This is a genomic window from Micromonospora sp. CB01531 (genome assembly GCF_001905095.1).
Taxonomy (GTDB): Bacteria; Actinomycetota; Actinomycetes; order Mycobacteriales; family Micromonosporaceae; genus Micromonospora.
This window is the reverse complement of record NZ_LWLS01000013.1, coordinates 65,339-120,513: the sequence shown is the minus strand read 5'-3', so window position 1 is coordinate 120,513 and position 55,175 is coordinate 65,339. Positions and strand designations below refer to the sequence as shown.

The following is a 55,175-nucleotide window of genomic DNA, read 5'->3' as shown; positions in this document are numbered from 1 at the left end:
CCGGGTACGCCCGCTCGGCCCGGACACCGTGCGGCTGCGGCTGGCCCGGCCGCTGCCGCTGCTGATCGGGGACCGGGCGCTGCTGCGCGACCCCGGCCGGCACCACGTCGCCGGCGGGGTGACGGTGCTGGACGTGGCGCCGCCGCCGCTGCGCCGGCGGGGCGCCGCCACGGCCCGGGCGGCGGTGCTGGCCGGGCTGGACGGCCGGCCCGACCTGGCTGGGGAGATGCGCCGCCGGCGGCTGAGCCGGGCCGGCGAGCTGACCCGGATGGGGGTGGCGGTCACCGCCGCGCCGGTGGCCGGGGACTGGCTGGCCGACCCCGAGCACTGGCGGGCCCTGGGCGTCCGCCTCGCCGAGGAGGTCACCCGGTACGGCGTGGCGCATCCCCTGGAGCCCGGCGTGCCGGTCGAGGTGCTGCGCCAGCGCCTCGACCTGCCCGACCGGGCGCTGGTCGCGGCGCTGCTGCGGCCGCCGCTGCGGCTGCGGTCCGGCCGGGTGACGGCCGCGGCGGCCGACACGCTGCCCGATCCGGTCGCGCGCGCCGTCGACCGGGTCCGCGTCGAGTGCGGCGACCGCCCGTTCCAGGCCCCCGAGGCGCACCGCCTGGCCGACCTCGGCCTCGGCCCGCGGGAGATCGGCGCGGCGGTCCGGGCGGGAGCGCTGCTGCGGCTGGCCGACAACGTGGTGCTGCTGCCGGGCGCGCTCGACGACGCGGTCCGAATCCTGGCGCGGCTGCCGCAGCCGTTCACGCTCAGCGCGGCGCGGCAGGCCCTCGACACCACCCGCCGGGTGGCGGTGCCGCTGTTGGAGCTGCTGGACCGGCGCGGTGCCACCCGCCGGCTGCCCGACGACGGCCGCGAGGTGGTGGCACCGCCTGGCTGACCGTTGCCCCGTGTGCGAGCGTGTGGCCATGATCATTCCGTGGCTCGGTGCGGGCTTCGCCGATTCCCGCAGCCGCCGTCGACTGCTCCGGCGTGCCTTGGTAGTGGTGATGGCGCTGTGCTGGGTGGCCTGGGCCGCCCTCGCCTGGTGGACGGCGCCTCGGCAGGTCGGTCTCGAGCAGCTGGACCGGGACCTCGCGGCTGGCAGGATCGTCACCTTCGTCCGTGCCGACGGCTGGGACGAGGAGGGCGGCTTCTGGGGGCGACGGCCCGAACCGCAGTACGACAGCGAGGGCTGGATGATGATCTGGAGCCTGCCCGACGGCCGGGTTCGCTACGCCGACGTCGGTGTCCTGTCGATCGATGAGGAGCGGTCGGCCGACCACGAGGACGCGCGCCTTGCCCAGGTCGCCTCCAGTTGGCGCACCGACGGAGCGCCCGCCGACCGGCTCGCCGACGCGGCGGCGCTGCTGTCCGGGGCGCTGGCGGTGACGTGGCTCGGGATGCTCATCGCCGGCCCGGCACCGCGGGCCGGCAGCCGCTGCTTCTGGTTCTGGATCGGGCTGCTGCCGTTCGGTGCAGGACTACTCGGCTGGCTGCTTCGCGAGCAGTGGCACGCCGAGGTGCCGGCGGGCCGGGACCGGCAGTCCGGATGGGCCGGGTTCGGCTGGGCGCTGCTCGGGGGATTGGTGCTGTCGCTGGCGGTACTGGGACTGCGCGCCCTGTTCGGTGGGATTGTCATACCTGGCGGGTGATCCCAAGCCGCTCCGCCGGGCGCCGCAGGTCGCCTACGGTGACGCCATGGATCCTGCGGCGATCTGGCGGGACAAGCAGCACCGGTGGCGGATCGAGGCCTACCGGGCACCGGATCTGCGGTTCGCCATCTTCGCCACGAACGGCACCACCGAGTCGGCGCCGCTGTGGCTGTTCGGGATGAACGCGCTGGCCCGCTGGCTGATGACGCACAAGATCTCGCTGGACGACCTGGAGAAGGACTGACCGGCCGGCGCGGCACACCGGGCGGCGGGAGGGGGCGTGATGGCCGGACAACTCGTCCTGATCGTGGTCCTGGTGCTGATCAACGCGGCCCTGTCCGGTAGCGAGATGGCACTGGTCACGCTCCGGGAGGCGCAGCTGCGGCGGTTGGCTCGGGCGGGGCAGAGCGGGGCCCGGCTGGTCCGTCTGGCCCGCGAGCCGAACCGTTACCTGGCCACCGTCCAGCTCGGCATCACCCTGGCCGGCTTCCTGGCCTCGGCGGCCGCCGCGGTGTCGTTGACCCAGCCCCTGGTACGGCCGTTGAGCTTCCTCGGCCGGGCGGCCCATCCGGTGGCCGTGCTGCTGGTGACCCTCGTACTGGCCTTTATCACCCTGGTGGTCGGTGAACTCGCCCCGAAGCGGCTGGCCATGCAGTGGACGGAACGGTGGGCACTGCTCAGCGCGCGACCGCTGGACCTGCTGAGCCGGGTGTCCCGCCCGGCGGTGTGGCTGCTCAGCCGCTCCACGGACCTGCTGGTCCGGCTCGCCGGCGGCGACCCCCGGGCGCGTCGCACCGAGGTGACCGAGGAGGAGCTGCGGGAGATGCTGGTCAGCCAGCGCGGCCTGTCCGCCCAGCAGCGGGAGATCCTCGCCGGGGCGTTCGACATTGCCGGTCGGCGGCTGCGGGAGATCCTGGTGACCCGACGCGACGTGACCTCCCTGCCGGCCGCGATGACGACGGCCGAGGGGATGCGGCGGCTCGCCGCGACCGGCCGCTCCCGCGCCCCGGTTGTCGGGCCGGGCGGCCTGGACGACGTGTGCGGCGTGGTGCACATCCGCGACCTGGTCGACGGCGACGGCGCTACCGTCGGCGCCCGGGCCCGCCCGCCGGTGCTGCTGCCGGGCACGCTGCCGGTGGCCGACGCGATCCGCCAGCTGCGCCAGCGCCACGAGCAGCTCGCCCTGGTCGTCGACGAGTACGGCGGCATCGATGGCCTGGTCACCATGGAGGACCTGCTCGAGGAGGTGGTCGGCGAGCTGTACGACGAGACCGACCTGGACGTGCGTGGCGTGCTCCGCGAGCCCGACGGCGGACTGGTGATCCCGGGTGACTTTCCCCTGCACGACCTGCCCGACGTGGGGGTGCGGCTCACTTTCCCGCTGACCCACGAGTACACCACGGTCGCCGGGCTGGTGCTGGCCGGCCTGGGCCGGGTGCCGACCGGCCCAGGCGAGACGGTGCGGCTGCCCGGGCTGACCGTGGAGGTGGTCGAGGTGGCCGACCGGGCGGTGCGCCGGGTACGGCTGCGGGGCCCGGCCACCGGCTCCCGGCCCGACTGACCTGACCCGGACGGGGGACCTTCGACGAAACGGACAAAACGGGGCCAACGCGCCTGTACCGTGCGGAGCGTGAGGGACCGAAACCTGCGCACCTTCCTCGCGGTGCTCGCCGGGGTGGCGGTGATCTACTTCGGGGTCAGCGGCCACCGCAGCGGCGGCGGCGAGGGCGGCATCTCCGGCGGTCTGGTCCTGCTCGCCGTGGCCGCGTCGCTGCTGGTCTGGTACCTCACGAAGCCGGGCCCGGCCAAGTGACGCTCAGCGACCGGCGGCCGTGCGGCTGACCTCGCCGGCCGACTCCTGGCCGAGCGCCACCCGGACCAGGGCCGACGCGAGCCGCCCGAAGTCGGCGTCGCCGACCAGCCCGGCCAGTCGGCCCGGGTTCGCCGGCAGGCCGAGCCGCTTCGCGCCGGCGAGGGTCCGCCGGTCCGCGTACGGGCGCAGGTCCGGCCACACCGTCTGCGCCTCGCGCAGGAAGATGTCCGCCCCGGTCGGCCCGATGCCGGGGAACTCGGTCAGCAGCCGCCGCAGCGCGTCGCGGTCGCCGTCAGCTTCCCGGTGCATGCGGCGCAGGTCCCCGTGCCACCGGTCCAGGCACAGCCGGGCGGCCCGGCCGAGCATGGTGGCGGTGCGCTCGTCGTAGCGGCGGTAGTGCCCCCGGCCGAGCGCGTCCACCCGGTCCTGCCAGCTCGCCGCCTCCATCACCTGCGGCGTGCGGTAACCCGCGGCGAAGAGTTCGCGGGCCGCAGCAATCGCCACGCAGGCCCGGATGCGGGTGCTCAGCAACGTGGTGAGTACCAGCAGCTGGTAGAGCGGCGTGGGCCGGTCGGCGAGTGCGATCCCCGCCTCCTCCGCGTACGTGCGGGCCTGCCGGTCCAGCAGCACCCGCGCCACCTTCCGATCATCTGGCATCCCGTCCGGGTACCCGCCCCGGCGGCAGACAGGCCAGTGCGCTTGGCATCTCTGCGTGCGGACCAGATGCGCTACGGAGGTGCGGAATGCGCCTGGGCGGCGGCGGGTACGCCGATCAGGTACGCGGCCCACGCCGTGTGCTCCCACTGGGAAGGAGAGACCTGTGGTCAAGCCGCAGCAGGAGGAACTCCGCCGCAACGACAAGGGTGCGACCAGCCAGGACAGCCGCGAGGGCCTCCAGGTGAGCGGGCATCCGCGCAACAAGGGCACGTCCAACGCGGACGTGGGGCGGCCGGTTCCGAAGGGACAGGTGTCGCCATACGGTCCGGCCGGTCAGCCGGTGGCCGACGACGAGAGCGGCCGGCGGCGCTAACGGCGCCGCCGTGAGGGCGGCCGCAGCCTCCGCCAGGTGGCTGCGGCCGCCATTCCGTACGCCAGATGCGGCACGATGTCGGACAGCCAGTCCTTCGGCCGCCAGGTCCGGGGGTCGCTCACGCCGAGGGCGGCGATCGACCCGTCGGTGGTGGCCATCACCCCGCCGCCGAGCAGTCCCGCCGCGAGCGGCAGCGGGATGCGGCTACGGGCGGCGAGCGCCCCGAACACGGCCCCGGCGGCGATGCCGGTGCCGTAGCCGAGGACGGCTCCCAGCCCGGACCGGCGGTTGGCCGCCTTCTCCTCGGGTCCGAGGTCGATGTGCGCGGCGTGGGCCATCCGCCCGGCGGTCTCGTCCGGGGTGCTGCTCGACGGGCGGGCCCGGACCACCATGTCCAGGAACGTGACGACGTTCAACGTGGCGGTGCCGACGGCGCCCGCGATGGCGCCGTCGACCACGGGTGCCGCCCTCACTTCGGGTCGCCCGGTTCGCGCTCACCCTTGGGGCCGAACGTCCGTTCTCCCCGGACGATGCCCCGCTGGCCGCGGTCGTCCTGGAGGATCCGGTTCGCCACCTGGTTCGCCTCCTGGTCGGCGGCCCGCCCGGAATTCTCGATCAGATCGCGCAGCCGCGCCCGCTCCTTGTCGTACGCGTTGCTGCCCGGCCGTGGTCCTGGCATCGCTGCCTCCTCCGGTGTGGGTACCCGCACCGTCTACCCGCCGACAGCGGCGCCAACCGTTCAGCCGGGGGAGCGGACCACCGCGACCGGGCAGTCGGCGTGATGCAGCACGCCCTGGCTCACCGACCCCAGCAGCAGCCCGCTCAGCTCGCCCCGGCCCTGCCCGCCGACGACCATCAGCTGGGCGTCGCGGGCGGCCTCGGTGAGCACGGCGACTGGCCGGCCGTGCACCGCTTCCCGGGTCACCGGCACCCCCGGGTGGCGCTCGGCCAACCCGGTGAGCGACTGGGCCAGGACCCGGTCCTCTTCGTCGTGCAGCCGGTTCTCCTGGTAGACCAGCGGCTGCATGTCGCCGGGACCGGTGGAGACCGGATGGGTGTAGGCGAGCACGGCGTGCAGCGGGGCCCCGCGCAGCGCCGCCTCCTCGGCGGCGAACCCGACGGCGGCCCGGGACGGCGGGGAGCCGTCGACCCCGACCACCACCGCCCCGGCTGGCCGCTGCGCGCCGCGGGCCACCAGTACCGGGCAGTCGGCGTGTGCGGCGACCTGGACGGCCACGGAGCCGACCACCAGGGCGGCGAACCCGCCGAGGCCGCGGTCGCCGAGCACGAGCATCGTGGCGCTGGGGGTCTCACCGAGCAGCACCGCGGACGCCTCGCCGTCGATGATCTCGCCGGAGACCCGTACCCCGGGCGCTGCCGCCTCCGCCTCGCCGACGGCCGCGGCGACCAACTGCTCCGCCTGGTGCCGCAGCCCGCCGCCGGGTGGCGCCCCGGCGGGCGGGGTCACCGGTACGCGCAGCAGCGGCCAGACGAACGCGTGCACGACCCGCAGCGGCCGGTGCCGTCGGGCGGCCTCGGCCGCGGCTAGCCGGACGGCCCGCAGCGCCGGCTCCGAGCCGTCGACGCCGACCACCACCGCCGCGCCGTTCGCCGAGTTCACCGCTGCACCTCCTGGCCGCCGGACGCCCGCGGCCAGTATCGCGGCCGGTTGCGCGTCGCCGGGGCGATACCGAAGGAGCCGGCCCCTGGGTACGCTGTCGACCACCGCCCGAGGAAGGGAGCCTCGTCGATGGCCGAGCCCGACCAGCCGAGCACCGCCCGCATGATCGACTTCTGGCTCGGCGGCGAGCACCACTTTCCGGTGGACGTGGCCGCGGCCCGCGCCTTCGAGGGGGCGTACGGGCCCTGCGCGGAGATCTTCCGCTCGTTGCGGGACTTCCTCGGCCGGGCGGTCCGGTCGATCGCCGACGCCGGGGTGGACGGGTTCCTGGTCTTCGGCGCCGGCGTGCCGACCCGCGGCAACGTGCACGAGGTCGCCCCGGACGCCACCGTGCTCTACACCGACGTCGACCCGGTGACCATCCGCCTCGGCCAGCGCCTGCTCGCCGACAGCGACCGCGCCGGGTACGGCTTCGGCGACGCCACCGACATCGGCACCATCGACCCGGCCCAGCTGCACCGCTTCGTGCCCGGATGGGGACGCCGGCCGGTCGGCGTGGTCTTCCTCGGGCTGGCCGCGTTCCTGGACGACGCCACCCTGGCCCGCACCCTCGACGAGCTGTACGAGGCGGTCGCGCCAGGCAGCTTCCTGGCGATCGACTTCGACAGCGAGGAGTTGGCCGGGCATCCGGAGGCGCTGGCCATGATGGGTCCGACGTTCCGGATGCGACCGCCGGCCGGGTTCGCGCCGCTGCTCGGCCGGTGGCAGCCCACGGTGGACGGCATCGTGCCGGTCGCCGAGTGGCGTCCGGCGGGTGCGCCCGCACCGGTGCCGGACGCCTTCTACGGCGTGGTGGCCACCAAGCCCGGCGGCTGACCGCGGGCGTCTCCGGCCCTCCGGTCTGTCCCGGACCTGCCACCGTCGGCCCGCCGGCGAGTCGGCGGGGAACCGGGGCGGCCGGCCGTGCAGCGCCCTCCGTATGATGCTTGCTCCGCAGCAATAGTCGCCTTCGGAGGATGAGCATGCCGGATGCGCCCGGACAGGTGTCGCGTGCCCTGCGCGCGGCGCCGCCCGACCAGTTGGCGGAGGAGGCCGACCGGGCGATCCGCCTGGCGCTGGACGCGTCGCGGACCGAGGTGTTCATCGCCGACTACCGGTTCAGCGGCCTCTGGCCGGTGCTCGACCCGGACTTGCCGGACGGCGGCTTTCTCGCCTGCCAGGGCGTGGCGCAGCGCTGTTTCAGCAGTCAGCAGCCGGTGTTGGACAGCGGCGAGGGCGGTCGCTGCCGGGTCTACCTGCCGCTGTCGGTGTGGGGTGAGCGCCTCGGGGTGCTGATGCTGGAGCTGCCGGTGAACCCGGACGCGGCGGCGGTGGAGGTGGCCCGGGACGTCGCTGGCGACCTGGCGGTGGCGCTGCGGGCCGCGGACCGGGGGACCGACCGGTATCGGCGGGCCCGCCGGCGGGAACGGCTCAGCATGGCGGCGGAGATGCAGTGGGACCTGCTGCCCGGGCGCAGCGTCACGCACGGCGACTTCGTGCTGGCCGGGCAGCTCGAACCGGCGTACACGGTGGGCGGTGACCACTTCGACTGGTCGGTCGACAGCGACCGGCTCACCGTCTCGGTGCTCAACGGTGCCGGCAGCGGCCTGGCCGCGTCGCTGCTGACCGCGGTGACCGTCAACGCGATGCGCAACGCCCGGCGCTCGGGCGGCAGCCTGGTGGAGCAGGCCGAGCTGGCCTCGGACACCATTTTCTACCAGCAGCGGGGGAGCCGGCACGTGGCCACGCTGCTGCTGGAGCTGGACATCCGGCGGGGCGTGGTCCGGGCGGTCGACGCGGGTTCGCCGCACGTGCTGCGGCTGCGCGGCGGTGCCGTCTCGCCGGTTCCGCTGGAGCAGCAGCTGCCGCTCGGCATGTTCGCCGAGGCGCGGTACGAGGTGCAGGAGTTCACGGTGGAGCCGGGGGACCGGCTCTTCGTGGTCAGCGACGGCGTGTACGCGGCGCAGCCGGACGGGCAGGAGCCGTACGGGGAACGGGCCATGGCGCGATCGATGCGGTCCACTCGGTTGCAGCCAGCGGCCGAAGCAGTTGGTACGGTGATGCGCGAACTGCACGCGTACCACGCCGACGCGGATCTCCGTGACGACGCGGTGATCGTCTGCCTGGACTGGCGCGGTTCCAGCCCTCCTGACGACGCCGACGGGCAGTGACCAGACCGGCGGGGCGAACATCGCAGGGGACATCGGGTGGAGCGATCTCCGAATCTTGCCGCGGCCATCGATGCGGCTGCCGAGGCGCTTATCGGTGTGCTCGACTCCGCCGCCCCCCGGCACACCGTGAGCGTCTCGCCGACCCAGCTCCGGGTGCTGTCGCTGATCATGGCCCATCCGGACACCAACGTGAACCGGCTGGCCGAGCTGCTGGATGTCGTACCGTCCTCGGCCAGCCGGCTCTGTGACCGGCTGGAGGCGGTCGGCCTGCTGCGCCGGGTGGCCGATCCCCGCGACCGGCGCGAGGTGCGGCTGATCCCCACCGCCGCGGCCGACACCCTGTTGCGGAACCTGAAGGAGCGGCGCCACAGCGCGGTCCAGGCGGTGCTGGACCGGATGCCCCACCGGGTCCAGCACGAACTGCTGCTGGCCCTGATCGCGTTCAGCCAGGCGGCGGCGCTCGGCGCCCAGCAGGCAGCCGCCGACTCCACCGCCCGCACCGCCTGACCCCGGCGCTCGCCCGCGCAGCACACGATTCCGGCTGCGTTCCACCTTTCAACTAGTGTCCTAGGATGCCTTACGGGTAGTGCGCCACCGCACAGAACACAGACACGGCCACCCGGACCGAAAGCGGACCCCGGGTACGCCGGAGCGGCCCGATATAGTGGCAGCGCAACTGGCCGGCCCGCGATCGACACGACCGCGGGCCGCATCGGGGAGGTCCCAGCCCGGGATCACAGAGGGCGCCGGCACTGACCGGCCGGCAACGCGCACGTCCGAAGGATCGGCCGATCGTGGTCGGTCCCGGGTCGTGCTGCGAAGGGAGGGTTCGGTGTCGCGTCGGCCGGCTCCATCGGAGCATCCGGCTCCCGGCGGTGCGACGGCGGTGGTGGTCGACCGTGTCCTCACCCTGCCGAACGTGATCAGCTTCGTCCGGCTCGTCGGCGTGCCGCTGTTCCTCTACCTCTTCCTCGTGGTCCGGGCCGACGTCGCGGCGATCGTGGTGCTGGCGATCGGCGGCACCAGCGACTGGGTGGACGGCTGGATCGCCCGCCGGCTGCACCAGGTCAGCCGGCTGGGGGAGCTGCTCGACCCGCTCGCCGACCGGCTCTACATCCTGGCCACGCTGCTGGCGTTCACCGCGCGCGAGGTGGTGCCGTGGCAGTTCACCGCGGCGCTGCTGGCGCGCGAGCTGCTCCTGCTCGGGTCGCTCGGGGTGCTGCGCCGCTACGGTTACGGCCCACCGCCGGTGCACTACGTCGGCAAGACGGCGACGTTCCTGCTGCTGGCCGCGTTCCCGACCCTGCTGCTGGCGGCCGCCGCGCCGAGCATCGCCACGGCCGCCGGGGCGATCGGCTGGGGGCTGGCCTGGTGGGGTCTGGTGCTCTACTGGGTGGCCGGCGGCATGTACGTGGTGCAGGCCAGCCGCCTGGTCCGCGAAATGCGGGCGCGGCGCGCGGGAGCGGCGGCATGAGCCTGGCTCCGCGGGAGCGGGCCGGGGACCCGTCGGCGCGGGCGTACGCCCCGGACTTCCTCACCGAGCTGTTCCGCAACCCGCTCGATCCCGGGTACGCCGACGCGGCGGCGCGGCGCCAGGAGGGGCCCACGTCGCGGTTGCGGCGGCTGCTGGCCCGTCCGGTCAGCCTGGTGGTGCTCGTGGTGATCGGGTTTCTGTTCGCGGTGGCGTACCGGGAGACGATCGCGGAGCAGCCGAGCCGGGCGAAGGCGCGGGCCGGGCTGATCGCCGAGATCAAGCAGCGGGAGGCCGAGACGGACCGGTTGACCGAGCGGGCGGACCAGCTGCGCGAGGAGGTCGGCCGGCAGCGGGACGCGGCGTTGAGTGGTTCGCAGGCGTCCCGGTTGCGCAACCTGGAGGCGGGTACGGGCCTGGGCCGGGTGCGCGGTGACGGTGTGGTGGTGCGGTTGGCCGACGCGGCGGCGGACAAGGACGCGGTGACCGGTGCGGACGCCGGCCCGTCCCGGGTGTTGTACTCGGACCTGCAGAAGGTGGCGAACGCGTTGTGGGCGGCGGGCGCGGAGGCGGTCGCGGTCAACGGTCAGCGGCTGACGGCGACGTCGACGATCCGTTCGGCGGGTGAGGCGATCCTGGTGGACTACCGCCCGGTGACGAGCCCGTACGAGGTGACGGCGATCGGTCCGGGGTCGATGCGGGACAAGTTCGACGGCAGCCGGGCGGCGGACTTGATGCGCGACGTGGCGCGGACCACCGGGTTGTCGTTCGGTGTGAAGGACGTCGACGACCTCACGCTGCCGGCCGCGCCGCAGCCGCGGCTAATCTACGCCGAGCCCTCGGTGAGTCCGAGTCCGTCTCCGTCGGGTTCGGGTGTCGCCGGTTCGACCAGTCCGGGGCCGTCCGGTTCGCGGACGTCTCCCAGCCCCTCCGGAGGTGGCCGATGATCGCGGTGCTGGCGTTGTTCGCCGGTGTGCTGCTCGGGGTGTATCTGGACCCCACCGTGCCGGCGGCGTTGCAGCCGTATCTGCCGATCGCCGTGGTGGCCGCGCTGGACGCGGTGTTCGGTGGCGTGCGGGCGAAGCTGGACCGGATCTTCGACGACAAGCAGTTCGTGGTGTCGTTCATCTCGAACGTGCTGGTGGCGGGTGTGATCGTGTACCTGGGTGACCAGTTGGGTGTGGGCGGTCAGTTGTCCACCGGTGTGGTGGTCGTGCTCGGGGTGCGCATCTTCGGGAACGTGGCGGCGATCCGTCGGCACCTGTTCCGGGCGTAGGTTGTGGTGATGAGCGAGGAGCACCGGGAGACGGGCACGGGTTGGCCGGAGCCGGAGAAGCCGGCGCGGCCGTCGGGTCCGGCGAGTGAGCCGGATCCGCGTCCGGACGCGCCGGATCCGGACGAGTTGAGCCCGTTGTCGCCGGCGGAGCGGGAGGCGGAGGACCTGCCGGCGGGTGAGCCGGCGGGCGACGCGCCGGACGGGTCGGCGACGGCGAAGTCGGTGTCGCGGCGGTTGACGTCGGCGGGGGCGATGATCGCGGTGCTGCTGGCGTTGCTGGGGTTCACCCTGGTGGTGCAGTTGAAGACGACGTCGACGGATCCGACGCTGGCGGCGACGCGGGAGGAGGACCTGGTCCGGATCTCGTCGGATCTGGATTCGCGGGAGCGGCGGTTGCGGCAGGACATCGCGGCGTTGGAGGAGAGCCAGCGGCAGTTGCGCTCGGGTGAGCAGGGCCGGGCGGCGGCGTTGGAGGAGGCGACGCGGCGGGCGGACGAACTGGGCATCCTGGCGGGTACGTTGCCGGCGGTGGGGCCGGGTCTGTCGGTGCGGTTCGAGGGTGGCGAGAAGGCGTTGGCGCCGACGCGGATCCTGGACGCGGTGCAGGAGTTGCGGGGTGCGGGCGCCGAGGCCATGCAGATCGCCGGGGCGGACGGGACGGCGGTGCGGATCATCGCGTCGACCTATTTCGTGGACGGGCAGAGTGGTGGCCTGGTGGTGGACGGGCGGCGGTTGAGCGGTCCGTACACGGTCCTGGTGATCGGTGATCCGGCGACGATGCGTACCGCGTTGAACATTCCCGGCGGGGTGGTCGCATCGGTGACGGATGCCGGCGGTAACGTGATCGTTGAGGATCGTGAGGCTGTGGAGGTTTCGCAGTTGCACGCGCCGATCAAGCTGGAACACGCCCGGCCGGTTTCCTGACCGGTCGGGGCCGCGCCGGTTTTCCCCCGGTGCACCGATGATGAAGGACGCTGCTGGTGATTCCTGAGGATCTGCGGTACACCGCCGAGCATGAGTGGGTGGTGGGTGGTGACGGCGGTGCCGTCCGGGTCGGTATCACGCACTTCGCTCAGGACGCTCTGGGTGACATCGTGTTCGTCCAGTTGCCGGACGAGGGTGCGGTGGTGGCGGCGGGTGAGTCGCTGGGTGAGATCGAGTCGACCAAGAGTGTGTCGGAGATCTACGCGCCGGTGAGTGGCACGGTGTCGGCGCGCAACGAGGCGTTGACCGACACGCCTGAGGTGATCAACACGGACCCGTACGGTGCGGGGTGGTTGGTGGAGATCACCGTGGATGATCCGGCGGTGGTCGAGGGTTTGTTGACCGCTGCTGGGTACCGCGAGCTCACTGAGAGCTGATTTGTCGTTGCGGGCGGCGGGGTTGGTTCTCCGCGCGTCCGGTTGCCCTGTATTTCGGCGCTGGCTAGGCTCGCCCAGTCGACCGAAAAGCCGATAGTTGAGCGTTGTGGAATGCGCCTTCCCGGGCACGGGGAGCCAGCCGCCGGGTGTGTGACTGCCCGGCGGCCAGACCCGCCATTACCCTGACGCCGACCGAACAGATCCGTGAGGTGGTCCCCATGACGCGCCCAGACGACGAGTTCCCCCCGCTCGACGTCACTTCGACGCTCAATCTCGGTTCGCTCGACGAAGTGCTGGAGGGCCCGGACACCGATGTGGTGCCGAGCCGGATGTCCGGCTCGTTGCCGCCGGGTATGGCGCTGCTGGTGGTTCGTCGCGGTCCGAATGCGGGTGCCCGGTTCTTGTTGGATCACGATGTGACGACGAGTGGGCGGCACCCGGACAGTGACATTTTCCTCGATGACGTGACGGTGTCGCGGCGGCACGCCGAGTTCCACCGGGACGGTGGCACGTTCACGGTGCGGGACGTGGGCAGTCTGAACGGCACGTACGTGAATCGGGAGCGGGTCGAGGCGGCCACGTTGAGCAATGGTGACGAGGTGCAGATCGGTAAGTTCCGGGTGGTGTTCATCGCTGGTCCGCGTCCGGAGGAGGAGGCCGGCCGGGGGTGAACGGGCCTGCGGCTTCGACGCCGTCCGGGGCGGCGCGTGCCATACCGCTGATGAGTATCGGTGAGGTGTTGGCGCAGTTGCGGGCGGAGTTCCCGGACGTCACCATCTCGAAGTTGCGGTTTCTGGAGGCCGAGGGCCTGGTGGAGCCGCAGCGGACGCCGGCGGGGTATCGGAAGTACAGCTGGGACGATGTGGCGCGGTTGCGGTTCGTGTTGACCGCGCAGCGGGACCAGTATCTGCCGTTGCGGGTGATCCGTGATCAGTTGGCGGAGTGGGACGCGTCGGGTGCGGCGCCGGGGCGGCAGCGGCCGGCGTTGGTGGCGGTCGGTCCCGGTGGTGAGGTGCCGGGTCGGGAGGGGGTGGAGTCCGCCGAGTCGTCGGAGGTGCGGCTGGGGCGGGCGGATCTGATCTCCCGTAGTGGTGTCGACGAGTCGACGTTGGCCGAGTTGGAGCGGCTCGGTGTGCTGGTGCCCGATCCGCCGGGTTGGTACGACGCGGATGCGTTGATCATCGCGCGGGCGGTGGCGGGGTTGGCGGCGTACGGGTTGGAGCCGCGGCATCTGCGGGGGTACCGGACGGCGGCGGATCGGGAGGTCGGTCTGTTCGCGCAGTTGGTGGCGCCGTTGGCGCGGCAGAGTGATCCGGCGGCGCGGGCGCGGGCGGCGGAGACGGCGCGGGAGTTGGTGGCGTTGTCGCAGCAGTTGCACGCGGCGTTGGTGCGGGTGGGGCTGCGGTCGACGTTGGGTCGGTGAGGTGTGGGGCCGGGTGTCGTTGGGGCGCCCGGCCTCTGCTGTCGGTGGGCGCGGAAAGATCTGGCTCGGGAAGCGTGTCGTAGGCTTGCCGGGGTAACCCGTTTTGGCGAGGCGTGGTGCACGTAGCGCATGGGACTCTCGTGTCGCGGTCCGTGTACCGTGCAGGGAAGGGCGCGGTGCGGGCGTAGGTGACAACGACACGGAGGCGGCGGTGCGCGAGCTGAGCGTGGTCGGAGTTCGGGTGGAGCTGCCCAGCAACCAGCCGATCGTCCTGCTGCGGGAGGTCGAGGGGGACCGCTATCTGCCGATCTGGATCGGCGCGGTCGAGGCGACGGCGATCGCCTACGAGCAGCAGGGGGTCAAGCCGGCGCGGCCGTTGACGCACGATCTTTTGCGGGACGTGTTGGCGGCGTTGCAGGCGCCGTTGCGGGCGGTGGAGATCACCGAGTTGAAGGAGAACGTCTTCTACGCCGATCTGTTGATCGGTGACGGGGTGCGCGTGTCGGCGCGGCCGAGTGACTCCATCGCGTTGGCGTTGCGGGTGGGGGCTCCGATTCGTTGTGCGGAGCAGGTCCTCAGTGAGGCGGGGATCGTGATCCCGGACGAGCAGGAGGACGAGGTGGAGAAGTTCCGGGAGTTCCTGGAGCAGGTGCGGCCGGAGGATTTCGCGGGCTGACCGGTGGCCGGCCCGGGTGGGGTCGGTGGCCCGGCGCACCGGTGTCACGGTGGGTGAGCGTCGCCTGCTGTGGGTGATCTTCCTGGTGGTTGCGCGGCGTGTCGCGGTGGTTCGTGCGTGGTAACTCCTTGGTGCGGCGATAGGGTTGCGGTGTCGAGGGGTGCACGTGCGCGGAGAGGCGGCGTGTCACCGCACGGGCGGGGAGGTTGTCCGGATGCACGAGCCGCGAGATCCTGGTCCGAGTACGGAGCAGCAGGCGGGTGTGGCGCCTGCGCCGGGCGGTGACGGCGAGGTGGGCTACCGGGGCGTGACGGCGTGTCATGCGGTGGGCATCAGTTACCGGCAGTTGGACTACTGGGCTCGTACGGGCTTGGTGGTGCCGAGCGTGCGGGATGCGTCGGGTTCGGGGACGTCCCGGTTGTACTCCTTCCGCGACCTGGTGGTGTTGAAGGTCGTGAAGCGGCTGTTGGACGCCGGGGTGTCGTTGCAGAACATCCGTAGGGCGATCGAGGCGTTGCGGTCGCGTGGGGTGGAGGACCTGGCGGGCATCACGTTGATCTCCGATGGGACGTCGGTGTACGAGTGCCGGTCGCCGGAGGAGGTGGTCGACCTGTTGCAGGGTGGCCAGGGGGTGTTCGGCATCGCGATCGGTGGCGCGTTCAAGGAGATCCAGGGGTCGTTGTCGTCGCTGCCGGCGGAGCCGGCGGATTCGTCGGGTCGTGCTGGCGAGGAGTCGGCGGAGTCGCCGTCGGCGAAGTCGGTGGGTGACGAGTTGGCGGCACGTCGGGCGCGTCGTCGGGCGGGCTGAGCTGGCGGTCCGTCGGCGGGGGTTCCCGTCGGGGCCGGTGTGTGGGATCGCGTCGTGGCTGGAGCCCGACGCGATCCTTTGTTGCGCTGCGTGTCGGGGTGGCTGGTGGTTGGCCGGGCTGCTCCGATGGGTGGGACCGGTGGCGCGACGCGACTGGGCGCCTTGAGCGGATGGCATCTACGGTGGTCGCGGCCCGTCCAGGGTGGAGGGTGTCACGTGGACAGGTCGACCGCCGGTGACGCGCTGTCACTGCCCGGTGGGCTCGACGATGAACCGGCCTTCCGGATGATGACGACGCTGGCCGGTCGGCGGTTGTCAAAAATCTGATAGGCCGGCCGTGCCTTTATCCGGATGGCGCGCTAAGGTCCCACACGGTCGCGCTGGCACTGAACGTTACGGCACCTCCCGCCAGCCGACCGGTTGCCCCTCCGCGCCGAGTCGCGCGGCCTTTCACCCTGGAAGGAACGACCGTGACGGTTATTGAAGAGACCGCGCCGTCCCACTACGAGCGGATTGGCGGCGCCAGTTCGGTCAAGGCGGCGGTGGCCCTGTTCTACGACAAGGTGCTCGCCGACCCGGAGCTGGCCGGCTACTTCACCGAGCTCAACATGGCCGAGCAGCGGCGGCACCTCGCGTTGATGCTCACCGTGGTGCTCGGCGGACCGAACGAGTACGAGGGCCGTGAGCTGGCCGAGGTGCACCAGCCGTTGAACATTCCGGTGGCGCACTACGTCAAGGTCGGTGAGCACCTGACGGCGACGCTGACGGAGCTGGGCGTGCCGGGCGACATCATCGGCTACGTGCAGGTCGTCCTGGAGAAGGTGCAGGACCAGGTGGTGGCCCAGGGACGCGGGACGGGCGTCTGAGTGTGGATGCGGCACGACTGAAGCAGAGTTGGTCTCTGGTCGCCGCGCACGGCGACCAGGTGCCGCTCTATTTCTATTCCATGTTGTTCCTGTCCCACCCGGAGACCCGGCAGATGTTCCCCACGAACATGGCCGGGCAGCGGGATCGGCTGGTGACCGCGTTGGGGCACATCGTGTCCCACGTGGACCAGGTCGACAGCCTGGTCGGGTTCCTGCAGGATCTCGGCGCCGACCACCGCAAGTTCGCGGTGCGCCCGGAGCACTATCCGGCGGTCGGTGAGGCGCTGGTGGCGACGTTGCAGCATTTCCTCGGCGAGGCGTGGACCGACGAGCTGGCGCAGGACTGGACGGCCGCGTACGGGCTGGTGTCGCAGGTGATGATCGACGCGGCGCAGGCGGCCGAGGCGGTGAACCCGCCGTGGTGGGTGGCCGAGGTTCTCGGGCATGAGCGGCGGGCGTTCGATCTGGCGGTGCTGACGCTGCGTCCGCAGTACCTGCTGCCGTTCGCGCCGGGCCAGTCGATCGGGGTGTCCCATCCGGCGGTGCGGGCGTGGCGGTACTACTCGCCGGCGAACGCGCCCCGGGCGGACGGCACGCTGGAGCTGCACGTGCGCGCGGCGCCGGGCGGCGCGGTGTCGTCGCGGTTGGTGTACGGGTGCGCGGTGGGTGACCAGGTCCACCTGGCCGCCCCGGTGGGGGACCGGTTGACGCTGTGGCCGGCCGGCACCTCCGATCTGCTGCTGCTGGGCAGCGGCACCGGCTGGGCCCCGCTGAAGTCCCTGGTGGAGCAGGTCGCGGCGGAGGGGTCCCGCCGCCGGGTCGATCTGTATGTGGGTGCCCGGTCGCCTGGCGAGTTCTACGACAACGAGGCGATCGAGAAGCTGGCGGCGTCGTATCCGTGGTTGGCGGTCACCTACGTGGTGGGTATGGACCTTCAGCGGCCGGGGGAGTTCGGGCACGTGGTGGACCGGGCGTTGGCCGACGGGGACTGGCGGTCCCGGCACGTGTACATCTGCGGCTCGGACGAGATGGTCAATCATTCGGTGACGACGTTGACCAGGACGGGCTACCACCAGGGTCAGCTGCACCATGAGGGTTTCGGCAAGCACTGGTACGGGCCGACGTGGCGGACCGCGACCGCCTCTGACGATTCCGGAGGTGTCCGGTGAGCGCGAGGAGTGAGCTTGCGAGGCCCGCAGTCGCGAACGAAAGGGGCGCCCGGTGAGCGCAACCCCGATCAGCAGGTATGACGGGGGCCAGGTCTCCAGCGTGCAGGTCCGGTTGACCTCGGACCGGGTGCGGCGGTGGGAGTTCGGCGCGGCGTCGTTCACCCGCCGTGGGTACGAGCCCACGGACGTGGACCGGTTTCGGATGCAGGTGGCCGATGAGCTGGATGTGCTGGCGACGCAGGTGGCGAACCTGCGCGCGGAGAACGAGCGGCTCAACGACCACCTGGAGCTGCACCGGCACGGGGTGATCCCGAGCACGGGGGCGGCGGCGAAGCTGCCCGCGGCGAAGCTGCCCGCGGCGAAGGAGGTCAACCTGCTGTCGGCGGCGCAGCGGGAGGCCGAGCAGATCATCGCGCAGGCGCACGACTACGCGCAGCGGGTGGCCGAGTACGCGCGGATGCAGTACGAGAGCTACATGCGGGCGGCGGCGGAGGAGGCGAAGCAGGAGGCCGAGCGGGCGGTGGCGGACTACCGCAGCAACGCCGGCGCGAGCTTCGACGACTCCGTGGCGACGCGGGAGGCGCTGCGGATCTTCGGCGAGATGATGATCTCGCACATGCAGGCGGCGGCCCGGCACCTCGACGACGGCAGTGAGCAGCTGGCGCGGACCATGGAGCGGATCGCCGCGGAGGTCGCCGGGGCTCCGGCGGCCGCCGGCGCTGCGCCGGTGGGCGGTGGCGCTCAGGTGGGTACCGCGCCGGTGGGCGGGGGCCGGGTGCGGGTGGCGTTGCCGCCCCGCCACCAGCAGCGCTGATCTCCGAGGTCGGCCCGCCACGCCGGTGGGCCGACCCGGGACCGTCGCGACGATGCCACCTGGTCGGCTGCCGGGTGAGCCGCACCGCCTGCCGGCCCTCGGGTGTGGCGGGTCCCGCCGGTGGGGGTTGTCGCCTGGGCGGGTGAGGGCGGTCACCCGGTGGGAGCCGGGGCGGCGGCTGAGGCAGCATGGACGGGTGACGGAGATCGACGTGTTGGCCGGGCTGGTGGGCGCCGGGGACGTCGTGGTGCTCAGCGGCGCCGGGTTGTCCACCGAGTCGGGCATCCCGGACTACCGGGGGCCCAGCGGCGCCGCCCGCCGGCACACCCCGATGACGTACCAGGCGTTCACCGGGGACCCGGACGCGCGGCGGCGGTACTGGGCGCGCAGCCACCTGGGGTGGCGGCTGATCGCGCGGGCCGCCCCGAACGCCGGGCATCGGGCGGTGGCCCGGTTGCAGGACGCGGGCCTGGTCGGCGGGATCATCACCCAGAACGTGGACGGGCTGCACACCGCCGCCGGCAGCAGCGGGGTGGTCGAGCTGCACGGCCGTCTCGACGAGGTGGTCTGCCTGGACTGCGGCAACCTGACCTCTCGGGAGGAACTGGACCGGCGGCTGCGGGAGGCGAACCCGGGCTTCGCCGCGCAGGTCGCCCACGTCAACCCCGACGGTGACGTCGACGTGCCCGACGGGGCGGTGGCCGGGTTCCGCATCCTCGACTGCGGTGTCTGCGGCACCGGCATGCTGAAACCGGACGTGGTGTTCTTCGGCGAGACCGTGCCGGCATCCCGGGTCGCCGACTGTTTCGCCCTGGTCGAGCGGGCTCGGGCGCTGCTGGTGCTCGGCTCGTCGTTGACGGTGATGTCCGGGCGGCGGTTCGTGCTTCGGGCGGCGAAGCTGGGCATCCCGGTGGCCATCGTCAACCAGGGGCCGACCCGCGGCGACGGGCACGCCGCGGTGCGGGTGGACCGGCCGCTGGGTGAGGTGCTGCCCGCGCTGGCCGACCGGATCGGGGCGCCCGCCGTGAGCGGCGTCGCCGGGGAGCCGGCCGCGGTGTAGGGCGGCCGGCAGGGTCGGAGATGAGCCGGAAACCCGGTCGCTGGTAGCGTTGACCATGCCGGTACCACCCACGCGGGAGAGACCGCCCGGAAACCACCCGGACGGCGCCGAAGGGGCAGATTCCTCCCCGGAACCTCTCAGGCAAAAGGACCACGTGGGCAGGCACTGTGGAGCGCGTCAGCGCGACTCAGGGGGAGGCCGACCCGTCGACCTCGCCCCGACAAGGAGCGCCGCGCATGACAGAGCAGTTCGCCGACCGGCACATCGGCCCCGACCCCGGCGACGAGCGCCGGATGCTGGAGACCGTCGGCTACAGCTCCATCGACGAGCTGATGGACGCCGCGATCCCCGAGGTGATCCGCTGGCACGGCACCCTGGACCTGCCGGCCGCGGCCAGTGAACGGGAGGCGATCGCCGAGCTGCGCGCCCTGGCCGCCCGCAACACCGTCGCGGTGTCGATGATCGGTCTGGGCTACCACGGCACCCACACTCCGGCGGTGATCCGCCGCAACGTGCTGGAGAGTCCGGCCTGGTACACGGCGTACACCCCGTACCAGCCGGAGATCAGTCAGGGCCGGCTGGAGGCGCTGCTGAACTTCCAGACCATGGTCACCGATTTGACCGGGTTGGCCACCGCGAACGCGTCGATGCTCGACGAGGGCACCGCGGCGGCCGAGGCGATGACCCTCGCCCGCCGGGCGTCCAGGAGCAAGAGCCCGGTGTACGTGGTGGATGCCGACACCCTGCCGCAGACCATCGCGGTGATCGCCGGCCGGGCGGAGCCGCTCGGCATCGACGTGCGGGTGCTCGACGTCGAGCGGGACGAGCTGCCCGGTGAGTTCTTCGGCCTGCACCTGCAGTACCCGGGCGCGTCCGGGGCGGTCCGGGACCACACCGGCCTGGTGGCGGCGGCGCATCAGGTCGGGGCGCTGGTGTGTGTGGCGGCGGACCTGCTGGCGTTGACGCTGCTGCGTCCGCCGGGGGAGATCGGCGCCGATATCGCCGCCGGCACCACGCAGCGGTTCGGGGTGCCGATGGGCTTCGGTGGGCCGCACGCCGGCTACCTGGCGGTCCGGGCGGGCCTGGAGCGGATGCTGCCCGGCCGGCTCGTCGGGGTGTCGAAGGACGTCGACGGGAACCCGGCGTACCGGCTGGCGTTGCAGACCCGCGAGCAGCACATCCGGCGGGAGAAGGCGACCAGCAACATCTGCACCGCGCAGGTGCTGCTGGCGGTGATGGCCGGGATGTACGCGGTCTACCACGGCCCGGACGGGCTGCGGGCGATCGCCCGGCGTACCCATGAGATGGCGGCGCGGCTGGCGGCCGGGCTGCGGGCCGGCGGCGTGCAGGTCGCGGACGTGGCGTTCTTCGACACGGTCACCGCGACGGTGCCGGGGCGGGCCGCCGAGGTGGTCGCCGCCGCGGCGCGGCGGAACGTGAACCTGCGGCTGGTCGACGCCGATCGGGTGGGGATCGCCTGCGACGAGACGACGACCCCCGCACACCTGGCGGCGGTGTGGGCGGCCTTCGGGGTGCCCGCCTTCGGCGGCGCCGGCGGTGCGGCGCTGCCGCGGGGGCTGGCGCGCACGTCGGACTTCCTGACCCACCCGGTGTTTCGCAGCCACCACTCGGAGACGGCGATGCTGCGGTACCTGCGGCGGTTGTCGGACTTCGACTACGCGCTGGACCGGGGCATGATCCCGCTGGGGTCGTGCACGATGAAGCTGAACGCCACCACCGAGATGGAGGCGGTCACCTGGCCGGAGTTCGCGCACCTGCACCCGTTCGCGCCGGCGGAGCAGACCGCCGGGTACCGGGAGCTGATCGGCCAGTTGGAGGACTGGCTGGCGGAGGTGACCGGGTACGACGCGGTCAGCGTGCAGCCCAACGCCGGCTCGCAGGGTGAGCTGGCGGGGCTGCTGGCGATCCGGGCGTACCACCGGCAGCGGGGGCAGGGGCACCGGGACGTGTGTCTGATCCCGTCGTCGGCGCACGGCACCAACGCGGCGTCGGCGGTGATGGCCGGGATGCGGGTGGTCGTGGTGGCCTGCGACGTGGACGGCAACGTCGACCTGGTCGACCTCGACGCGAAGATCGACAAGCATCGGGACGTGCTGGCCGCGATCATGGTGACGTACCCGTCGACGCACGGGGTGTACGAGACGGGCATCGGGCAGCTGTGCGCGAAGGTGCACGACGCCGGCGGTCAGGTGTACGTCGACGGGGCGAACCTCAACGCCCTCGTAGGTTTCGCCAAGCCGGGCCGGTTCGGGGCGGACGTGTCGCACCTGAACCTGCACAAGACGTTCTGCATCCCGCACGGCGGTGGTGGGCCGGGTGTGGGGCCGGTGGCGGTGCGGGCGCACCTGGCGCCGTTCCTGCCCGGCGACCCGGCCGGGGTGGCGCAGGAGGGCCGGCCGGCGATCTCGGCGGCCCGGTACGGGTCGGCGGGGATCCTGCCGATCCCGTGGGCGTACCTGCGGATGATGGGGGCCGAGGGTCTGGCCCGGGCGACCGGGGTGGCGGTGTTGGCGGCGAACTACGTGGCGGCGCGGCTGCGGAACCATTTCCCGGTGCTGTACGCCGGCAACAAGGGCCTGGTGGCGCACGAGTGCATCCTGGACCTGCGGCCGTTGACCAAGGCGACCGGGGTGAGCGTCGACGACGTGGCGAAGCGGCTGATCGACTACGGGTTCCACGCGCCGACGATGTCGTTCCCGGTGGCGGGGACGCTGATGGTGGAGCCGACCGAGAGTGAGGACCTGGCCGAGCTGGACCGGTTCTGCGACGCGATGATCGCGATCCGGGCGGAGATCGACAAGGTGGCCTCGGGTGAGTGGCCGGCCGGGGACAATCCGTTGGGCAACGCCCCGCACACGGCGGCGATGGTGTCGGCGGACGAGTGGCCGCACCCGTATCCGCGGTCGGTGGGGGCGTACCCGGCCGGCGTGGACCGGGCGGGGAAGTACTGGCCGCCGGTGCGGCGGATCGACGGGGCGTACGGCGACCGGAATCTGGTCTGCTCGTGCCCGTCACCGGAGGCGTTCGAGAGCTGACGGGTGGCGCCGGGGCGGTGCGGTTCGCCGCCCCGGCCGGTGCGTCGACGGGTCGACGCGTACGCTCCTGACGGAGCGTGATCGATCAGGCGACGAGGGCGTGTCGGGCGGGGCCGCGGTGTGGGGCGATGGTGCTGCCGTCGGGGAGCAGTTCGCCGGTGTCCTCGAAGACGATGACTCCGTTGCAGAGCAGGCTCCAGCCCTGCTCACGGAAGCAGGCGAGGACGCGGGCGGCTTCGCGGTCGGTCGCCTCGGCGGAGGGGCAGGTGGGTTGGTGCTGGCACATCGGGTTCTCCGGGCTGTGGGGGCGCTGTGTCATGGTTCACATGACCAGTGACGCACAGTACCAAGCGGAAGCGCGCGCTATCGAGCAGGCTTCCGTCTTGTTCACCCGAAATCGGCTGAACGGATGAGTGGCAACAAGCCATTCGGCGTGGAAGCGCTCCCACGCGGTGTCGACGTGCCCGGCGCGCCCGCCGGATGCCGGGACCGGCTCGTGGAACGGGCCCGGCTGCAGTGGCACCCCGCCGACGGCGGCGATCCCGCCCTGCTGGCGCAGGAGTTCCTCGCCGCCCACGGGATCGCCCGGCAAGACCTGGCCCGCCCCGGCACGCACGACCCGACCGGGGTGTGCGGCGCCGCCCTCTACCTGTCCGCCGCCGCCGGGGCCCTGATCGCCGGCGGCGCGCCGGGAGCGCCCAGCCCCGTACCGGCGCTGCCTGACCTGGTGGTGGTCGTCTACGGCCACGCGCCGCGGCCGCCCGCCCGGCCGGACCGCCCGGGCGGCGGCGGCTGGTGGCTGGGGGACTGGCGGGACAGCTGGACACCCCGCGAGCACGCCGACGCCGTGGTCGCGGTGCGTGCCGCCATCGGCCGCGGCGACGTGTACCAGGTCAACCTCGTCGGCCACGCCGCCGCCCCGTACGCCGGGGACCCGCTGCCCGCCCTGGCCCGGCTGGCCGCCCTGCCCGGCGCCCGCTACGGCGGCACCCTGTCCGGGCTCGGCTGGGCGGTCGGCTGCGCCTCCCCGGAGACGCTGGTCGCCCTCGAGCACGGCCGGTTGGTCACCCGGCCGATCAAGGGCACCCGGCCGGCCACCCCCGCCGGACGCCGGGAGCTGCTCGCCTCCGCCAAGGAACGTGCCGAGCACGTGATGATCGTCGACCTGGAACGCAACGACCTGGCCCGGGTGGCCCGCACCGGCTCGGTGCGGGTCGACGAGTTGTTCGCCGTACGCCGGTGGTGCGACCTGTGGCAGGCGGAGTCGACGGTGTCCGCGGCGCCCGCCGACGGGCTGGGCCTGGCCGAGCTGCTGCGTGCGGTCTGCCCCGGCGGGTCGGTGACCGGCGCCCCGAAACTCGCCGCGCTGGACCGGATAGCGGCCCTGGAACCCGTCGGGCGGGGCGCCGGCATGGGCGCGCTCGGCTGGGTCGGACCCGACCGGCTCGACCTGGGGCTGACCATCCGCACCGCCGCGGCCGACGCCGAACGGCTGCACCTGTGGGCCGGCGGCGGCATCACCTGGGGCAGCGACCCGGCGGCCGAGGTCGCCGAGGCGGCCGCGAAGGCCGCCCCGGTGCGCGCGCTGCTCGCCGCCGGCTGAGGCCCTGCCGCGGGTGCGCGGCCCTCGGGCGGGGCCGGTCAGGCGCGGGCGAAGGCGTCCAGGGCCGCCACCACCCGCTCGCCCACGCCGTGGCCGCTGCCGTGGCCGCCGGACTCCACGATCTCCAGCCGGGCGTCCGGCCAGTCGCGGGTGAGCTGCCAGGCGATGTCCGGCGGGCCGCTGACGTCGAGGCGGCCCTGCACCAGTACACCCGGGATGCCGGCGAGCTTCCCGGCGTCGCGCAGCAACTGTCCGTCGGGCAGGAAGCCGAGGTTGCGCCAGTAGTGGGTCACGATCCGGACGAAGCACGCCCGGAACACCGGGTCGGCGTAGCGGGGGCTGGGCGTGAAGCCGCCGGCGAGGGAGACGTGCACGTCCTCCCAGGCGCACCAGTCACGCTCGGCCTGCTCCCGCACGGCGGGGTCCGGGTCGTTGACCAGCCGGGCGTACGCGGCGGACAGGTCGCCGTCCCGGTCCGCCTCGGGCACGCCGTCACGGAACCGGGCCCACTCCTGCGGGAAGATCCGGCCCATGTCCCGGGTCACCCAGTCGATCTCGCGGCGGGTGTTGGCGACCACGCTGAACAGCACCAGCGCGGTGACCCGCTCCGGGTGGCGCTGGGCGTACGCCAGGGACAGCGACGAGCCCCAGGAGGCGCCGCACAGCAGCCACCGGTCGACGCCGAGGTGCTCGCGCAGCCGTTGCATGTCGGCGAGCAGGTGGGCGGTGGTGTTGACCGACAGGTCCACGGCCGGGTCGCTGGCGTGCGGGGTGCTGCGCCCGCAGCCGCGCTGGTCGAACAGGATGATCCGGTAGGCGGCCGGGTCGAACAGCCGCCGCCAGGACGCGGTGGCGCCGGAGCCGGGGCCGCCGTGCACGACCAGGGCGGGGCGGCCGTCGGGGTTGCCGCAGGTCTCCCAGTGGACGTGCTGGCCGTCGCCGACGTCGAGCAGGCCGTGCGCGTACGGCTCGATCTCCGGATACATGCGGTTCCCCTCCCGAGGCCCAGATACAACAGCGCTGTTACATTAGCGGACGTGACCGCCACCCCCGACCGCGAGGCGCTCGGCACCCTGCTGCGCCACGTCCTCGAGCTGCTCGACGGCGACGTCGCCGCCGTCTACGACGACCTGGACCTGGCCGACTACCGGCCCCGGTACTCGCCGCTGGTGCGGGTGCTGGTCGCCGACGGACCGCTGCCCATCCGCGACCTCGCCGCCCGGGTCGGGGTAACCCACTCCGCCGCCAGCCAGACCGTCGCCCAGATGAGCCGCGCCGGCCTGGTCACCCTCACCCCCGGCGCCGACGCCCGGCAGCGCATCGTCACCCTCACCGACCGGGCCCGCGCCCTGCTGCCCGTCATCGAGGCCGAATGGGCGGCCACCACCACCGCCATGCGGCAGCTCGACGCCGAACTGCCCGTACCCCTGGCCGACGAGCTGTACGCGGTCCTCGCGGCGCTGCGCCGCCGCCCGCTGCGCGACCGCATCGCCGGCACCGGCCTGGCCCCCACCGGCCGGCCTGAGCCGACCCCGCAGGTCGGGGCGGCCCCGGCGGGGCCGCCCGGAGCGGTCACCGGTCGAGGCGTTGCCGGCGACGCGCGGACAGCGGCAGGAACACCGCGATGAGCAGCAGCGGCCAGGACGCCGGCGACCCGGCCCGCGCCTTTCGGGCTGGCCCGCATCCTCGACGGCATCGAGGTGCTGATCCGGCACCGGCCGGCCGGGCGGGTGGGCGCGACCGGGGAGGTAACGGGCGGTTAGCCTTCCGGGCATGACTATGCGCCCGATCCGGATCATCGGCGACCCCGTGCTGCGTACCCCGTGCGAGCCGGTGACCAGCTTCGACGCCGAGCTGCGCGAGCTCGTGCAGGATCTGATGGACACGCTGCTCGGCGCGCCCGGCCGCGCCGGGGTGGCCGCCCCGCAGATCGGGGTGAGCGCGCAGGTGTTCGTCTACGACGCCGACGGCCACCGCGGCCACCTGATCAACCCCCGGCTGGAGCTGTCCACTGAGCTGCAGGACGACGACGAGGGCTGCCTGTCCATCCCCGGGCTGTACTTCCCGACCGCGCGGGCGATGCACGCCACCGCGCACGGCTTCGACCAGCACGGCCAGCCGCTGACCATCTCCGGCAGCGGGTTCCTGGCCCGGGCCCTGCAGCACGAGACCGACCACCTGCACGGCCGCCTGTACGTGGACACGCTGCGCGGCGACACCCGCCGCCGGGCGTTGCGGGAGATCCGGGCCGGGCGGTTCGACTCGCCCAGTCGGGGGTTGTGACGACGCGGGGGTGGCCGTCCGGCCACCCCCGCGTCGGCTCACCGGCTCACTTCGGCGGCGGGGCCACCAGGCAGGTCGCGGTCGAGGTGTTCCCGGCGTCGTCGACGCCGGTGATCACCGCGTCGCCGCGCAGGGTGACCTTGTAGTCGATGTCGCCGGCGCCGTCCTTGACCCGGGACTGCGCCCCTGGCGCCTGCACCAGCTTGATCTTCGTGCCGGCGGGGAACGGCCCGAACTTCACCGTCGGGTCGGCGGCGTCCCCGATGTACACGTCCACCTTCGTGTCCACCAGGTCGGTGGCGGTCAACTGGTAGAACCCGTCCGGGTTGTAGGAGCCCGGAACGTTGCCGCCGCTCGGGTTGTTCGTCGGCACGCACCGCGTGGTCGGGGCGGTGGTGTCCACCACCCGCATCACCGCGGTGTCGCTGCCGGTGTTGCCGGCCGCGTCGGTGGCGGTGCAGGTGACCGTGCTGGCGCCCAGCGGGAAGGTGCTGCCGGGCGGCGGCGCGCACGTCGGGGTCAGCGGCCCGTCGACGTTGTCGGTCGCGCTGGCCGGGTAGTTGATCACCGCGCCGGCGGGGCTGGTCGCCTCGACCGTCCGGTCGTCGACGACCACCGTCGGCGGGGTGACATCGTTGACCTTCACGCTGATGTGCTCGACGAACCCCGGCCCGCCGGAGAGTCCGTTGAGCCGGAAGTCCACCGTGCAGTGCAGGGTGGCGCCCTGGGCGGCGTTCCCGGCCACCGTGATGGTCTCGGCGAACGGCACGTCGGTGCCGCTCTGCTGGGTCCGCGACGCGGCGTCGAAGCTCACCGACAGGCCCGGGTCGCAGGAGGTCACGGTCGGGGTGACGGTGACGTCCAGGTTCCGCAGCCCGTTCAGGATGGCCGCGGTCACCGTGTCCGGGGCGCTGCCGACGACCTGGCCGCCGGTGGCGGCGGCCACGCTGCTGGCCTGGCCGGCGGCGTCCAGCCCGCCGCCCCCGCCGCTGACGTTGACGGCGAGCAGCCGGGCGGCGTCGGCCTGCAGCGCGGCGGTGGCCTGCGCGAGGGTGTGTCCGGCGCTGGGGTCGTGGCTGGGAGCGTCACCGACCAGCACCACGATCCGGCTGCTGCCCGACCGGTAGGCGATCGCGCCGTCGGAGACCTGGAACAGGGCGTTCACCCACGCCTCCGGGGTGTCGCCACCGCCGGCGGCTGCCAGCCCGTCCACGGCGGTCTGCAGGGCGGTGGCGTCGGCGGTGAGGTCCTGCCGGACCCGGAACAGTTCCGGCCCGTCACCCTCGTCCCGGTAGGAGGCGACCGCGAACTCGGCGCTGGGCTGTGCGGTACGGACGTTGGTGATCACCTGCTGGAGGTTGGTCCGGACGTTGGCGATCGCCGGGCCCATGCTGCCGGTCGTGTCGACCAGCAGCACCACGTCCGGCTTCGGCGGAATCGGCGGCGTCGAGACCACCTTGCTGATCGGGATCGTCGCGCCCGGATCGGCGGACCGGTCCACCGTGCCCGGGTCGACCCCCGGGGCCGCCCAGGCGGGGGCCGCCACCGCGGTCACCATCGCGGCCACGGCGGCGACGGTCACCCCCCTGGCGCGCCCGCGGACCACTGCTGTCACACCCATCGTGTCTCCTTCGACTCCGCCGCGCCCGCCCCGGACGCGGCCTCGAAGCAGACGCTAGGGGCCCGGCCGACCCCGGCCGGTCCGACACATGCCCAGGTCAGCGTCGGGTTGTTGACCCGGCGTGGCGGCTGGACAGGGCAGACTGGCCGGCCGCGCCGTCACGGGCGGCGGCGCAGCGCGCACTCGGTGAAGTCGGCGACCCGGGTGAAGCCGAGCCGCTCGTAGAGGCGCACGGCGGCGGTGTTGTCGGCCCGGACGTTGAGCGTCACATGCTCGACGCGGGCCCGCAGCCGGGCGCAGAGCGCGGCCACGGCGGCGCCGGCCAGGCCGCGGCCACGCGCCCGTGGGTGGGTGGTGACGTTGCCCAGGGCGGCCACCCGCCAGGTGGGGGACCAGACGTGCACCCCGGCCACGGTGACCAGCTCGCCGGCCTCCCGGATCCCCACGTACTGGCCGGTGTCCAGCATCCGCGGGTCGAACCAGTTGCCCGGATAGGCGACCGCGTACAGGTCGAGCAGCGCCGGCAGGTCGGACCGGTCGAGCACCTCCCCGGTGGCGGTGGCCCGGGCCAGCCGGTCCGGGTCGGTCAACGCCATCCGGTGGTGCACGGCGGCGTCGGACACCTCGTACCAGCGGGCGACGGTGTCGTCCAGGCCGGGGGAGAGGTGCGCCCACAGCCGGGCCGGCAGCACCGGCGCGAGCTCGCCCAGCAGCGCCGCCAGCTCCCCGGTCCGCTCCGGGGTGGTGAACGCCAGCAGCGTCGGCAGGTCGACGCCGTGGTAGAGCAACGCCACCTGGTCGCCCCGGCGGTACCACGACGTGTAGGGCCAGAAGAAGTCGTCCAGGTCGCCCAGCTGGTAGGCGTGCAGCACCGGGTCCCGGCCCAGCAGGTCGGCCAGGACGGTCCGGTCGTGTTCGGCGCGTACGGGCATCCGCCGATGATCACACGGCGGCGGTCAGCAGCCGCCGGGGCGTCCCGTCTCAGCGGGCAGGTGGTCGTGGGCCCAGCGGGCCAGGGCGTCCAGGGCCGGCAGCAGGGCGGCTCCCCGGTCGGTGAGCTGGTAGCTGACCCCCACCGGCGGCCCCTCCCGCACGGTGCGGGAGACCAGACCCACCCGGCACAGCTCACCGAGCCGGTCGGACAGCACCGACTCGCTGATTCCGGGCAGTGCCCGGGCCAGCTCCGCGAAGCCGGCGGGCCCGTTGGCGAGGGTGCCCAGCAGCACCCCGTTCCACCGCTTGCCGAGGAACGCGAAGGCCCGGGCCAACCCCCCGTCGCAGGAGCGGGGAGTGTGAGCCACCTGGGGCCTCGTCGTCATGCCCTCAGGATACGCGCAACGCTCGCCCGGCAAGGCACTACTAAAAAGCTAGCTGCTTCCGCACATGGAGCAGCAACGCTGAGACGAGGACCCATGAACGACCTGATCACCCTGCACCCCGAGGCGCAGGCCCTGCTGTTCACCGACGCCCGCACCGCCAACACGTTCACCGACGAACCGGTCAGCGACGCGCAGCTGCGCACCATCCACGAGCTCGCCAAGTACCCGCCCACCGCCGCCAACACCCAGCCGCTGCGGGTGCTCTACGTCCGCGACGGCGAGCCCCGCGAACGGCTGCTCACCCACATGAACGAGGGCAACCGCGCCAAGACCGCCACCGCGCCGGTCGTCGCCGTCCTCGCCGCCGACACCGACTTCCACGAGTTCGTCCCGCGGGTCTTCCCGATCCGCCCGCAGATGCGCGACGCCCTCGCCGAGGACCCCGCCGGCCGCGAGCAGATGGCCCGGTTCAACGCCACCCTGCAGATCGGCTACTGGCTGCTCGCCGTCCGCGCCGCCGGCCTGGCCGCCGGACCGATGGGCGGCTTCGACGCCGCCGGCGTCGACAAGGAGTTCTTCGCCGACAGCAGTTGGCAGTCCCTGCTCGTGGTCAACATCGGCAAGCCCGGCCCGGACGCCTGGTTCCCCCGGCTGCCCCGCCTCGACTACGACGAGGTCGTCCGGCACGCCTGAGCCGACGTGGTGGCGGGCCGGCTCAGCCGGCCCGCCACTGGTCATAGCCCAGCTTCGCCACCAGGGCCAGCACCACCACCAGCAGCACCACCCGGACGAAACCAGCGCCGCGCCGCAGCGCCATCCGCGCCCCCAGCGCGGCACCGGCGACGTTGCACACCGCCATCGCCGCCCCGAGCAGCCACCACACGTGCCCGGTGGCCGCGAACACCACCAGCGCGCCCAGGTTGGTGCCCGCGTTGACCACCTTCGCCATCGCCGAACCCTGCACGAAGTCCGCGCCGATCAGCGCGGTGAACGCCAACACCAGGAACGTGCCCGTGCCCGGGCCGATCAGGCCGTCGTAGAGGGCAATGCCCACCCCGGCCACCGCCACCGCCGCCGTCACCCGCGCCGGCGTACGACGATGCGGGTACGACACCACGCCCAGCCGCGGCCGGGTCAGCACGAACACCGCCACCGCGAGCAGCACCACCAGCACCACCGGCCGGTACGCGCCCGCCGGGACCGCCCCGGCCAGCGCCGCGCCCAGCCCGGCGGTCAGCACGGCCAGCCCGGCCGCCGGCCCGGCCACCGCCCAGTCCAACTTGGTGCGCCGCGCGTACGTCAGCGCCGCGGTGGAGGTGCCGAAGATCGCGGCCAGCTTGTTGGTGCCCAACGCCGTGGCCACCGGCACGCCCGGCGCGGCCACCAGCAGCGCCGGCAGCAGCAACAGCCCGCCACCGCCGACCACCGCGTCCACCCAGCCCGCTAGGGCGGCCGCGGTCAGCAGGGTGGTCAACGACAGAGGGTCCACGGGCGGCCATTCTTCCCACCGCCGCCACCCCGACGAGAGCCGCTGTGGCCAGGCTCACCGCCGGCTCAGCGGCCCCGGCGCCGCCGCAACCACAGGCCCGCCACCGCCACCGCCACGAACACCAGGATCGAACAGACCAACGCCTTCAGCACCGGGCAAGCCTGCCACGGCGACGTAGGGTGTGCAGGTGCGCCTGGCCACGTTCAATCTGCTGCACGGCCGGTCCCTCACCGACGGACTCGTCGACCCCGACCGGCTCGCCGCCGCCGTCACCGCACTCGACGCCGACGTCCTCGCCCTGCAGGAGGTCGACCGCGACCAGTCCCGCAGCGGCAAGCTCGACCTCACCGCCATCGCCGGCCGCGCCCTCGACGCCCCCGAGCACCGATTCGCCGCCGCCGTCGTCGGCACCCCCGGCGAAGGGTTCCGCCCGCTGACCCACGACGACGACGGCCACGGCGAACCCTGCTACGGGGTGGGGCTGGTCAGCCGCCATCCGGTCCGCTCCTGGCAGGTCACCCGGCTGCGCCCGGCCCCCGTACGCTCCCCGGTCTACGTTCCCGGGCCCGGCGGCGGGCTGGTGCTGCTGCGCGACGAACCCCGGGTGGTCCTCGCCGCCGTCCTGGCCACCCCGTACGGGCCGCTCACCGTCGCGGCCACCCACCTGTCGTTCGTCCCCGGCTGGAACGTGCTGCAACTGCGCCGCGTCGTGCGGGCGCTGCGCACCCTGCCCGCCCCGCGGATCCTGCTCGGCGACCTGAACCTGCCCGCCGGCCCCGCCGCCCTGCTGTCCCGGTGGCGTCCCCTCGGGCGGCGTCCCACCTACCCGGCCGGGCAGCCCCGCGTCCAGCTCGACCACATCCTCGCCGACCGGCACGGGCGGGACCGGTTGCCGCCCGTCACCGCCGTCGACACCCCGCTGTCTACCATCTCCGACCACCGGCCGCTGCTGGTCGACCTCGGCTGAGGCGTGCCGGGAACCCCTACCGTCGGGGAGGCGCGCGGCGCGACGGAACACCCAAACCCGTCCGGTCGCCGGGCGCCCGTGATAGCGATGGGACGTCGAGGGGAGGGGCCAGCCATGTCGCTGACCGGCCTGCCGCTGCTCATCACGATCGGGGTCATCGCCGCCGGCGCCGCCGTCGGCACCGCCCGCACCTGGCGCCGCCACGGCCGCTGGCAGGCCCTCACCCGGCCCGTCGCCGTCCTGCTCACCGAGGTCCTCGCCCTGCTGGCCGTCGGCCTCGCCGTCAACCGTGCCGAAGGGTTCTATCCCACCTGGGGCGACCTGCTGCCCGCCGGCGTCGCCCGCCACGACACCGACCCCACCCGGCCCGGGCGCCTCGACCGCTGGATCACCAGCCGGGCCGGCGCGGCCCCCACCACCCCGGTCGCCTTCCCGTGGCACCCGCCGCGCGGTGGTCGCTGGCCGGTCACCGCCACGCCCACCGTGGTCGTGCCCGCCGACTACCCGCAGCACCCCACCCGGCGGTACCCGGTGATCGCCGTCCTGGCCGACCACGCCACCGGCGCCGGGGAGGCCACCGCCGCCCGCGCGGTCCAGGCGGACACCGGACCGGTGATCGTCGTCTTCACCCACCTGCGGCCCACCGCTGCCCCGACCGTCCTCACCGAGGCCCTGCCCGCCGGCCTCGCCCGCGACCTGCGGGTCACCAGCCACAGCTGGGCGCTGATCGCTCCGGCCGACCTGGCCGGGCTCGCCGGGGCCGTGGTCCGCGCCGCACCCACCCGCTATCCCGCCCTCGCCCTCCTCGACGACGCGCCGGAACCCGGCGGCGTCGCCGTGCCGGCCGACCTGCCCGCCACGGCGACCGTCGCCGTCATCGGCGCGGGCACCCACCAGCCCGGCCGCCCCGCCGACCGGCTGCCCACCGCGCTGCGCTGGGCCTGCCGGCAGACGCCCGCACCCCTGGGCGGGCCCGCGCCGCTGATCCCGCCGCCCCCGCAGGCCGGCTCCTCGACCGGCGGACGGTGACCGTGGCCCCCGACAGCCTCGCCGCCGCGCTCACCGCCACCAGCGTCGCGGTCGCCGCCGCCGTGCTGCTGTCCGCGCTCTGGGACCGCGGCGCCGGGGCCCGCCGCGTCGCCGGGCGCGCCGCCACGGCGCTGCTGTGCCTGCTCACCGCCGTCGCCGCCGCCGGGATCTGGGTCAACCGGCAGGTCGACACCTGGACCAGCTGGTCGGCGCTGCTCGGCCGCGACCCCGCCGCCGCCGACGCCGCCGCACCCGCCGCCGGCCCCGGCGGGGGACGGGTCGTCACCCTCACCGTCGCCGGCGCGGCCAGCGGCCTCACCCTCCACGTCGCCGCCTACCTGCCCGCCGCCTACGACCGGCAGCCCACCGACCGGTTCCCCGTGGTCGAGGCGCTGCACGGCTACCCCGGCTCACCCGCCGCCTGGCTCAACCGCCTCGCCGCCCCCCGGCACCTCGACCAGGAGATCAACGCGGGTCGGATGGCGCCCACCGTCGTGCTGTTCCCCCCGCAGACCCCCAGCCCGCTGCTGGACACCGAATGCACCAACCTGGTTCACGGGCCGCAGGCGGAGACGTTCCTCACCGTCGACGTGCCGGCGGCCGCCGCGGCCCAGCTGCGGGTGCGCACCGACCGGGCCGGCTGGGGGCTGATCGGCTACTCCGCCGGCGGCTACTGCGCCACCAACCTGGCCCTGCGCCACCCCGACCGGTACGCCGCCGCCGCCAGCCTCTCCGGCTACGCCGACCCCGGCATCACCATCGGCGACGGCAGCGAACACACCCTCAACGACGACCGGTGGCGGCTGCGACACCTGCCCCCACCGGCCGTCGCCCTCTACCTGTCCAGCGGCCGCGCCGACCACAAGGCCCACCACGACGCCGAAACGCTGCGCTGCCTGGCCCGGGCGCCGCTGGCCGTCACCACCGCCTACGTCGACGGCGGCGGCCACAGCATGTCCGTCTGGGAAGCCACCGAGGATCCCGCGTTCGACTGGCTCTCCGGCTGGCTGGGCCGCCCCGTCCCCGCCACCTGACGTGGGCGGCCTCAGGCCATCCCGGCCGCCCGCTGCGCCGCCCGGACCGCGTTGCGGAACAGCATCGCCACCGTCGTCGGGCCCACCCCGCCGACCCGCGGCGTGATCGCCCCCGCCACCGCGGCACACGACTCGTCGACGTCCGGCAGCAGGCGCCGCCCCTCGTACCGCACGCCACCGCCGACCACCACCGCGCCCGGGCGCACGTGCTCCGGCTGGATGATGCCCGGCACCCCCGCCGCCGCCACCAGGATCTCCGCCCGCCGTGTGTAGCGGGGCCAGTCCGCCACCCCGGTGTGCACCACCGTCACCGCCGCGTTGGCCGTCGGGCGCTTCTGCGCCAGCAGCATCGCCAGCGGCCGGCCCAACGTGGCGCCCCGGCCCAGGATCACCACCTCACGGCCCGACACCGGCACCCCGTGATACGCCAGCAGCGCCTCGATGCCCGCCGGCGTGCACGGCAACGGACCCGGCAGGCCCAACGCCAGCCGGCCCATGTTCACCGGATGCATCCCGTCGACGTCCTTGTCCGGGTCGAGGACCTGCAACGCCCGGTCGTAGTCCAGGTGCCCCGGGATCGGATGCTGCACCAGCACCCCGTGCACGTCCTTGTCGGCGTTGAAGTCCGCCAGCACCGCGTGCAGGTCCGCCTGCGACGCCGAGGCGGGCAGGTGCACGTGCGGGGAGACGAACCCCAGCTCCGCCGCCTGCCGCTGCTTGATCCGGATGTAGCCGGCGCTGGCGTCGTCGTCGCCCACCAGGACGGTCGCCAGGGCCGGGGTCACGCCGGCGGCGCGCAGCGCCTGCACGGCCTCGGTGACCTCCGCCAGCACCTGGTCCGCCACCGGTTTGCCGGACAGGATCCGAGCGGTCGTTTCCACAGAAGACATGGCTCACCTCGCCCGCGGAGGCCCAGGCGGTCGACCCCCGCGACGAGCTCCCCGATGGTTGCTGCCATCCCCGTGCCGCCAGTCGCGTCCACGCTCAGCCTGCCACATCCCACCCGCCGAGCGCACGGGACACCTCCCACCAGCCGGGCAGGGCCGCCAGCACCTCGTCGGCCCGCCGCCGCCGGTCGGCCGCCGAGGCCACCCCCAGGTCCGCCACCGCCGCCTCGAACTCCGGCCGCAACGCCACCTCCCGCGCCGGCGCGTCCGCGGCCAGGATCGTGTGGCAGCGGGCGTACGTCGCCACGATCCAGAACATCGCCTCCCGGTGCGCGCCCGCCGCGACCAGCTCCGCGCCGCCGTCCACCACCACCGGCCGGGCCGCCGGCGTGATGTCCGCACCAAAGGCGAACGGGGTACGCGCCACGCGCGCCGCCTCGTCGAACGTGCGCCCCAGCCCCGCCAGATGCTCCCGCACCCGGGCGGGGGACACCCCACCGCCGTCCAGCCAGCCGAGCAGTTCCCGGTATCGGTCGGACAGCCCGTGCCCGGCCAGCACCTGCCGGGCCAACACGTACCGGCGGCGGACCGTCGGGTCCCGCCGTGCCGCCACCACCGGCAGCAGCGCGGTCAGCGACGTGGGGAACAACCACGCGGTCACCTGGGTGTGCAGTGGCGCCGTGTCGTCCAGCCGCCGTAGCCCGTCCTCGACGCGCCGGCGTACCCCGGCGCACCGCCGCCGCACCCATCCCGGGTCGGTGAACCCGGCCGCCACCCGATCCCGGATCGCCGCCAGCCGTCCCGTGGGGTCCGCGATCACGGTGTCGGTGCGGAACATCGGCGCGTACACCCACGACCCGAGCACGTCGTCGGCCGACCCGAGGTCCGCCCAGGTCAGCTCGGTGACCTCCAGCAGCACCCCGCGGTGGCGGAACTTGCCCAGCTTCCCGCCCGGCTCGTCGCGCACCAGCAGGACGTCCACGTCGGACGACGCGGCCAGCACCGCCTGGTCCGGCAGCGCCACCGTGGAGCCGCTGAAGAACGCGCCCCGCACGGCCGGGTCGTGGCGCATCCGCTCGCGTGCCCAGTCGACCGCCACCGCCTTCGCCGCGCCCACCCGCATCCGGCAATGCTGTCACGGGGGCGGCCGGTGGCTACGCCCCGTCGAGTGGGAACTCGTCGAAAAGCACCACCCGGGCGGCCGGATCGGCGGTGTCGAAGCGATACGAGCGGACCAGTCCGTCGGCGGTGTCCAGCAGCGTGAACACGGTGATCTCGTTGCTCGCCACGTAGGGCAGGGCGGTGCCGTCCGGCCCGGTCAGCGGCGCGACGGTGGGGACGACCGGGGCCAACCCACCCGGGTCGCCCTGCTGGACGTACCCGTGCGGCAGCTCACGCGACCGGCCGGACGTGACGTCGTAGGCGCCGTAGCTGTTGCCGACGTTGGAGGTTTCCAGCCAGTGCACCCCGGCCGCGTTGCGGAACCGGTTCCACACGTGTGAGTGTCCGTTGAGGACCAGGTGAACCTGCGCCGCGCTGAGCAGCGGCTCGACGTCGCGCAGGATGTGGTCGTCACCGAGCGGGTAGTGGTAGGTGATCCCACCCGGCCGCACCGCCGGCACCGGGTCGGTGAACGGCGGTGCGGAGTGGTGACCGAGCCCGTGGCTCGGGTGGTGGAACATCACCACCCGGTACCGGGCCGCCCGGGCCGCCGGCGACGCCAGGTCGCTCGCCAGCCAGCGGTGCTGCGCCGAGCCGCGTGCGATCGGCGTGAAGATGAACTGGCCGTGGCCCCACCGCTGCGGGCGGTCGACGTCCTGGGCGGCCTCCTGGAACTTGCCCCGCCCGATCGGCTTCGGCGAACGCCACACCGCCGTGGCGAACAGGCTGATCAGATGCACGTCGCCGATCGTCCGTGACCACCAGCGCGGCCCGCCCGCGTCGCTGCGCGGCACCGGAAACAGCTCCCCGTAGGTGGTGACGTCCCAGTCGTCGGGCCGGGCGTCGTTGAACTGCTCCTCCAGCGAGCCGGTCTCCGACCAGCGCCCCATGACCTCGTGGTTACCGATGGCCGGGTACAGCGGGGTGTTCGGCAGGATCGGCGCACCCGGCCAGCGGCCGGCGGCCCGGCCGGCGAAGCTGGCGAAGAACGCCGGCCGGCGGGCGCTGTCGAACCAGTCGCTGGCCCGGTCCGCGACGTTGACCATGTCACCGGCCATCAGCACGCCGTCCAGGGCGGTGCCGGCCGTCTCGCCGACCTTGGCCAGGTTCGCCGGGACCATCGGCATGAGCTGGTGGTCGCTGGTCAGCAGCAGCCGGACCGGTCGCCCCGGCGGCACCGCCGGCGCCAGGCGGTAGGTGGCCGTGACGTTGACCCGGCCGTCGTCGTCGATCGACACGACCCGGTACGGCGTGCGTCCGGCCGGCAGTCCGCCGACTCTGGCCAGCTGCCGGTACACCGGGCGCCGGGTCACCCCGGCGTACGTCCGGCCCGGCACCGACGATTCGGCGTCCTCCCGCATCCGCGACAGTGGCCGGGTCTCGGCGCGGAACCGCCGCCACCCGCCACCGGACTCGGCGGGGCCGGTCGCGGCGGCGGACGCCTCCTGCTCGGTCATCTCCGGCACGTCCCCACCGACCAGGACGACCTGGCAGCGGCCAGCGCGCTCGGTGTGCCAGAGCACGTGGATTCCGTCCGGCTGCGGGTCGAGCAGGTACGGCTCGCAGAGCAACGTCACGGCACGAGTATGCGGGCCGCCCGCGGCTCGCCGCCGCCCGGTGGATCCATCGCCGGCGCCCAGCCGGCGGCCACCGTCCAGGCCACCTGGAGGGGAGGGGGCGCCGCCACAGCACCCGCAGGAGACCTATGCCGCACCGACGATATGAAAACGACAACCGGTACCAACTATGCTCCGGGTCGTCCCCGAAGTTGAGGAAGGCCCATGCCCGCACCGTTCCGACGCACCGCCACCATCTCCTCCGCGCTCGTCACCCTCGCCGCCGCCGGCTGCCTCGCCGGCCCCACCCCGAACGACACCACGGGGCAGCGGCTGCGCGTCGTGATGCTGCTGCCGCCGCGCGCCGCCCTGTCCCCGCTCAGCGACGACGCCTTCAAACTCTCCCGCCTCGGCATCGCCGAAGCACTCACCACCCTCGACACCGACGGCACACCCCAGCCCGCCCTGGCCCTGTCCTGGTCCCGCACCGACAACCGGACCTGGCGATTCACCCTCCGCGACGGCGTCCGGTTCCACGACGACACCACCCTGGACGCCGAACGCGCCGCCCACTCCATCACCCGGGCGGCGACCGCCCGACCGAAACCGCGCATCCTCGACGGCATCGACCTCACCGTCACACCCGACGGACCGGCCACGCTCGTGGTACGCACCGACACACCGGATCCGCTGCTGCCGCAGCGCCTGTCCAGCCCACAACTGTCCATCCTGGCCGCCAAGGCGTACACCGGCGACACCGTCGACCCGCGGCAAGCCGGCACCGGCCCGTTCGTACTCACCCACCTCCACGGCACACAAGGCGCGACCCTGCACCGCTTCACCGGGCACTGGGCCGGGCCGGCCACCGCGCCCGGCATCGACGTGTCCTTCGTCCCGGACGGCACCGCCCGCACCGCCGCGCTGCGCACCGGCGCCGCCGACATCGTCGAGGCGGTGCCCGCCGCCCAGGCCACGCTGCTCCCCGCCGACACCTACCGCGAGGTGGCGATGCCCCGCACCAACACCCTCTACCTCAACACCCGACACGGACCGTTCACCGACCCCGCCGTCCGCGCCGCCGCCCGCGCCGCGATCCGCCGCGACGACCTCGTCCGCGGCGTGTACGAGAACCGCGCCGACCCCGCCGCCGGGCTGCTCGGACCGGCGCTGCCCTGGACGGCCGACCGGCCCGCCCGCACCCAGCACCCCGCCGCCCCCGCAGCCGGCCGCAAGATCGTCCTGGCCACCTTCAGCGACCGCCCCGAACTACCCGAAGTCGCCACCACCCTCGCCCAGCACCTCCAGGCCGCCGGCTTCACCGTCCAGCAGGTGGTACGCGAATACGCCCACATCGAGGCCGACGCCCTCGCCGGCCACTTCGACGCGTTCCTGCTCTCCCGCGCCACCACGCTCGACTCCGGCGACCCCGTCGCCTACCTCACCAGCGACTTCACCTGCCACGGCGGCTTCAACATCGCCCAACTGTGCGACCCCGCCGTCGACCAGGCCATCTCCCGCGCCGGCGCGGAAGCCAACCTCACCACCCGCCGCGCCCGGATCCTCGCCGCCGAGAAGACCATCCTGGAAACCGACGCCGCCGTGCCGCTGCTACACGAACGCGTCATCCAGGGCAACCGGCCCGGCACCGTCGACGCCATGTTCGACCCCCGCGAACGACTCCTCGTCGGCCACACCACCCGCGTCACCCGATGACCACCCACCCGGCGCTCACCGCCGCCTCCCGACTCGCCGCCGCCGCCGCACTCCTGGCGCTGCTCAGCGTGCTGCCCTGGCTGTCCGGCCGGGACCCGGCCCGCAGCATCCTCCGCGCCCAGTACGGCGAACGCGAACCCGACCCCGCCGCGCTCACCGCGATCCGCGACCGGCTGCACCTCGACGACGGCCCGCTGACCCTGTCCCGCCGCTGGCTCACCGGACTCACCCACGGCGACCTGGGCACCTCGTGGGTATCCGGCCACCCCGTCGCCCCCACCGTGTGGCAGTCCCTCGCGGTGTCGCTGACCCTCATGGGCGCCGCCCTCGCCGTCGCGCTCACCGTCACCGCCCTGCTCACCGGCCGCCGCCTCAGGCACGGACCCACCCGACCCCGCCCCGGCGGCACCGGCGCCGCCCTCGCCGCCGTACCCGAATTCCTGCTCGGCACGCTCCTGCTGCTCACCGGGGCGGTCTGGCTGCGGTGGCTGCCACCGTTCGGCTGGTCGACCCCCGCACACCTCGTACTGCCCGCCCTCGCCCTCGGCATCCCCGCCGGCGGGCTGCTCGGCCGGCTCGCCGACGACGCCCTGCCCGGGGCGTACCGGGAACCCTGGACACGGACCTGGCGCGCCGCCGGCCTGCCATGGCGGACCCTCGCCCACGGCGCCCTACGCCGCTGCCTGCCCCCACTGTTCCCGCAACTCGCCCTCGTCGTCGTCGGCCTGGTCGGCGGCGCCGTCGCCGTCGAGATCCTCTTCGCGATACCCGGACTGGGCCGCGTCGCGCTCGGCGCCGCCACCGCCCAGGACCTACCCCTGCTGCAAGGCGCCGTGCTGGCACTGCTCGCCGTCGCCACCACGGCGGGTGCGCTCGCCGCCACGGCCCACCGGCTGGCCCTCGGACCGGCCCGCACCGCCGCGGCGATCGCCGCACCACCGCCACCGGACCCGCCCACCCACCACCACCGCCGCTGGCTGCTACCGGCCGTGCTCGCCGGCCTGCTCGGGGCAACCACCCTGGCCGGACTCACCGGCGACCCGACCGCCGTCGACCTGAACCTCCGCCTCGCCGGACCCACCCTCGACGCGCCGTTCGGCCACGACGCGCTCGGCCGAGACATCCTCGCCCGCCTCGGCCACGGCGCACTGCACACCATCGGCACCGCCACCGCCGTCAACGCCCTCGCCCTCCTCACCGGCCTGGCCGCCGGCCTGCTCCCACGCCTGTCCACCGGCGCCGTCGAGGTCGCCAACACCCTGCCGCCCGTGATCGCCGGGCTGCTGGTCGCGGCGGCCCTCGGGCCGAGCACCACCGGCGCCGCCATCGCGGTCGCCGCCACCGCCTGGGCACCACTGGCCGCCCACACCGCAGCCCTCGTCCAAGAGGAACGCGCCACCGGCCACGTACAGGCCAGCCGGATGCTCGGGGCCAGCCCCACCCGCATCCTTCGCACCCACGTGCTGCCCGGAGTGCTGCCCGCGGTCACCCGACACACCGTCCTGCGACTACCCGGGACCGCGCTGGCGATCGCCTCCCTCAGCTTCGTCGGACTCGGCGCCCAGCCACCCACCCCGGAATGGGGACTCCTGCTCGCCGAAGCCATGCCGTACGTCGAACGTGCCCCCTGGGCCGCACTCGCCCCCGCCACCGCGCTGGCGCTGCTCGGCGCGTTCGCCGTCACCACCGCCACCACCATCGGCACGCGCGGAAGCCGGCCCCGCCCCGCCACCAGCTAGTCGGCGAGACGGCCGGACGCCACCAGCATCGCCCGCCCGCGCTGCCCGGGGCCCCGGACGGCGTCCGGCCCGTACCGGCGCTGCCGCACCCCACCCGCCCGCGCCGCCTGCCCATTTCCCGCCGTTTGAAGGTTTAGCCGAAATTCACCGGCCTAACAGCGGAAAAGCTTCACAGGGCAGTTCAACGATACGGTTAAAGCCATGACGTCCACCGCCGTACCCGCCCCGACCGCCGACCAGATCGCCGACCGCATCCTCGCCCTACCCGAGGTCACCGTCGTCGTCGCCGACGAAGCCTCCGGCGCCCCGCCAGCGAGCTGGGGATGGCGCTTCTTCCACGTCGGCGACGACCACCGCCGACCCTTCGCCACCCTCGGCGAACACGACATGCCCGGCTTCGACGACGACTCCCAGCTCGACCGGCCCGGCGTCTACCGGCTCAACCTCGACCTCGGCCGCACCGAGTTCGAACGCCGCTTCGGCTACCCACCCGCCCGGTTCACCGACCACCGGCCATCACTCGACGCCACCGTCCTCGACGAGATCCTGCCCCACCCCGTCTACGGCACCCACGGATGGGCGTGCGTACTCAACCCCGGCGCCGCCAGCCTGACCGAAACCGATCGGCTGCTCGCCCACGCCCACCAGCGGGCACGGCAACGACACCGCCGCACCCTCGACCGCCGCCACTGACCGGGGTCACGAGGCCGCCTGCCAGTGGTACGTCCACGGCGGCCCCGCGCCGACCACCGGCTCCCGCACGTACAGGCCATCGCCCACCACGTCGACCTCTCCCGGATGCAACTCGGCCGGCGGGTCCCCGCGATCGTCCAGCTCAACCGTCGCGGTACGCCCGTCGGCCGGCCCACCCACGATCGGGACATCAGCTACCTCTCGCATACGTGCAGCATCACGCCCCCGCCCCCGACCACACCCCGAACCGGCGAAGCTCACCCGCCCGATCGGGAATCGTCGCCACCCCCACCCACCGGCACCGCCAACGCGCGATTCGTGCGGTTCGACCGCACCGCAACCCGCTGCTGACCCGCCCCGCTCAACCAGTGCGGTGACTACGGCCGATACCTGCCGCTCGACGACGCCGTACCGGTCCCCACGGTCACCAAGGAGGGTGGCCTCGTTCGACGGCGCCGACGACGGCCCGGTCACTCGCCCTCGTCCGGCTCGTTCGGCTCATGCCAGCGCGCCCGGTAGGCGGCCTCGTGCGCCTCGTGGCTGGCCCGTTCCTCGAGGACCAACCTGCGCAGCACCGCCCGGCCTTCACTGAAGACGACCACCTCAACGGCCACCATGCCCACGCAGATCGCGGTCAGCAGTGCCATGGTTCCCAGTGCCGGCAGCTGGTCGACCAACGGGGGGCAGATGGCAAGCAGCCCTAGCGTGATCACCCGGGTCCAGCTGAGGGTGTGCAGGGTCCGCAGTTGGAAGAGGATGCTGCCGCAGAGGTACAGGAACACCCCGCCGAAGAGCAGCGGCTCGGCCGCGCCACGGGCCGGCTCCAAGTTGGAGATGTTCGGGCTGGTGATCTGGTGCACGATCTCCTCGGAGCCCAGCGCGAACAAGATGATCCCGGCGATCATCGGCAGATAGCAGTACGCGTACGCGTCCCGGGCCATGGTGACCCGGGGTTTGCCCTGCGCCGCATGCAGGGCGATCCGGGCGGCCGGCCCGATCATGTCGTAGTGCGCCCACCAGAGCGCGGCGGTGAAGAAGATGCTGAGCACCGCCGCACCCACCGCTGGCAGGGTGGGTGGCTGCCCGATCAGGTTGCTCCCGACGCCAACGGAAATGACCGATTCACCCAAGGCGATGATCAGAATCAGGTCGTACCGTTCCGTCCAGTGCTCGGCCGAGGCGATGTCCCAGCCCCAGGTGCCGAGTTGGCCGCTGCCGAATTGGAGCAGCACGACCAGCGCCCACAGCCCGTCCCGGATGTATGGCGCCGCGGCGGAGCCGTGTATGGCCGGGGGAATCAGCGCGGCGGCGAGCAGCAGCAAGGTGCTGCCGACCAACTCCGGCGCGAACCGGATCAACTGCCGGCGATCGTTCGGGCTGTCCCGCACCACATACAGGTAGAGCAGCAGGTGCACTCCGCGGAACACGATGTAGCTAACTGCTGCCACGATCGGCCCGGCGGCACCCCGCACATCCCGAAACGCCTGCGGCAGCGACAGGGCGAAGGTGAACAGCGACGCCATGCCGACCGTCATCAGCACCGGCACGAAGCCCTCGCCGAGCCGGACCCGGGTGGCGACCACGCTGTGCAACACCCACGACCACCAGAGCACCGCGAGGACCAGCAGGGCGTGCCACAGTGCCCCGCCGCTGACATCCCGCGCGGTGGACCGGGTGATGATGAAGAACGAGAAGACGAAAACCAGATCGAAGAAGACCTCGAACCGGTCCACCCGAGCCGCAGGGGCCACCGGCACCGCAGGCCCGAGGCGCCCCCGCCACCCGAAGCCGCTCACCGGACGAGTCTGTCAGCGGCCGGGCGCGTCCGCGCCGGATTCCGATACAACGAAGAGCACCCGGCTCGAGCCCCGTACCGAGCATCGCCGACTGCGGCGACGGCACGATCGGGGTGTCGATGAGGGCGCCCCGGAGTGCGACGGCTCGCACGACCGCCGCAACGGCCAGACCGGGTACGACTGCACGTGCTCACCCTGACCCGCGACCAGGCCGCGCTGCTCGCCCGCGGCCTGGTCCTTTTCCCACTGCCCGCCCGGGCGAAGCTCACCCGCCCGATCAGGGATCGCCGCCCCGCCCACCCACCAGCGCCGCCAACGCGCGATTCGTGCGGTTCGACCGCACCGCCGCCCGCTGCTGACCCGCCGTCACCTCGATGTACGTCTGCGACGACGCCAACGACGCGTGCCCCAGCAACCGCATGATCTCCGCCGCGCTCGCCCCGTCCTCCGCCAACCGGGTCGCGAACGTGTGCCGCAACGCGTGCAGCCGCGCCCCCCGCGGCACCCGGTCACCGATCCCCGCCCGCCGATAGCAGGACTCCACCAGATACTGCAGGCCGCCCCGGCGCAGCGGCCCACCCCGCCGGTCCACCAGCAACGGCGAGTCCGGCCGTACGCTGCGCGCACCGAACCGGCGCCGGCGACTGTCCAGGTAGTCCGCCAGCACCCGATCCACACCCGACTCGATCGGCACGGTCCGAGGGCGACCGCCCTTGCCGGCCACGTCCACCCGCCGCTCGCCGGGCCGTCCGGCCAGCGACGCCACCCGCAACGCCAACAGCTCCGACAGGCGCAGGCCCGCGCACAGCGCCAGGGACAGCACCGCCAGGTCACGCTCGGGCCATGGGTCGCGCTGCCGGCCGTCGTCCCGGGTCACCGCGGCGAGGAGTTCCTCCGGGGTGTCCTCGCCGCGCAGCGGCTTGGGCTGGGGGAGCGGGGTGCGGGGCCGCCCCACCGCCGGCATCGGATTCCCCGGTACGACCCCCTCCGCCACCAGGAAGGTGAAGAAGCTGTTCCAGGTGGACCAGGCGCGGTGTACGGAGGCGGCGGCGCGCGGGGCGGCGAACCGGGCGAACGCCGTTCGCATGACCCGGGGGGAGAGGGCGGTGATCGGCAGTTGATCGAGGGGGAGGGGAGTGGTCTCGTCCTCGCCGACCAGGGCCGCGACGGTGGCGAGGTCCCGCCGGTACGCCGCCAGGGTGTGGGGGGAGGGCTTGCGGGTGGCCCGGGCGGTCAGGAACTCCTCGATCAGTTGCCCTACCGCTTCGTCCGGTTTGTCATGCATAAGGCATATTATGCATGATTTTCACGTCTGCGGGCAGGTGGTGGGGAAGAGGCCCAGCAGCGGGGCGCCCATCGCCAAGATCCCGCGTGGGCGCGCATACCTTCCTGCAGGGGCATGGGTTCGGCGGGGGTGCTCGCTCACATACGGGCGGCCCGGCTCGGCCGGCTACGTGGCGATCGCCTTGGCCGCGAAGTCCGGGTGCGTGCCCTCGGAGACAACCTCGTCGCGCGCCAGCATCCATGCGGTTGCCGTGGCCAACTCCGGGCCGTACGCCAGCTTGAACTGCGACCAGTCCTGGCCGCGGCCCGGCGACTCCGGCACGAGCGCCTCCCACGGGATCGTCGGGGCGCCGGGGTTCCCGAACCCGGCTGGGAGAGGGCTCACCGCTTCTACTTGACATAATGTGCATTATCGAATGTCAGCGGAAGCGGGATCAGGTGGGGCGTAACGCCTGCCTGAGGCCGCCTGACGGACGCGCCACCTGGCGGGCGGTCCCTCACCTCGGTTGCAAGCCCTGGTGAGGGACCGCCCGCTCGTTCAGGCAGTCAACAACGGGACTTCCTGGTCAGAAGCCCAGGCGGCCCGTGCCCCCCACGACAGGAAGCGTCAGCGCACTGCCATTCAGGTACACGGTGACCTGGCTGCCCACCGCGGCCGCGTCGCGCGCCGGGCGGTTGGACGTCGGGTTCGCGTTGTAGTTGCCGGTGATGACGACGCCGATCCGGTGTCCGGCCGGGATGACGTGCTCGGACGGGAGGGTCTTCCATCGCACGTTGTACTCCTCGCCCGGCGTCAGGGCGTGGCTCCGCCGAATGTCGGGCGAGTTCTTCACGTCGATGTGGCCCCAGGCCAGGACGCGCTCCGGCGTGATCGCGACGCTCGCCTCCATCGGCTCGGCGCACCCGGTCCGATCGGCCAGGTCCGCGGGCTCGCAGGACTCCTGCACCACCTCCAGCGGGTCCTTGCCCGCCACGGTGACGGTCGGTCCCGCGCCGTAGTCGACGAGGAGGGCCGACAGCAGCGCCGTCTCGGCCGTCGTCGACATCCTGACCGCCAGCTCCGGCGTTCCGGAGAGGCGTACGTCCGCAGTGAGCGGTGGGGTCACGTACGCGAGCCGGCCGGGGTTGGTCTGCTCCGCGTTACCGATCTTGACTGCCTGCGACTCGATCTGGTCGACGAAGCTCTGCGAGGGGTTGCCCTTCGGCGCGTTGAGCGTCAGGGTGCCCGCCGCGTCGGCCGTCGTCGGACCGAAGCGCAGGTCCACCTTCTCGGCGGCGGCGTCCGGCCAGCTCGAGTGGGTCTCCCAGGTGCCGTCGGGACGCTGAATGTCCGCCATCGGCTCGTCCATGATCCCGTTGGGGATGTCGTACAGCCAGTGGTCCATCCACCTGTGCATGACCGCCTGCCAGTCGGTGAGCCGGAAGCTGGTCGGGTTCACGTGCGCGCCGCGGTGGAGCCAGATCTTGCGCGGCATCTGGCGCTTCTCGACCTCACGCCACAGATCGGCGAAGTGCATGGTCTTGACGTTGAAGTCGGTGAGACCGTGCACCATGAACACGGACGTCTCCGCTGTCTTGATCTTGTTGGCGTCGGGCAGGTAGTTCCGCTGCTGCCAGAACGGGGTGAAGTCGGAGGCGCTGGCCTGCTCGGCGTCGCCGAGCCCGGTGATGACCGACTCGCAGGCCGGCGCCGACGCGGAACCCGGTAGCGTCCGGCCGACGGAGACGTAGTCGGCGAGGTACTCGGTGTACCGGAAGTTGACGTTCTCGCTCCAGGTCGACCAGGCGATCCCCTGGTCGTTTACGTACCGGTACCAGCTGGAGATCGCGGAGATGGGCACCACGGTCCGCAGGCCGGGTACGCCCTGGGTGGCGACCGCGTTGGGCAGGGTGCCGACGTAGGACACGCCCTGCATCCCCACGTTCCCGGTGCTCCAGTCGGCGACCGCCGCGCTGCCGTCGTGGTGGAAGGCCGACGCGCGGCCGTTGAGCCAGTCGACAACCGCCTTGATGCTGATGGTGTCCTCGGGTCCGCCGGTGGTCGGGCAGCCGAAGGACCGCGAGGTGCCCTGCATCTCCACTTGGACGACGGCGTAGCCCCGGGGGACGAAGTACTCGTCCCACCAGCCGGGGAATCCGCGGGTCTTGTCCGGCAGCGGGTCGCCGGGGTCCCGGCCGTAGTACGGGCTGGCCTCCATGATGGTGGGCACCCGCAGGCCCGCCTTGGTCTCGGCCGGCCGGACCACGTCGACCTCGATCAGGTCCCGGCGGCCGTCGCCGTCACTGTCCATCGGCGCCTCGACGTAGACGACCTCCTGGATCGCCTCGGCGTAGGAGAAGACCGGTTTGGTCACACCGTTTTCGATCACGATGCCGGGGGTGTCCGCTGTCGCGCTCGCCGTAGCGGGCGCACCCATGATCACCACCCCGACAACTGTTCCGACGGCTAGCAATCGCCGCACAACTCCCATGCCCCTACCTCCGTCAGCTCCAGAGACACATGGTGGATACAGCGTGATCGATATTGATCGAGCGGGTCAATGACCATCCGTAGCGGAGGGCCTCTTATCCGTTACGACAGATGTCGGGCTGCGCCGACTGTTCCGGCGAGTTCGTCGGCTTCGATTACCGGTTCCTCACGCACGCGTCGGGACGTAGACTGCTCGCGTGGTCCCCCTGGAAGCCGTCGCCGCCGCGTACGGTCGCTGGACCACGCCGGACCTGCCGCTGTACGGCAGCGACCACGATCGCTCCGACTTCGCTCCCTGACCGGGCCCGCTCCTGCGCCCACCGTCCGGTCAATTCCCCACCTCCCGGGAGCGTCTCGTCATGCCTGTGTCCGACAACACCCACCTGATCCCGCCCGCGGGCGGTTCCTCCGCAATCCCCCCACGCCCGGCCGACACCTCGGCCGCGGCGGTGCTCCGCGCGCCTCGGACCGCCCGGGTCCTGGCGGCCAGCATGCTCGGCCGGATTCCGCTCGGCGCGGCGCCGCTCGCCCTGCTGGTGTTCGCCCGGGAGACGATGACGCTGACCGTCGCGGGTCTGCTGGTCGCCGCGTTCACCGCCGGTACCGCGGTCGGGCAGCCGATGCTCGCCCGCATGGCGGACCGTTGGCGCCAGCCGCCGGTGCTGTGGCTGGCCATGACCGCCTCGACGGTCGGTTTCGCGCTCACCGCCGCGCACGTCAATCTTGCGGTGACGGTGTTCGCGGCCGGGTTGGCCGGAGCGGGCGCGCCGCCGTTCGAGTCGTGCCTGCGGGTGCTCTGGCGCGACCTGCTTCCCGCGCACCAGGTGCAGACCGCGTACACCCTGGACATCGCCGTGCAGGAAGTGATCTTCATTCTTGGTCCGGTGGTCACGCTCGGCGCCGTAGGGTTGGTCGGTCCGGCCGGTGGTCTGGCCGCGGCTGCGCTCGTGCAGGGTGTCGGCACCGTCTGGTTCGCCACGACCGACGTGGTGCGGCGCTGGCGGGGCGAGCCTGCGCCGCGGCACTGGGCGGGGCCGCTGCGGGCCGGCCGGCTGCGGTTGACTCTCGGTGCGTTGTTGCTGGTCGGCGCGGCGGTAGGGAGCGTGACCGTCGCCGTGGCCGGGTACGCCGAGTCGGCCGGAGCCAGGTCCTGGGCGGGCTGGCTGCTGGCCGCGCAGGCGACCGGGGCGTTGGTCGGGGGCCTGCTGTACGTGCGTTTCGCCGGGCTGCGCCGGCACGCCACGCTCCCCCGCGCCATCGGCGTGTTCGCGGTCGGTTATCTGCCGTTGCTGCTGACTCCGGCGCCAGCGGTGATGCTGGTGCTGATGGCGGTCAGCGGTGTCGCGTTGCCGCCGCTGTTGACCATCGCCTTCGTGGTCATCGACGAGGCGGCACCGGCGGGCACGGTGGCCGAGGCGTTCGCCTGGGCGGCGACCGCGTTCTCGGTCGGCAGCGCGGGTGGCGCGGCGGCGGGCGGGGCGCTGGTGGATGCGGTGGGGCGGCCGGTGTTCGGATTTCTGATCGCCCCGCTGGCCGCTGCCGCGGCTTCGTGGATCGCGGTGGTGGGTCAGGGGCGCGGGCGATCCGCCACGCTGTCGCCCTGAGCGGAGGGAAACGCCCGACCGTTCGGCTCACGGTTTCGACCGTCCGGCGCGTGGTGGGTTTGGGTGCGGAGTGCGGTGGGGGCATGTAGGGGCGACGTTTCTCGGCCTCTTCCGGGGAGGAAGCAGCATGCTTTCCGCACTCGATCGTCGGCACACCGTCGCGCCGCCGGGGTACAGCCGTTGGCTGATTCCGCCGGCGGCGTTGGCGATCCATCTCTGCATCGGGCAGGTCTACGCGACGAGCGTGTACAAGAACTCGCTGATCGCTCATTTCGAGGCGAGCCAGACGGCGGTCGGGGTCATCTTCAGCATCGCGATCGTGATGCTGGGGTTGTCGGCGGCGGTGGCGGGCACGTGGGTGGAGGCGAACGGGCCGCGGAAGGCGATGTTCGTCTCGGCGTGTTTCTGGGCGGCCGGGTTCCTGGTCGGTGCGCTGGGCATCGCGACGCGGCAGTTGTGGCTGCTGTATCTCGGGTACGGGGTGCTGGGTGGGATCGGTCTGGGGATCGGGTACATCTCCCCCGTCTCCACGTTGATCAAGTGGTTCCCGGACCGGCCGGGTCTGGCAACGGGGTTGGCGATCATGGGGTTCGGTGGTGGGGCGATGGTGGCCTCTCCCCTGTCCCGGCAGTTGCTGTCGTTCTACGACGCGGGGTATGACCCGGCGAACGCGGCCTCGACGGCGTCGGGAGCGGCGCTGGTGTGGTTGTTCGTGACCTTGGGCGTCGGCTATTTCGTGATCATGATGTTCGGGGTGTTCAACGTGCGGGTGCCGGCGGCGGGCTGGCGGCCGGCGGGGTTCGATCCGGCGCGGGTGGCGGCGAAGCCGCTGGTGACCACGGCGAGCGTGTCGGCGGCGAATGCGGTGAAGACCCGGTCGTTCTGGTTGCTGTGGGTGGTGTTGTTCTGCAACGTGACCGCTGGTATCGGGATCCTGGAGCAGGCCAGCCCGATGATCCAGGACTTCTTCCGCGACGGTGGGACGTCGTCGGTGTCGGTGGCGGCGGCCGGCGGGTTCGTGGGGTTGCTGTCGTTGTTCAACATGGGCGGCCGGTTCGTGTGGTCGTCGACGTCGGATGTGATCGGCCGTAAGCCGATCTATCTGGTGTATCTGGGTGTCGGGATGGTGCTGTACGTGCTGCTGGCCGTGGTCGGGCACGCGGCGACGGCGTTGTTCGTGCTGCTGGCGTGCGTGATCCTGTCGTTCTACGGGGGCGGGTTCGCGACGGTGCCGGCGTATCTGCGGGATCTGTTCGGCACGTTCCAGGTGGGGGCGATCCACGGCCGGCTGTTGACGGCGTGGTCGGCGGCGGGGGTCGCCGGGCCGCTGATCGTGAACGGGTTCCTGGACGCCCAGGGCAAGCCGGGGACGTTGACGGCGGCGGCGTACCGGCCGGCGTTGTTCACGATGGTCGGGGTGCTGGCGGTGGGGTTCGTGGCGAACCTGTTGATCCGGCCGGTGCCGGAGCGGTTCCACGAGCCGGCGGCGGCCCGGGACGTGGTCGAGGATGTGGTGGCGGAGAGGAGCGGTACGCGATGAGCGAGGGCAACCCGCGGGGGCAGCAGGCCCGGTTGGTGGTCTCCTGGCTGGTGGTGTCGGTGCTGCTGGGCTACGGGGTGGTGCAGACGGTGATCACCGCGGCGAAGCTGTTCACCAGCTGAGGCATCGGGACGGGCGGCCCGGGGCGTGCTGCCCGGGGCCGCGCCCGCGTGGGGTCAGAGGCCGCCGGCGATGCGCAGGACGGCACCGGTGGTGTAGGAGGCGTCGGGGCTGAGGAGGAAGGCGATGGCGCCGGCGATCTCGTCGGGTTCGCCGGCGCGGCCGAGCGGGATGCGGCCGGCGGCGCTGTCGGGCCGGTCGGGTACGCCGGACAGGGCGTGGATGTCGGTGCGGATGATGCCGGGGGCGACGGCGTTGACCCGGATGCCCTGCGGGGCCAGTTCCTTGGCCAGGCCGACGGTGAGGGTGTCGGTGGCCGCCTTGACCGCGGCGTAGTGGATGTATTCGCCGGGGCTGCCGAGGGTGGCGGCGGCGGAGGAGACGTTGACGATGGCGCCGCCGCGGGTCATCCGGCGGGCGGCCTGCTGCGCGCACAGCACGTATCCGATGAGGTTGACGTCGACGACCCGGCGCAGGTCGTCGAGGCGCAGCTCGGTGAACGGGCCGATCGGACTGGTGACGCCGGCGTTGTTGACCAGGCCGGTGAGGGGGCCGAGGTCGGCGGCGGCGTCGAAGAGGGCGGCGACCTGGTCGGGGTCGGTGGTGTCGGCGGGCACGGCGACGCCTTGGCGGCCGGCGGCGTGGATGTCGGCGAGGACGGCCGCGGCGGCGTCATGGTCGCGGCGGTAGCCGATGGCGACGTGGTGCCCGGCGGCGGCGAGGCGGCGGGCGGTGGCGGCGCCGATGCCGCGGCTGCCGCCGGTGACGACGGTGACCGGATCCACTGTGCCCCTCCCCTGCTGTGACTGCCGGGCCGACGTTACCGTGGCCGGCCCTGGCCGGCGGGGAGGGGAAGATCACACGGGGGGCTGATCTTCGTCGTGTCGCAGCCGGCTGGTATCAAGGCTGCAATCAAACGTGTGTACGGAAGAGGGCGTGTGATGGCGGGTCAGGGTTTGTCCACTGACGAGGTGCAGGGGATTCGGGAGGCGTTGGCCGCGGGCCGTAAACCGAAGGTGGTGTTCACGGCCGCGGCGGGTCAGATGGCGGGTCAGGTCGGCCAGGTGGTGGAGCTGACCGATCCGGAGGTGTCCGAGGAGTTCGTGGTGGTGCGGTTCGGCCGCGACGAGTTGCCCTTCTCCCCCGCCGACGTGGCGATCGCGCCGCGCGGCGCGGGCCGCAAGCCGGCGGAGCCGAAGCCAGAGGTCGAGGAGCCGCCGGCGCCGGCGGAGCCGGAGTTCGTGCTGGACACGCCGCGGGTGCCGGCGCCGCGTCGGGAGGAGCCGAAGGTGGAGCAGCAGGTGGAGGCCAAGCCGGCGCGTCGGGCGGTGAAAGCGGCGAAGCCGAAGAGCCCGGCCGGGCTGACGGTCACCCTGGCGTACGCCGAGGGTGAGTGGACGGTGGCGGCGCAGCAGGGCGCGAAGGCCCTCGCCAAGCCGTACGTGGTGAAGCCGGCGGAGGCGTTGCGGATGGTGGCGCTGGTGGACGTGCCGGGGGTGCAGGAGGCGGTGGAGCAGATCCTGGCGGCGGAGCGGGCGGAGGCGGAGCAGCAGGCGGAGAAGCTGCGTGCGGAGCTGGCGGAGATCGAGGCTCGGCTGGCGGAGCTGCGCGAGGCGCACTAGGCCGCCGGGCGGTCAGAGCGCGGCGGTCAGCCGTTCGACCACGGTGGCGGCCGGGCCGGTGGTGGCGTGCCGGTAGCCGGTGCCGGCCCACAGGTGCACCCGGTCGGGGTGGCCTGCGGCGGCGGCCGCCGCGCGCATGCCCCGGGTCAGGTGGTGCAGTTCGGGGTAGCCGAGCGGGGCGGCCGGTTCGTACCGGTCGATGAAGGTGTTGCGCAGGCCCCGGGCGGGTCGGCCGGTGAAGGCGCGGGTGAGCACGGTGCTGGTGCGGGCCGGGTCGGCCAGGGCGTCGCGGTGGGTGCGGCTAGCTCCGCTCTCGTCGGTGCGCAGCAGCAGCGTGCCGACGGCCACGGCGGCCGCGCCGGCGGCGAGCAGGTCGCGTACGTCGGTGGGGCCGGCGACGCCGCCGGCGGCCACCACGGGCAGCCCGGTGGCGGCGACCACGTCGCGGACGAGCGGCCGGGTGGAGGTGGGCGGTGCGGGCCGGCGTGGGGTGTGGGTGCCGCTGTGCCCGCCCGCCTCGGTGCCCTGGGCGACCAGCCCGTCGACGCCGAGGTCGCGGGCGGCGAGCGCCTCGGCGACCGAGGTGACGGTGACCAGCACCCGGGAGCCGGCGCGGCGCAGCGCGGCCAGCGCCGCCGGGTCGGGCAGCCCGAAGGTGAAGCTGACCAGCGGCACCGGGTGCCGCACCAGCAGGTCGATCTTGTCGGCCCAGTGGTCGTCGTCGTGGACCAGCGGCGCGTCGGCCAGGTCGAGGCCGTACGGTTCGCCCTCGCCGGCGATCTGCCGGGCGTACCGGCGGAAGGTGGTCTCGTCGATCTCGGCGGGGCCGGGCACGAACAGGTTCACCCCGCACGGGGTGCCGGTGGCGGACAGGTCGGCCAGGTCGGCGGCGAGCGCCTCGGGGGTCTTGTAGCCGGCCGGGAGGAAGCCGAAACCGCCGGCCGCGGTGACGGCGCGCACCAGGGCCGGGGTGGTGGCGCCGCCGCCCAGCGGGGCGCCGACGACCGGGGTCGCGCTGCCGAACAGTCGGGTCCACGGTGCGTCGGTCACCGGGCAACTGTAGTGCGCGGGGCCGGGGCGACGGGTCGCTCCGGCCCCGCGTCCGGGCTCAGTGTTGTGGGATGTTGGCCACGCCGATGCGCTTGCGGAACACCCAGTACGTCCAGCCCTGGTAGGCCAGCACGATCGGGGTGAACACCACCGCCACCCAGGTCATGATCTTCAGGGTGTAGGGGGTGGAGGCGGCGTTGCTGGCGGTCAGGGTGCCGGCGGCGTCCAGGGTGGACGGCAGCACGTTCGGGAACAGCGCGGCGAACAGGGTCGCCACGGCCAGGCCGATCGCCACGGCGGTGCCGGTGAACGCCCAGCCCTCCCGGCGTACCCGGGCGGCGGCGACACCGCCGAGCAGGGCGAGGGCGGCGCTGACGGCGAGCACGACGGCGGCCGCGCTGGAGCGGATGGACAGCGTCCAGGTCAGGAAGGCCACCGCCACCACGGCGGTGCCGGCGCCGAGCTTGACGGCCAGGGCACCGGCGCGGGCGCGGATGTCGCCGGTGGTCTTCAGGGCGAGGAACACCGCGCCGTGGGTGAGGAACAGGCCCAGGGTGGTCACCCCGCCGAGCAGGGCGTACGGGTGCAGCAGGTCGAGCAGGCCGCCGACGTACTCGTGGTCGGCGTCCAGCGGCACGCCGCGCAGGATGTTGGCGAAGGCGACGCCCCAGAGGATCGCCGGCAGCAGCGAGCCGAAGAAGATGGCCTGGTCCCAGCGGCGCTTCCAGGACGCCTCGGGGCGCTTGTGCCGGTACTCGAAGGCGACCCCGCGGGCGATCAGGGCGAGCAGGATCAGCAGCAGCGGCAGGTAGAAGCCGGAGAAGAGGGTGGCGTACCACTCGGGGAAGGCGGCGAACATGGCGCCGCCGGCGGTGATCAGCCAGACCTCGTTGCCGTCCCAGACCGGGCCGATGGTGTTGATCAGGACGCGGCGTTCCCGGTCATCGCGGCCGAGGACGGGCAGCAGCATGCCGACGCCGAAGTCGAAGCCTTCGAGGATGAAGTAGCCGGTGAAGAGCACGGCGACGAGGAGAAACCAGACGGTGGTCAGTTCCACGATGGGCTCCGGGGTCAGTAGGCGAACGCCAGCGGGCGCTCGGCGTCGTCGGTGTCGTCGTCGGCGGGTTGCGGGGTGAGGTCGGGTACGCCGGCCTTGGCGTAGCGGACCAGCAGCTTGAACTCGACCACGGCGAGGGTGGCGTAGATGAGGGTGAACGCGGTGAACGAGGTGAGCACCTCGGTCAGCGAGACGCTGCGGGACACGCCGTTGCGGGTGAGCATCTCGCCGAAGACGATCCACGGCTGGCGGCCCATCTCGGTGAAGATCCAGCCGAAGGAGTTGGCCAGCAGCGGCAGCAGCGGCATGACGAGGCCGGCGCGCAGCAGCCACCGGCTCGACGGGGTGCGGCCCTTGCGCTGGGTCCAGAGCACGATCAGGGCGATCGCGGCGGCGGCCAGGCCGAGGGCGATCATGAAGCGGAAGCTCCAGTAGGTGACCGGGATGATCGGGGTGTAGCTGCCGGCGCCGTACTGGGCGGCGTACTGGGCCTGCAGGTCGTTGATGCCCTGCACGGTGCCGTTGGGGTCGCCGGTGCCGAGGAACGACAGCAGGTACGGGATCTTGAGGGCGAAGACCTCGCGGCTGCCGTCGAGGCTGCCGACGGTGAGTACGGAGAACGAGGCGGGGCTCTCGGTGGTGTAGAGGCCTTCGGCGGCGGCCATCTTCATCGGCTGCACCTCGGTCATGATCTTGCCTTGGATGTCGCCGGTGAACAGCACCGCCGCGGCGGAGACGAGTACCACCCAGGAGCCGAATTTGGTGGCGAAGCGGTAGGCGTCGGTGTCGGCGCTGCCGCGGTTGCGGATGAGGTGCCACAGGCCGACGGAGACGATCAGCGACCCCGCGACCAGGAACGCCCCGGACAGGGTGTGCGGGAAGGTGATCAGGGCGACCTTGTTGGTGAGCACGGCGAAGAAGTCGGTCAGCTCGGCGCGGCCGGTGGTCGGGTTGACCCGGTATCCGACGGGGTTCTGCATGAAGGAGTTCGCGGCGAGGATGAAGTACGCGGACAGGTTGGTGCCGATCGCGGCGGCCCAGATGGCGGCCAGGTGCAGCCGCTTGGGCAGCCGGTCCCAGCCGAAGATCCACAGTCCGATGAAGGTCGACTCGAGGAAGAATGCGACGAGGGCCTCGATGGCCAGCGGCGCGCCGAAGATGTCGCCGACGAAGCGGGAGTAGTCGGACCAGTTCATGCCGAACTGGAATTCCTGCACGATGCCGGTGACCACACCCATCGCGAAGTT

At 73.2% G+C, this 55,175-nt stretch carries 59 protein-coding genes and 2 riboswitches (1 of these 61 cut by a window edge); of the genes, 37 read left to right on the top strand and 22 right to left on the bottom strand.

Features of this window, described 5'->3' with window-relative positions; translation table 11 throughout:
- The 5 genes from selB to A6A27_RS04605 all read left to right on the top strand — a co-directional run.
- Positions 1-883: the 3' portion of a selenocysteine-specific translation elongation factor gene (gene selB / locus A6A27_RS04625; protein WP_073833202.1), read on the top strand. It extends 881 nt beyond the left edge of the window; 883 of the gene's 1,764 nt are visible here — the last part of the coding sequence; the start codon falls outside the window, past its left edge; it ends in the stop codon at positions 881-883.
- 28 nt (positions 884-911) lie between these two features.
- Entirely contained in the window at positions 912-1,637 is a 726-nt protein-coding gene (locus A6A27_RS04620) for a hypothetical protein (protein WP_143193877.1), read from the top strand.
- Positions 1,638-1,683: 46 nt separating this feature from the next.
- Positions 1,684-1,881 (top strand): hypothetical protein, encoded by a 198-nt coding sequence (locus A6A27_RS04615; protein ID WP_073833287.1) that lies wholly within the window; start codon positions 1,684-1,686, stop codon positions 1,879-1,881.
- Between the two features lie 39 nt (positions 1,882-1,920).
- Positions 1,921-3,198, top strand: coding sequence for a hemolysin family protein (locus A6A27_RS04610; RefSeq protein ID WP_073833199.1), 1,278 nt, complete (start codon positions 1,921-1,923; stop codon positions 3,196-3,198).
- Between the two features lie 69 nt (positions 3,199-3,267).
- Positions 3,268-3,450, top strand: a complete 183-nt coding sequence (locus A6A27_RS04605; protein ID WP_073833285.1) for a hypothetical protein — start codon at positions 3,268-3,270, stop codon at positions 3,448-3,450.
- A gap of 3 nt (positions 3,451-3,453) precedes the next feature.
- On the opposite strand, the gene A6A27_RS04600 is transcribed toward A6A27_RS04605, so the two are convergent.
- Positions 3,454-4,107: a hypothetical protein gene (locus tag A6A27_RS04600; protein WP_073833197.1), complete on the bottom strand. Its 654-nt coding sequence runs from the start codon at positions 4,105-4,107 to the stop codon at positions 3,454-3,456.
- Positions 4,108-4,270: 163 nt separating this feature from the next.
- Between A6A27_RS04600 and A6A27_RS04595 the strand changes: the two genes are divergently transcribed.
- Complete coding sequence (locus tag A6A27_RS04595) at positions 4,271-4,480, top strand: hypothetical protein (protein ID WP_073833196.1); 210 nt, start codon at positions 4,271-4,273, stop codon at positions 4,478-4,480.
- On the opposite strand, the gene A6A27_RS04590 is transcribed toward A6A27_RS04595, so the two are convergent.
- Genes A6A27_RS04590 through A6A27_RS04580 form a run of 3 tightly spaced genes read right to left on the bottom strand, consistent with a single transcriptional unit; the run spans position 4,477 to position 6,101 of the window.
- Positions 4,477-4,953, bottom strand: coding sequence for a hypothetical protein (locus A6A27_RS04590; protein ID WP_073833195.1), 477 nt, complete (start codon positions 4,951-4,953; stop codon positions 4,477-4,479). The two genes, A6A27_RS04595 and A6A27_RS04590, sit on opposite strands and share 4 nt — an antisense overlap.
- Positions 4,950-5,159 (bottom strand): phosphatidylethanolamine-binding protein, encoded by a 210-nt coding sequence (locus A6A27_RS04585; RefSeq protein WP_073833194.1) that lies wholly within the window; start codon positions 5,157-5,159, stop codon positions 4,950-4,952. Before A6A27_RS04585 ends, A6A27_RS04590 begins: the two co-directional genes overlap by 4 nt.
- Positions 5,160-5,219: 60 nt before the next feature.
- Positions 5,220-6,101, bottom strand: coding sequence for a universal stress protein (locus A6A27_RS04580; RefSeq protein ID WP_073833193.1), 882 nt, complete (start codon positions 6,099-6,101; stop codon positions 5,220-5,222).
- A 129-nt stretch (positions 6,102-6,230) separates the two neighbouring features.
- Between A6A27_RS04580 and A6A27_RS04575 the strand changes: the two genes are divergently transcribed.
- The 17 genes from A6A27_RS04575 to gcvP all read left to right on the top strand — a co-directional run bounded on the left by A6A27_RS04575 (position 6,231) and on the right by gcvP (position 22,291).
- The gene (locus A6A27_RS04575) at positions 6,231-6,977 is read left to right on the top strand and encodes an SAM-dependent methyltransferase (RefSeq protein WP_073833192.1); all 747 of its coding nucleotides are present in this window, start codon (positions 6,231-6,233) and stop codon (positions 6,975-6,977) included.
- A 146-nt stretch (positions 6,978-7,123) separates the two neighbouring features.
- A complete protein-coding gene (locus tag A6A27_RS04570; protein WP_073833190.1) occupies positions 7,124-8,311 on the top strand; it encodes a PP2C family protein-serine/threonine phosphatase in 1,188 nt (395 codons plus the stop codon).
- A gap of 36 nt (positions 8,312-8,347) precedes the next feature.
- The gene (locus A6A27_RS04565; protein WP_073833189.1) at positions 8,348-8,818 is read left to right on the top strand and encodes a MarR family winged helix-turn-helix transcriptional regulator; all 471 of its coding nucleotides are present in this window, start codon (positions 8,348-8,350) and stop codon (positions 8,816-8,818) included.
- A 325-nt stretch (positions 8,819-9,143) separates the two neighbouring features.
- Positions 9,144-9,785 carry a CDP-alcohol phosphatidyltransferase family protein gene (locus tag A6A27_RS04560; protein WP_073833187.1) on the top strand — a complete coding sequence of 214 codons (642 nt, stop codon included), beginning with the start codon at positions 9,144-9,146 and terminating at the stop codon, positions 9,783-9,785.
- Positions 9,782-10,729, top strand: a complete 948-nt coding sequence (locus A6A27_RS04555) for a DUF881 domain-containing protein (protein WP_073833185.1) — start codon at positions 9,782-9,784, stop codon at positions 10,727-10,729. The genes A6A27_RS04560 and A6A27_RS04555 overlap by 4 nt, the downstream gene beginning before the upstream one ends.
- Positions 10,726-11,058 carry a small basic family protein gene (locus tag A6A27_RS04550; protein WP_073833183.1) on the top strand — a complete coding sequence of 111 codons (333 nt, stop codon included), beginning with the start codon at positions 10,726-10,728 and terminating at the stop codon, positions 11,056-11,058. The genes A6A27_RS04555 and A6A27_RS04550 overlap by 4 nt, the downstream gene beginning before the upstream one ends.
- A gap of 6 nt (positions 11,059-11,064) precedes the next feature.
- On the top strand, positions 11,065-11,982 hold the full coding sequence (locus tag A6A27_RS04545; protein WP_143193884.1) for a DUF881 domain-containing protein: 918 nt from the start codon (positions 11,065-11,067) through the stop codon (positions 11,980-11,982).
- A gap of 56 nt (positions 11,983-12,038) precedes the next feature.
- Positions 12,039-12,419: a glycine cleavage system protein GcvH gene (gene gcvH / locus A6A27_RS04540; RefSeq protein ID WP_073833180.1), complete on the top strand. Its 381-nt coding sequence runs from the start codon at positions 12,039-12,041 to the stop codon at positions 12,417-12,419.
- Between the two features lie 218 nt (positions 12,420-12,637).
- Entirely contained in the window at positions 12,638-13,090 is a 453-nt protein-coding gene (odhI, locus tag A6A27_RS04535; RefSeq protein ID WP_007071101.1) for an oxoglutarate dehydrogenase inhibitor Odhl, read from the top strand.
- Positions 13,091-13,140: 50 nt separating this feature from the next.
- Positions 13,141-13,842: a transcriptional regulator FtsR gene (gene ftsR, locus A6A27_RS04530; RefSeq protein ID WP_198940184.1), complete on the top strand. Its 702-nt coding sequence runs from the start codon at positions 13,141-13,143 to the stop codon at positions 13,840-13,842.
- 211 nt (positions 13,843-14,053) lie between these two features.
- Complete coding sequence (locus A6A27_RS04525) at positions 14,054-14,518, top strand: bifunctional nuclease family protein (RefSeq protein WP_073833177.1); 465 nt, start codon at positions 14,054-14,056, stop codon at positions 14,516-14,518.
- Between the two features lie 214 nt (positions 14,519-14,732).
- On the top strand, positions 14,733-15,326 hold the full coding sequence (locus tag A6A27_RS04520; RefSeq protein ID WP_083672417.1) for a MerR family transcriptional regulator: 594 nt from the start codon (positions 14,733-14,735) through the stop codon (positions 15,324-15,326).
- Between the two features lie 470 nt (positions 15,327-15,796).
- The gene (locus A6A27_RS04515) at positions 15,797-16,192 is read left to right on the top strand and encodes a group I truncated hemoglobin (protein ID WP_073833173.1); all 396 of its coding nucleotides are present in this window, start codon (positions 15,797-15,799) and stop codon (positions 16,190-16,192) included.
- A 2-nt stretch (positions 16,193-16,194) separates the two neighbouring features.
- Positions 16,195-17,361, top strand: a complete 1,167-nt coding sequence (locus A6A27_RS04510) for a globin domain-containing protein (RefSeq protein ID WP_073833172.1) — start codon at positions 16,195-16,197, stop codon at positions 17,359-17,361.
- A 52-nt stretch (positions 17,362-17,413) separates the two neighbouring features.
- The gene (locus tag A6A27_RS04505; RefSeq protein ID WP_073833170.1) at positions 17,414-18,175 is read left to right on the top strand and encodes a DivIVA domain-containing protein; all 762 of its coding nucleotides are present in this window, start codon (positions 17,414-17,416) and stop codon (positions 18,173-18,175) included.
- A gap of 196 nt (positions 18,176-18,371) precedes the next feature.
- The gene (locus A6A27_RS04500; protein ID WP_073833168.1) at positions 18,372-19,235 is read left to right on the top strand and encodes an NAD-dependent protein deacetylase; all 864 of its coding nucleotides are present in this window, start codon (positions 18,372-18,374) and stop codon (positions 19,233-19,235) included.
- A 63-nt stretch (positions 19,236-19,298) separates the two neighbouring features.
- Positions 19,299-19,398: riboswitch (glycine riboswitch) on the top strand.
- A gap of 73 nt (positions 19,399-19,471) precedes the next feature.
- Complete coding sequence (gene gcvP, locus A6A27_RS04495) at positions 19,472-22,291, top strand: aminomethyl-transferring glycine dehydrogenase (protein WP_073833167.1); 2,820 nt, start codon at positions 19,472-19,474, stop codon at positions 22,289-22,291.
- Positions 22,292-22,376: 85 nt separating this feature from the next.
- Here the strand turns inward: gcvP and A6A27_RS04490 are convergent, their stop codons facing one another.
- Positions 22,377-22,577 carry a DUF5999 family protein gene (locus A6A27_RS04490; RefSeq protein ID WP_073833165.1) on the bottom strand — a complete coding sequence of 67 codons (201 nt, stop codon included), beginning with the start codon at positions 22,575-22,577 and terminating at the stop codon, positions 22,377-22,379.
- Positions 22,578-22,700: 123 nt separating this feature from the next.
- Between A6A27_RS04490 and A6A27_RS04485 the strand changes: the two genes are divergently transcribed.
- Positions 22,701-23,894, top strand: coding sequence for a chorismate-binding protein (locus tag A6A27_RS04485; protein WP_073833164.1), 1,194 nt, complete (start codon positions 22,701-22,703; stop codon positions 23,892-23,894).
- A gap of 38 nt (positions 23,895-23,932) precedes the next feature.
- On the opposite strand, the gene pip is transcribed toward A6A27_RS04485, so the two are convergent.
- Entirely contained in the window at positions 23,933-24,880 is a 948-nt protein-coding gene (gene pip / locus A6A27_RS04480) for a prolyl aminopeptidase (RefSeq protein WP_073833162.1), read from the bottom strand.
- 51 nt (positions 24,881-24,931) lie between these two features.
- Here pip and A6A27_RS04475 point away from each other — a divergent pair, with 51 nt between their 5' ends.
- Positions 24,932-25,522 (top strand): MarR family winged helix-turn-helix transcriptional regulator, encoded by a 591-nt coding sequence (locus A6A27_RS04475; RefSeq protein WP_073833161.1) that lies wholly within the window; start codon positions 24,932-24,934, stop codon positions 25,520-25,522.
- Between the two features lie 145 nt (positions 25,523-25,667).
- A complete protein-coding gene (gene def, locus A6A27_RS04470; protein ID WP_073833159.1) occupies positions 25,668-26,177 on the top strand; it encodes a peptide deformylase in 510 nt (169 codons plus the stop codon).
- Between the two features lie 46 nt (positions 26,178-26,223).
- Here def and A6A27_RS04465 read toward each other — a convergent pair whose 3' ends face one another.
- The 3 genes from A6A27_RS04465 to A6A27_RS04455 all read right to left on the bottom strand — a co-directional run bounded on the left by A6A27_RS04465 (position 26,224) and on the right by A6A27_RS04455 (position 29,117).
- The gene (locus tag A6A27_RS04465) at positions 26,224-27,798 is read right to left on the bottom strand and encodes a VWA domain-containing protein (protein WP_143193876.1); all 1,575 of its coding nucleotides are present in this window, start codon (positions 27,796-27,798) and stop codon (positions 26,224-26,226) included.
- A 158-nt stretch (positions 27,799-27,956) separates the two neighbouring features.
- On the bottom strand, positions 27,957-28,730 hold the full coding sequence (locus A6A27_RS04460) for a GNAT family N-acetyltransferase (RefSeq protein ID WP_073833156.1): 774 nt from the start codon (positions 28,728-28,730) through the stop codon (positions 27,957-27,959).
- 24 nt (positions 28,731-28,754) lie between these two features.
- Positions 28,755-29,117 carry a winged helix-turn-helix transcriptional regulator gene (locus tag A6A27_RS04455; RefSeq protein WP_073833155.1) on the bottom strand — a complete coding sequence of 121 codons (363 nt, stop codon included), beginning with the start codon at positions 29,115-29,117 and terminating at the stop codon, positions 28,755-28,757.
- A 93-nt stretch (positions 29,118-29,210) separates the two neighbouring features.
- On the opposite strand from A6A27_RS04455, the gene A6A27_RS04450 reads away from it, so the two are divergent.
- On the top strand, positions 29,211-29,810 hold the full coding sequence (locus A6A27_RS04450) for a malonic semialdehyde reductase (RefSeq protein ID WP_073833154.1): 600 nt from the start codon (positions 29,211-29,213) through the stop codon (positions 29,808-29,810).
- A gap of 22 nt (positions 29,811-29,832) precedes the next feature.
- Here A6A27_RS04450 and A6A27_RS04445 read toward each other — a convergent pair whose 3' ends face one another.
- Positions 29,833-30,591 (bottom strand): sulfite exporter TauE/SafE family protein, encoded by a 759-nt coding sequence (locus A6A27_RS04445; RefSeq protein WP_274534521.1) that lies wholly within the window; start codon positions 30,589-30,591, stop codon positions 29,833-29,835.
- Between the two features lie 202 nt (positions 30,592-30,793).
- Between A6A27_RS04445 and A6A27_RS04440 the strand changes: the two genes are divergently transcribed.
- The 3 genes from A6A27_RS04440 (at position 30,794) to A6A27_RS04430 (ending at position 33,636) form a co-directional block, all read left to right on the top strand.
- Positions 30,794-31,573 carry an endonuclease/exonuclease/phosphatase family protein gene (locus A6A27_RS04440; protein ID WP_073833284.1) on the top strand — a complete coding sequence of 260 codons (780 nt, stop codon included), beginning with the start codon at positions 30,794-30,796 and terminating at the stop codon, positions 31,571-31,573.
- 114 nt (positions 31,574-31,687) lie between these two features.
- Positions 31,688-32,602, top strand: a complete 915-nt coding sequence (locus A6A27_RS04435; RefSeq protein ID WP_073833152.1) for a hypothetical protein — start codon at positions 31,688-31,690, stop codon at positions 32,600-32,602.
- A 2-nt stretch (positions 32,603-32,604) separates the two neighbouring features.
- Positions 32,605-33,636, top strand: coding sequence for an alpha/beta hydrolase (locus tag A6A27_RS04430; RefSeq protein WP_073833282.1), 1,032 nt, complete (start codon positions 32,605-32,607; stop codon positions 33,634-33,636).
- 11 nt (positions 33,637-33,647) lie between these two features.
- Here A6A27_RS04430 and A6A27_RS04425 read toward each other — a convergent pair whose 3' ends face one another.
- From A6A27_RS04425 to A6A27_RS04415, 3 genes are all read right to left on the bottom strand, one after another.
- Positions 33,648-34,526: a bifunctional 5,10-methylenetetrahydrofolate dehydrogenase/5,10-methenyltetrahydrofolate cyclohydrolase gene (locus A6A27_RS04425; RefSeq protein ID WP_073833151.1), complete on the bottom strand. Its 879-nt coding sequence runs from the start codon at positions 34,524-34,526 to the stop codon at positions 33,648-33,650.
- A gap of 13 nt (positions 34,527-34,539) precedes the next feature.
- Positions 34,540-34,622, bottom strand: a riboswitch (ZMP/ZTP riboswitch).
- Positions 34,621-35,646, bottom strand: a complete 1,026-nt coding sequence (locus A6A27_RS04420) for a hypothetical protein (RefSeq protein ID WP_073833150.1) — start codon at positions 35,644-35,646, stop codon at positions 34,621-34,623. (Overlaps the previous riboswitch by 2 nt.)
- Before the next feature lie 31 nt (positions 35,647-35,677).
- Entirely contained in the window at positions 35,678-37,261 is a 1,584-nt protein-coding gene (locus A6A27_RS04415; RefSeq protein ID WP_073833149.1) for a metallophosphoesterase family protein, read from the bottom strand.
- 204 nt (positions 37,262-37,465) lie between these two features.
- Between A6A27_RS04415 and A6A27_RS04410 the strand changes: the two genes are divergently transcribed.
- The 3 genes from A6A27_RS04410 (at position 37,466) to A6A27_RS04400 (ending at position 41,385) form a co-directional block, all read left to right on the top strand.
- Complete coding sequence (locus tag A6A27_RS04410) at positions 37,466-38,953, top strand: ABC transporter substrate-binding protein (protein ID WP_073833147.1); 1,488 nt, start codon at positions 37,466-37,468, stop codon at positions 38,951-38,953.
- Positions 38,950-40,692 (top strand): ABC transporter permease subunit, encoded by a 1,743-nt coding sequence (locus A6A27_RS04405; RefSeq protein ID WP_073833146.1) that lies wholly within the window; start codon positions 38,950-38,952, stop codon positions 40,690-40,692. Before A6A27_RS04410 ends, A6A27_RS04405 begins: the two co-directional genes overlap by 4 nt.
- Positions 40,693-40,893: 201 nt before the next feature.
- Positions 40,894-41,385 carry a DUF6194 family protein gene (locus A6A27_RS04400; protein WP_073833144.1) on the top strand — a complete coding sequence of 164 codons (492 nt, stop codon included), beginning with the start codon at positions 40,894-40,896 and terminating at the stop codon, positions 41,383-41,385.
- Between the two features lie 6 nt (positions 41,386-41,391).
- On the opposite strand, the gene A6A27_RS42840 is transcribed toward A6A27_RS04400, so the two are convergent.
- The 5 genes from A6A27_RS42840 to A6A27_RS04385 form a co-directional block, all read right to left on the bottom strand.
- The gene (locus A6A27_RS42840; RefSeq protein WP_143193875.1) at positions 41,392-41,592 is read right to left on the bottom strand and encodes a hypothetical protein; all 201 of its coding nucleotides are present in this window, start codon (positions 41,590-41,592) and stop codon (positions 41,392-41,394) included.
- A gap of 263 nt (positions 41,593-41,855) precedes the next feature.
- Positions 41,856-43,181 (bottom strand): low temperature requirement protein A, encoded by a 1,326-nt coding sequence (locus A6A27_RS04395; RefSeq protein WP_073833143.1) that lies wholly within the window; start codon positions 43,179-43,181, stop codon positions 41,856-41,858.
- Between the two features lie 277 nt (positions 43,182-43,458).
- Positions 43,459-44,466, bottom strand: a complete 1,008-nt coding sequence (locus tag A6A27_RS04390; RefSeq protein ID WP_073833141.1) for a tyrosine-type recombinase/integrase — start codon at positions 44,464-44,466, stop codon at positions 43,459-43,461.
- Positions 44,467-44,631: 165 nt separating this feature from the next.
- Complete coding sequence (locus A6A27_RS42835; protein WP_143193874.1) at positions 44,632-44,850, bottom strand: hypothetical protein; 219 nt, start codon at positions 44,848-44,850, stop codon at positions 44,632-44,634.
- A gap of 181 nt (positions 44,851-45,031) precedes the next feature.
- Complete coding sequence (locus tag A6A27_RS04385) at positions 45,032-46,882, bottom strand: CocE/NonD family hydrolase (protein WP_158073942.1); 1,851 nt, start codon at positions 46,880-46,882, stop codon at positions 45,032-45,034.
- Between the two features lie 412 nt (positions 46,883-47,294).
- On the opposite strand from A6A27_RS04385, the gene A6A27_RS04380 reads away from it, so the two are divergent.
- From A6A27_RS04380 to A6A27_RS46765, 3 genes are all read left to right on the top strand, one after another.
- Entirely contained in the window at positions 47,295-48,539 is a 1,245-nt protein-coding gene (locus A6A27_RS04380; RefSeq protein WP_143193873.1) for an MFS transporter, read from the top strand.
- A 127-nt stretch (positions 48,540-48,666) separates the two neighbouring features.
- Positions 48,667-50,079, top strand: coding sequence for an OFA family MFS transporter (locus A6A27_RS04375; RefSeq protein ID WP_073833138.1), 1,413 nt, complete (start codon positions 48,667-48,669; stop codon positions 50,077-50,079).
- Entirely contained in the window at positions 50,076-50,201 is a 126-nt protein-coding gene (locus tag A6A27_RS46765) for an MFS transporter small subunit (RefSeq protein WP_274534520.1), read from the top strand. Before A6A27_RS04375 ends, A6A27_RS46765 begins: the two co-directional genes overlap by 4 nt.
- 54 nt (positions 50,202-50,255) lie before the next feature.
- Here the strand turns inward: A6A27_RS46765 and A6A27_RS04370 are convergent, their stop codons facing one another.
- Complete coding sequence (locus A6A27_RS04370) at positions 50,256-50,984, bottom strand: SDR family NAD(P)-dependent oxidoreductase (protein ID WP_073833136.1); 729 nt, start codon at positions 50,982-50,984, stop codon at positions 50,256-50,258.
- 156 nt (positions 50,985-51,140) lie between these two features.
- Between A6A27_RS04370 and A6A27_RS04365 the strand changes: the two genes are divergently transcribed.
- Entirely contained in the window at positions 51,141-51,821 is a 681-nt protein-coding gene (locus tag A6A27_RS04365; RefSeq protein ID WP_073833135.1) for a hypothetical protein, read from the top strand.
- Between the two features lie 12 nt (positions 51,822-51,833).
- On the opposite strand, the gene A6A27_RS04360 is transcribed toward A6A27_RS04365, so the two are convergent.
- The 3 genes from A6A27_RS04360 to A6A27_RS04350 all read right to left on the bottom strand — a co-directional run.
- Positions 51,834-52,871 carry an NAD(P)H-dependent flavin oxidoreductase gene (locus tag A6A27_RS04360; RefSeq protein ID WP_073833133.1) on the bottom strand — a complete coding sequence of 346 codons (1,038 nt, stop codon included), beginning with the start codon at positions 52,869-52,871 and terminating at the stop codon, positions 51,834-51,836.
- 58 nt (positions 52,872-52,929) lie between these two features.
- Positions 52,930-53,928, bottom strand: coding sequence for a cytochrome d ubiquinol oxidase subunit II (gene cydB / locus A6A27_RS04355; RefSeq protein WP_073833131.1), 999 nt, complete (start codon positions 53,926-53,928; stop codon positions 52,930-52,932).
- 14 nt (positions 53,929-53,942) lie between these two features.
- A partial coding sequence (locus tag A6A27_RS04350) for a cytochrome ubiquinol oxidase subunit I (protein WP_241825066.1) occupies positions 53,943-55,175 on the bottom strand: 1,233 nt, incomplete at its 5' end.

What these genes read in the sequence shown, in the direction of transcription:
- A6A27_RS04620 (WP_143193877.1), top strand. Translation starts at nt 912, where the DNA reads ATGATCATTCCGTGGCTCGGTGCGGGCTTCGCCGATTCCCGCAGCCGC.
- A6A27_RS04615 (WP_073833287.1), top strand. Translation starts at nt 1,684, where the DNA reads ATGGATCCTGCGGCGATCTGGCGGGACAAGCAGCACCGGTGGCGGATC.
- A6A27_RS04610 (WP_073833199.1), top strand. Translation starts at nt 1,921, where the DNA reads ATGGCCGGACAACTCGTCCTGATCGTGGTCCTGGTGCTGATCAACGCG.
- A6A27_RS04600 (WP_073833197.1), bottom strand. Translation starts at nt 4,107, where the DNA reads ATGCCAGATGATCGGAAGGTGGCGCGGGTGCTGCTGGACCGGCAGGCC.
- A6A27_RS04585 (WP_073833194.1), bottom strand. Translation starts at nt 5,159, where the DNA reads ATGCCAGGACCACGGCCGGGCAGCAACGCGTACGACAAGGAGCGGGCG.
- A6A27_RS04575 (WP_073833192.1), top strand. Translation starts at nt 6,231, where the DNA reads ATGGCCGAGCCCGACCAGCCGAGCACCGCCCGCATGATCGACTTCTGG.
- A6A27_RS04570 (WP_073833190.1), top strand. Translation starts at nt 7,124, where the DNA reads ATGCCGGATGCGCCCGGACAGGTGTCGCGTGCCCTGCGCGCGGCGCCG.
- A6A27_RS04555 (WP_073833185.1), top strand. Translation starts at nt 9,782, where the DNA reads ATGAGCCTGGCTCCGCGGGAGCGGGCCGGGGACCCGTCGGCGCGGGCG.
- A6A27_RS04550 (WP_073833183.1), top strand. Translation starts at nt 10,726, where the DNA reads ATGATCGCGGTGCTGGCGTTGTTCGCCGGTGTGCTGCTCGGGGTGTAT.
- odhI (WP_007071101.1), top strand. Translation starts at nt 12,638, where the DNA reads ATGACGCGCCCAGACGACGAGTTCCCCCCGCTCGACGTCACTTCGACG.
- ftsR (WP_198940184.1), top strand. Translation starts at nt 13,141, where the DNA reads ATGAGTATCGGTGAGGTGTTGGCGCAGTTGCGGGCGGAGTTCCCGGAC.
- A6A27_RS04520 (WP_083672417.1), top strand. Translation starts at nt 14,733, where the DNA reads ATGCACGAGCCGCGAGATCCTGGTCCGAGTACGGAGCAGCAGGCGGGT.
- gcvP (WP_073833167.1), top strand. Translation starts at nt 19,472, where the DNA reads ATGACAGAGCAGTTCGCCGACCGGCACATCGGCCCCGACCCCGGCGAC.
- A6A27_RS04490 (WP_073833165.1), bottom strand. Translation starts at nt 22,577, where the DNA reads ATGTGCCAGCACCAACCCACCTGCCCCTCCGCCGAGGCGACCGACCGC.
- A6A27_RS04485 (WP_073833164.1), top strand. Translation starts at nt 22,701, where the DNA reads ATGAGTGGCAACAAGCCATTCGGCGTGGAAGCGCTCCCACGCGGTGTC.
- pip (WP_073833162.1), bottom strand. Translation starts at nt 24,880, where the DNA reads ATGTATCCGGAGATCGAGCCGTACGCGCACGGCCTGCTCGACGTCGGC.
- def (WP_073833159.1), top strand. Translation starts at nt 25,668, where the DNA reads ATGACTATGCGCCCGATCCGGATCATCGGCGACCCCGTGCTGCGTACC.
- A6A27_RS04465 (WP_143193876.1), bottom strand. Translation starts at nt 27,798, where the DNA reads ATGGGTGTGACAGCAGTGGTCCGCGGGCGCGCCAGGGGGGTGACCGTC.
- A6A27_RS04460 (WP_073833156.1), bottom strand. Translation starts at nt 28,730, where the DNA reads ATGCCCGTACGCGCCGAACACGACCGGACCGTCCTGGCCGACCTGCTG.
- A6A27_RS04455 (WP_073833155.1), bottom strand. Translation starts at nt 29,117, where the DNA reads ATGACGACGAGGCCCCAGGTGGCTCACACTCCCCGCTCCTGCGACGGG.
- A6A27_RS04450 (WP_073833154.1), top strand. Translation starts at nt 29,211, where the DNA reads ATGAACGACCTGATCACCCTGCACCCCGAGGCGCAGGCCCTGCTGTTC.
- A6A27_RS04435 (WP_073833152.1), top strand. Translation starts at nt 31,688, where the DNA reads ATGTCGCTGACCGGCCTGCCGCTGCTCATCACGATCGGGGTCATCGCC.
- A6A27_RS04425 (WP_073833151.1), bottom strand. Translation starts at nt 34,526, where the DNA reads ATGTCTTCTGTGGAAACGACCGCTCGGATCCTGTCCGGCAAACCGGTG.
- A6A27_RS04420 (WP_073833150.1), bottom strand. Translation starts at nt 35,646, where the DNA reads ATGCGGGTGGGCGCGGCGAAGGCGGTGGCGGTCGACTGGGCACGCGAG.
- A6A27_RS04410 (WP_073833147.1), top strand. Translation starts at nt 37,466, where the DNA reads ATGCCCGCACCGTTCCGACGCACCGCCACCATCTCCTCCGCGCTCGTC.
- A6A27_RS04405 (WP_073833146.1), top strand. Translation starts at nt 38,950, where the DNA reads ATGACCACCCACCCGGCGCTCACCGCCGCCTCCCGACTCGCCGCCGCC.
- A6A27_RS04400 (WP_073833144.1), top strand. Translation starts at nt 40,894, where the DNA reads ATGACGTCCACCGCCGTACCCGCCCCGACCGCCGACCAGATCGCCGAC.
- A6A27_RS42840 (WP_143193875.1), bottom strand. Translation starts at nt 41,592, where the DNA reads ATGCGAGAGGTAGCTGATGTCCCGATCGTGGGTGGGCCGGCCGACGGG.
- A6A27_RS04390 (WP_073833141.1), bottom strand. Translation starts at nt 44,466, where the DNA reads ATGCATGACAAACCGGACGAAGCGGTAGGGCAACTGATCGAGGAGTTC.
- A6A27_RS04385 (WP_158073942.1), bottom strand. Translation starts at nt 46,882, where the DNA reads ATGGGTGCGCCCGCTACGGCGAGCGCGACAGCGGACACCCCCGGCATC.
- A6A27_RS04380 (WP_143193873.1), top strand. Translation starts at nt 47,295, where the DNA reads ATGCCTGTGTCCGACAACACCCACCTGATCCCGCCCGCGGGCGGTTCC.
- A6A27_RS04375 (WP_073833138.1), top strand. Translation starts at nt 48,667, where the DNA reads ATGCTTTCCGCACTCGATCGTCGGCACACCGTCGCGCCGCCGGGGTAC.
- A6A27_RS46765 (WP_274534520.1), top strand. Translation starts at nt 50,076, where the DNA reads ATGAGCGAGGGCAACCCGCGGGGGCAGCAGGCCCGGTTGGTGGTCTCC.
- A6A27_RS04365 (WP_073833135.1), top strand. Translation starts at nt 51,141, where the DNA reads ATGGCGGGTCAGGGTTTGTCCACTGACGAGGTGCAGGGGATTCGGGAG.